Here is a 56326-nt window from a genome sequence, read left to right as displayed (position 1 = left end):
CGATGCCACCGGGACCATGGACGTATGCCACGAGCGGAGCGTCCGCCGCTCCCGACAGCATCCGGTCGAGCACCTTCCGCTCCGGCTCCCTGCCGACCAGCGCATCGGCTCGTGCCGCGGCCAGCCTGCCCGCCAATCCCGTCAAACCCACGCAAAGCTCCTCCCGCCGTGGCCCATCCTGCCGTGTCGAGGTGTCCGCCAGATAGATGGGCGAGCGCCTCGGCGTGAGCAGCGCTGGGCCCGGGTGAGCACCGGCGGGCGTGGAGAACGGGCAGCGGTACGGCGCAGGATCGCTGGTAGGAGGACGGCGCCGCCGTCCACGGGCATCGAGGACCGACCATGAGCATCCCCTACCTCGCCCAGCGAGAGGACCAGCAGCAGCTCGAGTGGATCGCCGGAAGCACCTTCAGCGTCCTGCTCGACGCCGAGGCGACCGATGGGCGGCTGACCGTCGGACGCTTCGACGTCAGTAAGGGAGAGGCGCCGCCGTTCCACATGCACAAGAAGGAGGACGAGGTCTTCCTGCTCATCTCCGGCTCGGCGCTGGTGTGGGTCGGCGACGAGGAGCACGAGCTGCGGGAGGGCGGCATCGTCTTCCTGCCCCGGGGCATCCCGCACGGCTACCGCATCACCTCCGAGAAGGCCGACCTGCTGCTCATGGCGACCCCGGCCGGGCTGGAGAAGATGTTCCGCCACGCGGGCCGCGACCTGCGCGAGCCGCGCCCGGAGGGCTTCGAGATCTCGATGGAGCTGCTCGCCGAAGCCGCCGAACTGTCCGGCAACGTCGTCCTCGGCCCTCCCCGCTGACGGCATCACGGCCCGGCTGTAGGGAGGACCGGTGAGCCCCGTGTCCCTGGCCGTCGTCAGTGCCGGCGCCGGTTACCCGCGCCCCACCCGCCTGCTCGCGGACCAGATCACGAGGTCCGTCTGCGGCTCGCTCACGGCCAGTGGAGTGAGGGTCGAGCTGGAGGTGCTGGAGCTGTGCCGGCTGGCGGCCGACCTCGCTCAGTGCGCCACCCAGGGCGCCAGCCTCGACCTGCGGGAGGCGATCGCCGCGGTGGCGGTGGCCGACGGGCTCGTGGTGGCGACACCGGTGGTCGTCACCTCCCCGAGCGCCGTGTTCGCATCGTTCTTCGACGTCCTCGAGGAGGATGTCCTGTCCGGTACGCCCGTCCTGCTCGCGGCCAGCAGCGGCTCGCGTCGGCGCCCACCTGACCTCGGCCAGGTAATGCGGGGCCGCCTCACCTGCCTGCACGCGGAGCCCGTGCCCACCGTCGTCGTCGCCGGCCCGGAGGACTGGGAGGGCTCGCCGTACGGCGGCTCGGGGCGACTGCGCGAGCGCATCGACCAGGCCGCCGCCGAGCTCGTCGCGGCGGTGGGCCCTTCGCGCCGCCCCGGCTGATCCGGCGAAGGGCGTGGTGGCCCGGGATCGAGTGTCGTACGCCACTTGCTTCGAATTTGAAGCAGGTGTAGTGTCATCCACGGTTGCTTCAAGTTCGAAGCAAATCCGAACCAAGCGAGAGCGAGATCTGACATGAAGGCAGTGCGTTTCCACGAGTACGGCGACCCCGGCGTCCTGCGCTACGAGGACGCGGAGCAGCCCGTCCCCGGAGCCGGCGAGGTCCGGATCCGCGTCGCCGCGACATCGTTCAACTCGGTCGACGGCAACATCCGCGCCGGCTTCATGCAGGGCCCCATCCCGGTGACGCTGCCGCACACGCCCGGCCTCGACGTCTCCGGCACGGTCGACGCGCTGGGCGACGGTGTGGACGGCATCGCGGTCGGTGACGAGGTCATCGGCTTCCTGCCGATGACGGGGACCGGCGCCTCGGCGGAATACGTCCTCGCGCCGGCCGAGATCCTCACGCCGGCACCCAAGAGCGTCCCGCTGGCGGACGCCGCCGCGCTGCCGCTGGTGGGCCTCACCGCGTGGCAGGCGCTCTTCGACCACGGCACGCTGACGGCCGGACAACGCGTGCTGATCAACGGCGCGGGCGGAGCGGTCGGCGGCTACGCCGTGCAACTGGCCAAGAACGCCGGTGCGTACGTGATCGCCACGGCCGGCCCCCGCAGCGGTGAGCGCGTCAGGGCCTCGGGCGCCGACGAGGTCATCGACCACACCACCACCGAGGTGACCGCGGCGGTCACCGAGCCGGTGGACCTGGCCCTCAACCTCGCGCCGGTCGACCCGGCGCAGCTGGCCGCGCTGGTCGGCCTGATCCGCCCGGGCGGTGCCCTCGTGAACACCACGGTATGGATGCCCGCGCCTTCGGACGAGGAGCGCGGCGTACGCGGCGTCGACCTGTTCGTCCGCAGCGACGCCGAACAGCTGTCGCAGATGGTGGCACAGATCGACCGCGGTGAGCTGCGCGTCGACGTCGCCGAGCGGGTACCGCTGGCCGAGCTGCCGGCCCTCCACGCCCGAGCCGCCACCGGCGCGATCTCCGGCAAGGTCATCGTCCTCCCCGGCGCCTGACGCCGTCGCCCACCGCCACCCCGACGATCCCCAACGAGAAGGTAGTCATGTCGCTGAACCTGGACCCCGAGATCGCCGAGGCACTGGCCCCGATGGCCGGCGCGATGGCGGACGCCACCCCTCCGGCGGTGGGCGATGTCGCCGCGCGCCGCGCCCTCTGGGAGCCGATCATCGGCGCCGCGGGCACCGCCCAGCCGATTCCGGCCGACGTGACGACCAGCGAGCACCACGCGACCGCGGACGACGGCGCGCAGATCAGGATGCGCTGGTACGTCAAGGACGGCGCGACGCCGGGCCCGGCCGTGCTCTTCTTCCACGGAGGGGGGTACATCTTCGGCCGCATCGACCTCTTCGACGGGCCGGTCTCCCGCTACGTGTCCGCCAGCGGCGTGCCGATGCTGTCGGTCGAGTACCGCCGTGCGCCCGAGCACCCCTTCCCGACCCCGCTCGAGGACGCCTACGCCGCGCTGCGCTGGCTGCACGAGCACGCCTCCGAGCTGGGCGTCGACCCCGACCGGATCGGCGTGATGGGCGACAGCGCCGGCGGCGGCATGGCGGCGGCGCTGACGATCCTCACGCGCGAGCGCGGAGGCCCGAAGATCGCCCGTCAGATCCTGCTCATGCCGATGCTCGACGACCGCACCACCACGCCGGACCCCCACATCGCGCCCTACGTGCTGTGGTCGTACGACGACAGCCTCACCGCGTGGCCGGCACTGCTCGGCGAGGCCGCCGGCGGGCCCGACGTCCCGGCCACGGCGGCTCCGGCCCGGCTCGAGGACGCGACCGGCCTGCCACCGGCCTACATCGAGGTCGGCCAGCTCGACGTCTTCCGCGACGAGGACCTCGCCTACGCGATGAAGCTCAGCCGCGCCGGTGTGCCGGTGGAGTTCCACCTGCACCCCGGTGCCCCGCACGAGTTCGACTCGATCGCCTTCGAGTCCGACGTCGCCCGGCGCGCCATCGCCGACCGCATCCGGGTGCTCACGTCGATCTGAGCCGCCGCCGAGCGCGTTCGCCCGCCACCGACGAGGCGGGCGAACACGCTCGTCCCGGTGGCCGGCCACCGGCCACGTCGCCCACCGGTTCCTTTCCGGCAGGCGCGTACGGCGGCCACCGCCGTATCAGGCGACGGACTCGCCGCGGAGCTCCTCGTCGTAGGCGTGCTGCCGCGACTGGATGACGTCCATGTTCGCCACCGTCCAGTCGTAGACCTGGCTGAGGGGTCCATGCAGGGAACGGCCCAGCGGCGTGAGGGCGTATTCCACTCCGAGCATCCGTCCGGACAGGACACGACGTGTGATCATCCCGCTGCGTTCAAGGCGGCGCAGGGTTCTGGGTCAGCACCCGTTGGGTGATGCCTTCAAGGCGTCGTTCGATGTCATTGAACCGGCGAGGCTCGTCGAGCAGGACCGCCAGGATCAGGATCGTCCATGGCGGTATCCGGGAGCATACCTGGGATGGTTGAAGTGCGTAATTGACGCTGGATTTTTGCTCGCCATAGCCTAGGTAGGAATCAGGAGCCTAGGGGCACTCAACCAGCTGTCTCGCCAGCGTAGCGGGAGTGCCAGGCGATAGGAGAGCGGGCATGGCCGACTATTTCCCTCCGGCGGAGGACTACGCGACTCTGCGAGTCTCGGTCGAGCACGGGGTCGCGAAAGTCACCCTCGACAACCCGCCGGTCAATGTCCTCAGCGTTGAACTAATGACCGAGTTGCTTCACTTCCTCAGAACAGTTCGCGACGTCCCTTCGATCAGAGTGATCGTATTCGGCAGCGCCATCCCGGACTTCTTCATCGCCCATGTGGACATGACGCTCAATCCGGAGTCCACGGCCTTCGTCGAGCTGATGAAGGCGGCACCGGAAGGTCTCAACGTCTTCCAGTCGGTCTCCGAGGCCGTACGAAACCAGCCTCAGGTGACCATCGTGAAACTCGCCGGCATCGCCCGTGGTGGCGGAGCCGAGTTCGTCACGGCGGCCGACATGAGCTTCGCGGCGATCGAGACGGCGGGACTCGCCCAGTGTGAGGCACTGATGGGCATCACGCCCGGCGGCGCCGGCACGCAGTACCTCACGCACCGCCTGGGCCGGAACCGCGCCCTCGAGGTCGTGCTCGGCGCCGACCTGTTCGACGCATCGACCGCCGAGCGCTACGGCTGGATCAACCGCGCCCTGCCCGCCGCCGAACTCGACGCCTTCGTCGACCGGCTCGCCCGCCATATCGCGGCACTCCCTGACGGCGTCATCGAAGCCGCCAAGCTGGCCGTACCACCGGCGGACCTCACCGAGGGCTTCATACGCGAACACGACGCCTGGGCGGGCCTGATCGCCCGCCCCGCGGCCGGGAGGCTCATCCGCGGCGGTCTGGAGCGCGGCGCCCAGACGCCTGACGGCGAACTCCGCCTCGAAGACCTGCTGCGCGACCTGTGGGAGGACATGAAGGAACCGGCGGCAGGCTGACGGCAGCGCCTCCCACCAGCCTGGTCGCGCCAGCGATGGTGGACGTTCACGGTGGGCGGCCGGCTCGGGCGGCTCCGGCCGTCCGGTGCCGCGCGGCCGTCGATGCGCTCAGTGGCCGTCGATGTGCTCAGCGGCCAGAATGACCGGATGCCCGCCGATGACCCCCAGCTCTGGCAGCTACTGCGCTCGCTCGACGACCCGGATCACTTGGAATTCCCCGCCGGTTACGACGCGGCGATGGGAGGATCGTCAGGTTAGGCCGATCTATATCAAGGTAAGGTGGTCAAGTGATTTCCGTCAGTCGAAAGCCGATCAAGTGCGCCGGAATCATCGCCGGAGCAGCCACACTGTTCATGTCCCTTTTTTCAGGGCCAGCATTTGCAATCAACGATGTTGATTGCGTTAGTTCTGATTTCTTGCAGATCTGGTACCACGACGGCGAGCATTCTTACGAGTCGTTGTGCTTCGCGAATTCGGGGACCATCTTCCCATGGGGCCACAACACGATCCGGTGGATCGACAAGGTGTCCACCGGCAATAACGACGTGATAATCCATGACGATAACAGAACCGATGTTTACATCTCGCGGTGGAACATCGTAACCTACCCCAACCGTCCGATGGCGACGAACCACCTGACTATTCAATGAGGTGATCTCAGGGACTTTCACGCGCTCTTGCATCCAGCCGCGTTACGCGAAGCCGATGCCCATGACCCGGCACTGCTGCGAAGCGATGGCGCGCCAGGTGAACTGGCACTGTGATCAACACGATGACCCGTCCGACTGCCCGGACGCAGTGGTTCTGTTCAGCGCCAGGTTCCTGGAGTACGGGCTGATCATCCATGACGGCGGCACATCGAGCATCGGGATCGGCTTCTGTCCTTGGTGTGGGCAGCGGCTGCCCACGTCGCAGCGGGATCGCTGGTTCGAGGAACTGGAAGGGCGCGGGATCGATCCGTGGGAAGACGAAATCCCTGCTGAGTTCCAGGACGACCGCTGGCTCCACGGCACGAGTGAACGTTGAAGCCACGCTCTCAGCTTGGGGATCGTCTGGTTTTGGGGCTGTCATGGGCGCTGACCTTGGCTGCGGCATGACCAGCCACCAATGAATCTTTGCTCGGCGTGGTTCCCATCCCGGAGCCGATGCTCACCGGCCTGCCGAAGGAACTGCAGGACAAGGTGCAGCTTCTGGAGTCCATGGCAGCACTGGCCAAGGCCGGCAACACGGCCGCCGAGGAGCCGATGCGCCAGCTCATGGCGGAGATGGTCCCTGTCGCCGCCAAGGGTCTGGCGACCACCCTCCGTGAGATCACGAAGGTCTTCGCCGAGCTGGGCGGCCTCAGCACCGAGGACGTCCGCGCGCTCACGGACGAGGAGCTGAAGGCCACCTATCAGCTCCTGGGGGCCGTGGGCGAGAGCGTCATGACCCTCAACAACAAGGTCGCCGAGATCAAGCTCTGATCCGACGACTCACCGGAACTGCTTCCCCTACCGCAACGGCTACGCGGCTTACGTGTGGGTGACCACGCCGGACGGTACCCGTAAGCGCAAGTGGGCGTACGGCAAAAGCCGCGAGGAGACCCACGCCAAGTGGCTCAAGCGGTACTGCTGCCAGCAGATCGCCTCTGACCGGACCATTCGGGATGCCTGGACGGTGCTGTGCAGTGCGCTGACGAACGCGGTCACTGAGGAGCTGATCGCTGAGAACGTGGCCGGCCTGCTCAAGGTCTCCAAGCCGCGTAGGCGCAAGGTGAAGCCCTGGACGGTCGATGAAGCCCGGCGGTTCCCGGAGTCGGCGAAGCGGGACGGTGATCCGTTCTACGCGGCGTACGTTCTGATCCTTGTTCTGGGTCTCCGCAAGAAGACGCTCAAGGCGCTCAAGAGCCTCGGCGAACAGCTCGGTTCGTAGGCGTTGCTGTACTTCGCTGCTGTACAGGCATGAAAAAGGGCCACTTCCGATGATCGGAAGTGGCCCTTCACCTGGGTCGGGGTGGCGGGATTTGAACCCACGACCTCTTCGTCCCGAACGAAGCGCGCTGCCAAGCTGCGCTACACCCCGGTGGCTGCAGGTCGTCTTTCAACGCCTGCGCCTCGACGAGTCTAGCGGACTTTTGACCCTGCCCGCGCCATCGTCACCGTTTGGAACGTGATCCCTGGTGTCGACTGGCTCTCTTACGGCAACGAGTGCCAGGGACACGCGTGGGGCTCACGCCGACGCCGACGGGACCAAGGTCAGCAGTGAGGCCTCTGGGGGGCAGCAGAAGCGGACCGGGGCGTACGGGGAGGTGCCGAGGCCGGCGGAGACGTGCAGCCAGGCGTCACCGTGCCGGTTGAGGCCGCTGACGCGGGCGCGGTCGATGCCGCAGTTGGTGACCAGGGCGCCGAACAGCGGGACGCACAGCTGGCCGCCGTGTGTGTGGCCGGCCAGGAGCAGCTGGTAGCCGTCGGCGGCGAAGCGGTCGAGGTTGCGCGGCTCGGGCGAGTGCATGACGCCGATGTTGAGCGGGCCGCGGGCCGGGCCGGCGATCTCGTCGTACCGGTCCTTGTTGATGTGGGAGTCGTTGATGCCGCCGAGCCAGATCTCGGTGTCGCCGGCCTTGATCGTGCCGGTGGCGTTGTTGAGGTCGAGCCAGCCGGCGGCGGTCATCGCGGCGCCGAGCTCGCGGTACGGCAGGTCGGGGACGGTCCGCCGCTTGCTGTAGTCCTTCTGGCTCGTGCGCCAGAGGTAGCGGGCGGGGTTCTTCGGGACCGGGGAGTACATGTCGTTCGAGCCGTACACGAAGACGCCCGGGCGGTCCAGGAGCGGGCCGAGCAGGTCGAGGAACGGGCCGATGGCGTCGCGGTGCGAGATCGAGTCGCCGGTGTTGACGACCAGGTCGGGTTCGAGGGCGTCGAGGGCGCTGACCCACTTGATCATCCGACGGCGGCCCGGTGTCAGGTGCGTGTCGGAGATGTGCAGGATCTTGATGGGCCGCTGGCCGGGGGCGAGGACCGGCACGTCGTAGCGGCGGAGCCGGAACCAGTTCCGCTCGATGACCGACGCGTAACCGATGCCGGCGACCCCGGTGCCGAGGACCCCGAGGGGAACCGCGTATCTCTTTCGCACCCTCCCCATCGTGCCAGAACGACGCACCGTTTATTGCCGGGCGCCGAAGCCCGTACGCAGGGCAAGATTGTCCTCATGTTGAAGGAGAAGCTGCAGGCCGACCTGTCGGCCGCGATGAAGGCACGCGACGAGGTGCGCACCCGTACCCTCCGCATGGCGCTGACGGCCGTCACCAACGAGGAGGTCGCGGGCGAGCGGGCGCGCGAGCTCTCCGACGACGAGATCGTCAAGGTGCTGCAGCGGGAGGCCAAGAAGCGCCGTGAGGCGGCCGAGGCGTTCGCGGACGCGGGCCGTACGCAGCAGGCGGAGGCGGAGCGGGCCGAGGGGGTGGTCCTGGACGAGTACCTGCCGGCCCAGCTGTCCGACGCGGAGCTGACCGACCTGGTGGCCGCGACGATCGCGGAGCTCGGCGCGGAGGGGCCGCGCGCCATGGGGCAGGTGATGAAGGCGGTCACGCCGAAGGTCGCCGGCCGCGCCGACGGCAGGCGGGTCTCGGGAGAGGTCAAGCGTCAGCTCGCCGGCTGACCGGTCCCCTCGCCTACGGGAAAGGCCCCGTACCCGGCTCGCGCCGGGTACGGGGCCTCGTGTCGTTCGGGGCGGTCAACGGCCGCCGAACGGCCAGCCGAAGCCTTTGCCCTTCCTGCCGTTGCCGCGCTTGCCCTTGCCGGTGCCGTTGTCGTTCGCGCCGACCGCGCCGCTGCCGTTGCTCACGAACAGCATGACGGTGGTGTTCTGGTCGACCTGGCTGCCGCCGCTCGGCGAGGTGTAGACGACGGTGTTCGCCGGCTGGTTGGAGTCGACGGCGCGCGGGGAGATCTGTACGTCGAAGCCGGCATTCTCGATCTTCTTCTTGGCCTGCTGGACCGGCATGCCCTGGACGTTGGGGATCTTCTGCTGGTCGAGCGTCGCGAAGTCCTTCAGCGGCGTGTGGAACGACGAGGCCTTCGTTCCCCGCAGCGCGCCGAGCATCGAGGCGCGCCAGATCGGCGCGATGTCCGCGCCGAAGACGTTGTAGTTGCGGTTGCCCCAGGGCGCCTCCGGGCTGCCGTACCAGACGGCGGCCGCGAGGTCGGGGGTGTAGCCGGCGAAGACGGCGCAGGTGAAGCTCTCACAGGTGCCGGTCTTGCCCGCGGCGGGCCGGCCCAGCCCCTCGCCTCGCGCGGTGCCCCGGGTGAGGACGCCCTGCAGGATGCTCGTGACCTCGTCGGCGATCTCGTGGTCGACCGCCTGGGTGCACTTGGCCTTGGGCACCTTGATCTTCTTGCCGGTCGAGTCGGTCACCTCGGTGATCGCGATCGGCGTGCAGTACTGGCCGCGGGCGGCGAAGCCGGCGTACGCGGCGGCGAGGTGGGTGACGTCGATCTCGTTCGTACCGAGGACCTGGGCCGGGTTCTGCTGGAGCGGCTTGCCGTCCGCGCGCTTCATGCCGAAGTTCTCCGCCATCTTGACGGCGTTGCAGAGACCGACGTCCTTCTCGAGGTAGGCGTAGAAGGTGTTGATCGACTCCCACGTCCCGGTCTGCAGGTTGGCGGACTTGCCCTTGGACTTCTCGGCGTTCTGGACGGGCCAGGGCTCGGAGCCGCCGCCCTTGCAGTCCCGGTAGCCCGACACCGTGGTGCTCTCGGGCGCCGGGTAGGAGGCGCCGGGGCTGATGCCCTTGTCGAGGGCGGCGGCCAGCGTGAAGATCTTGAAGGTGGACCCGGCGGAGTAGCCCATGTTGCCGCCGTGCGCGTAGTCGGCGGCGAGGTTGAGCTGGGTCTGGCCCTTCTTGACGTTGGCGCCGTACTTTCGGCTGACCACCATGGCCTTGATCTCACCGGTGCCAGGCTTGACCATGGCCTCGGTGGCGGTCCTGTCGTGGTTGGGTCGCCTGCTGAGCGCCTGCTGCGCGGCCTTCTGCGCCTTCATGTCGATCGTCGTGCGGATCGTCAGGCCGCCGCGGTACAGCAGGTGCTCTCGGTCCGTCTGCGTCTTGCCGAAGGCCGGGTTGCCGAGGATCTCGTTCTTCACGTACTGGCAGAAGAACGGCACCTTGCTGGCGCTGCAGTCGCTCTTGGGCAGCTTGGGGTGCAGCTTGATCGGCAGCGCGGCGGCCTGGTCGGCCTGCTGCTTCGTGATGATCTTCAGCTCGGCCATGCGGTACAGCACGGTGTTGCGGCGCTCCCGCGCGTGGTCCGGGAAGACCGTCGGGTCGTAGTAGCTGGGGCTGTTGGTGATGCCGGCCAGCAGCGCCGCCTCCGGCAGGGTCAGCTCGGTGGCGTCCTTGCTGAAGTAGCGCTGGGCCGCGGCCTGCACGCCGTACGCGCCGGCGCCGAAGTAGGCGATGTTGAGGTAGCCCTGCAGGATCTGGTCCTTGGTGAGCCGCTTCTCGACGTTGACGGCGTACCGCAGCTCGCGCAGCTTCCGGCCGAAGGTCGGGGCCTTGGCCTCCGCGATCTCCTTGTCGTTGTCGGCGCTCTCGACCAGCAAATTCTTGACGTACTGCTGGGTGAGCGTCGAACCACCCTGCTTGACCCCGCCCTCCTGGGCGTTGGTGACCAGCGCGCGTGCGGAGCCCTTCATGTCGAGGGGACCGTGCTGGTAGAAGCGCGAGTCCTCGATCGCGACGACCGCCTTCTGCATGATCGGGGCGACCTGGTCGAGGCGGACGGACTCGCGGTTGTGGTGGTAGAAGGTCGCGATGACCTGGCCGTCCGCCGAGTAGACCGTCGTACGCTCCGGCGGCGGCTGGATGCTGAAGTCGGCCGGGAGGTTCTTGAAACCGTCGGCGGCGTCCCGGGTCGCCATTCCCGCGCTGCCGACGGCCGGCAGGGCGAGGAAGCTGACCAGGACTCCGGCCACGAGCGCCGCCCCTAGGAGACGTAGCAACTTGACGATGGCGTGTTCCCGGTCTGCTTTCTCATCAGTCACGCGACATAGGTTACGCGGGACGAGAGGTGCATATGGGACACCCCGCCGAGTCGGATGACTAGTTCGTTGCCTTGCCATGGCCCGTAGGGGCTATCTCAAGAATGGACCCATCGGGGGCTGTTGAAGCGGCGCGGTCTTCCGTAAGTTTCTCCCCACGGCTTTCGTATGGCGGCCTGACGTCCGCGCCCGTCCGGCCGGGGCTCGCAAACGACAACCGACCCAAGGGGAGTGGGGCCAAGATGTGGATCACGGATTGGACCGCCCGCGCCGCCTGCCGTAACGCGGATCCCGACGCGTTGTTCGTGCAGGGGGCGGCTCAGAACCGGGCCAAGCTGATCTGCCGCGGCTGCCCAGTGCGCACGGAGTGTCTCGCCGACGCTCTCGACAACCGCATCGAGTTCGGCGTCTGGGGCGGCATGACGGAGCGCGAGCGTCGTGCGCTGCTTCGCCGGCGCCCGGACGTCTCATCGTGGCGGGAGCTGCTGGAGACCGCCAAGGAGCGGTACGAGCGGTCGCAGGACCCGGACGAAGAGCTCGTCGCGAGCTGATCCGGCGAGTCGCCACTGATCGACCGCCTGGCCGCGCCCGGCCGGCCAGGCTCCCTCATGGAGCTCCGGAACGATCAGGTCGCCGATTCATCCGGCCCGATCCCGTACGACACCGCGGCTCCGTGCGGAGGGGCCGGGTGCGGAGGGACCGGTACGGCGATCAGGCCGCTGATTCCTCGTGTTCGCCCGCGAGATCCCGCGCGATGCACCGCAGCCCGTCCAGGTCGTGCACGTCCTCGGCCATGGCCGCGACGGTGGCCCGGGGAACGGCCGGGTGCGAGGACGTGAAGCTCTCGCACAGCCGCGCCTCGCGCGCGGTGACGTGCATCCGCTCGGCGTGCAGGCGCAACAGCGCGGCGGCCAGGGGATGCGCGCCGCGGTCCTCCAGCGTCTCCGCGGCGGCCTCGCTGCGTACGGCCGACAGGTGCGAGGCGTCGGACCGGTGCACCCGGTTGAGGACCATCCCCGCCAGCGGCATCCGCTCCTCGGCGAGACGCTCGACGAAGTAGGACGCCTCGCGGAGCGCGTCCGGCTCCGGGGCGGCGACGACGAGGAACGCCGTACCGGGCGCCTGCAGCAGGCGGTACGTCTGCTCCGCCCGCTCCCGGAACCCGCCGAACATCGTGTCGAAGGCCAGCACGAACGTCTGGACGTCCTTCAGCAGCTGACCGCCGAGCACCTTCGTGATCGCGTTGGTGAACATGCCGAAGCCGGCGGTCACGACCTTCAGCCCGAACCGCCCGCCCGCCTTGGCGGGGGCCATGAGGATTTTGATCAATCGGCCGTCGAGGAACCGGCCCATCCGCTCCGGCGCGTCGAGGAAGTCCAGCGCCGACCGGGACGGCGGCGTGTCGACGACGATGAGGTCCCAGGCACCGGACCGGTGCAGCTGGCCCAGCTTCTCCATCGCCATGTACTCCTGCGTACCCGACAGGCTGGACGACAGCGACTGGTAGAAGGGGTTGGCGAGGATCTGCCGGGCGCGTTCGGGCTCGGCGTGCGCCTCGACGATCTCGTCGAAGGTGCGCTTCATGTCGAGCATCATGGCGTGGAGTTCGCCGTCGACGCCCTCGACGAGGCGCGGGGTGTTGTCCAGCTCGGTGAGGCCGAGCGCCTGCGCGAGCCTGCGGGCGGGGTCGACGGTCAGCACGACGACGTCGCGGCCGCGTTCGGCGGCGCGGACGCCGACGGCGGCGGCGGTCGTGGTCTTGCCCACGCCGCCCGACCCGCAGCAGACGATGATCTTCGTGTCGGGGTCGTCGATCAGGTCGTCGATGCAGAAGTCCGGCGGGGTCTTCTCGGCTGCGGTGATCACGCTGCTCCCTGCCTCCTCAGCTCGGCGGCCAGTTCGTACAGCCCGGCGAGGTCCATCCCGTCGCTGAGCTGCGGCAGCTCGTACCGGGGTACGTGCGCGTCGGTCAGGCGGGCCTTCTCCCGCTCCTGCAGGGCGGTGCGCCGCGCGTGGTCGGCGGCCTCCTCGGCGAGGGCGTCGGCGATCTCGGCGGTGCGGTCCTCGATGCCGGCCGCCTTGATGCCCATGCGGATCGCCTCGACGTCGAGCTCGTCGCGGGCGGCCAGGGCCAGCTCCTCCGCGGGCAGCAGCGGCGGCCGGACCATGTTGACCATCAGGCCGCCGACGGGCAGGCCGATCTCCCGCAGCTCCGTGATCCCGTCGAGGGTCTCCTGGACCGGCATCTCCTCCAGGAGCGTGACGAAGTGGACGGCGGTCTCCGGGCTGCGGATCACCCGCATGACCGTGTCGGCGTGGTTGCGGACCGGGCCGACCTTCGCCAGCCCCGCGACCTCGGCGTTGACGTTGAGGAACCGGCCGATGCGGCCGGTCGGCGGCGCGTCCATCACCACCGCGTCGTAGATGAAGCGGCCGCTCCTGTCGCGGCGGCGCACGGCCTCGCTCGCCTTGCCGGTGAGGAGGACGTCGCGCAGGCCCGGCGCGATCGTGGTCGCGAAGTCGATCAGGCCGATCTTGTTGAGCGCCTTGCCCGCCCGTTTGATGTTGTAGAACATCTCGAGGTACTCGAGCATGGCCTCTTCGGGGTCGACGGCGAGGGCGTACACGTCGCCGCCGTCCGGCGCCACCGCGACCTTGCGCTCTTCGTACGGCAGCGGCGGGCAGTCGAAGAGCTGCGCGATGCCCTGCCGGCCCTCCACCTCGATGAGCAGGACCCGCCGGCCGCCCGCGGCCAGGGCGAGCGCCAGAGAGGCGGCCACCGTGGTCTTGCCGGTGCCGCCCTTACCAGTGACGACGTGCAGCCGTACACCGTCCCAGTCGGTGTCTCTCGCGCTCACTCTTGTGAGGTTATCGTCCGTCCGGCGACGCGTTCGCAGCGCCCGCAAAGTGACGTCTGCCACCTCAGGGGATCTGGCGACTAGTGTCGGACATGAGGGAATCGGCCGTCAGAAAGGTGAGCGCCGTGGCTGAAGCGGCATTCGTGCTCCTAGGCGTCATCGGCTTCGTGATCCTGCTGGTCATCCTGTCGTCGATCAAGGTCGTGCAGCAGGTCGAACGCGGCGTGGTCTTCCGTCTCGGCCAGGTGCAGCCGCACTTCCGGCCGCCGGGCCTGACGCTGATCTTCCCCGTGATCGACCGGATGACGAAGGTCAACATGCAGACGGTGGCGATGGGCGTGCCCGCGCAGGAGGGCATCACCCAGGACAACGTCAGCGTCCGCGTCGACGCGGTCGTCTACTTCCGGGTGATCGACCCGGTGAAGGCGATCGTCAACGTGCAGAACTACAACTGGGCCATCTCGCAGGTGGCGCAGACCTCGCTGCGCGCGGTCATCGGCCGGGCCGACATGCAGCAGCTCCTGTCCGACCGCGAGACGATCAACGCCGAGCTCCGCCAGATCATGGACGGCATGACCGAGGCGCCCTGGGGCGTCAAGATCGAGCGCGTCGAGATCAAGGACGTCTCGCTGCCCGAGGGCATGAAGCGGTCGATGGCGCGGCAGGCCGAGGCGGAGCGGGAGCGCCGGGCGCGCATCATCGCCGCCGACGGTGAGTTCCAGGCGTCGAAGCGGCTCGCCGCCGCGGCCGAGGTCATGGCGCAGGACCCCGCCTCCCTCCAGCTGCGGCTGCTGCAGACGGTCGTGGAGGTCGCCGCGGAGAAGAACAGCACGCTCGTCATGCCGTTCCCCGTGGAGCTGCTGCGCTTCTTCGACCGCGCCGCGGGCGGGGACCGTACACCGCCCGAGGGCTCCCACCGGCCCGACCTCGCCGAGCGCCTCGCCAAGGCCGAGGAGGAGCTGGCCGAGGCCGGCGAGCCGGTGTCGATCGACTCCGCCGACAAGGTGCCGCCGGTGCCCGGCCTGGAGACCAAGGAGCAGCCGGGCATCGCCGCGCGACACGAGGAGCCGCCCGCCCAGCGGTAATAGAGTTCCCCGCATGAAGAAGTGGGAGTACGCGACCGTTCCACTGCTCGTGCACGCGACGAAGCAGATCCTCGATAACTGGGGCGAGGACGGGTGGGAGCTCGTCACCGTCATCCCCGGCCCGAACCCCGAGAACCTCGTGGCCTACCTCAAGCGAGAGAAGCAGTGAGCACGCCGGAGGAGAGGATCGAGGAGCTCGGGTTGGAGGTTCCGGACGTCGTGGCGCCGCTGGCGTCGTACGTCCCGACCGCGCGCACCGGGAACCTGGTCTACACGTCGGGCCAGCTGCCGATCGTCGACGGCAAGCTGCCGGCGACCGGCAAGGTCGGCGCGGAGGTCACCGAGGAGCAGGCCGCCGAGCTGGCCCGTACGGCCGCGCTGAACGCCATCGCCGCGCTCAAGGCCGAGGTCGGTGAGCTGTCGCGGGTCCGCCGGATCGTCAAGGTCGTCGGGTTCGTGGCCAGTGCCCCGGACTTCCACGGCCAGCCCCAGGTGATCAACGGGGCGAGCGACCTGCTCGGCGAGGTGTTCGGCGACGCGGGACGGCACGCGCGCAGCGCGGTCGGCGTCGCGGTGCTGCCGAAGGACGCGCCGGTCGAAATAGAACTCATCGCCGAGGTCGAATAACGACCAACGAATCGAGTAACGTACGGCCGAGGGAATGACGTTCGGCTTGACGAGGCCCACGGGACGCCGTCCTGTGCCGTCGGACGGCGTCCCGCCCCAGCGCGAACGAGGAGGCCCCGGTGCCGGAACTCCCCGGCCTTCGGCTGCCCGACTACGTCGCCGAACGCGTCCGCGACCTCGAGGAGGGCCGGGCGGAGCCGGCCGCGCCACGGGACGCCTCGACGGTCGTCCTGCTCCGCGACACCGCGGGCGGCGGCATCGAGGTCTACATGCTGCGCCGGGTGACGTCGATGCCGTTCGCGCCCGGCGCGTACGTCTTCCCCGGCGGTTCGGTGGACGCGCGGGACGGCGACCGTACGCTGGGCTGGGCCGGGCCGTCGCCCGCGGAGTGGGGCGCGGCGTTCGGCGCCGGGGACACCCTCGCCCGCGAGCTGGTGTGCGCGGCCGTCCGTGAGACGTTCGAGGAGTCGGGCGTGCTCCTCGCCGGCCCGACGGCGGACACGATCGTCGGCGACCTCGGCGGAGACGACTGGGAGGCCGACCGGCGGGCGCTGCTTGACCGGTCGCTGTCGCTGGCCGCGCTGCTCGGTCGGCGCGGCCTCGTGCTGCGCGGCGACCTGCTGCGCCCGTGGGCGCACTGGATCACGCCCGTCATCGAGGAACGCCGGTACGACACGCGGTTCTTCGTCGCGGCCCTGCCCGAAGGCCAGCGCGCCCGTGACGTGAGCACCGAGTCCGACCGGGTGACGTGGGTCCGCCCGCAGGCCGCGGTCGAGGCCGCCCGGCGCGGCGAGATGGCGCTGCTGCCGCCGACCATGGTCACCCTCACCGAGCTGACGGCGTACGACTCGGTCGCCGCCGTGCTCGCCGCCGAACGCGCCGTACGACCCTGGCTGCCCGAGACGCGGGTGACCGGGGACGGCGCCTACCTCGTCCTGCCGCCGGAGCTCGACGGCCACCTGCCCGGAGGCCGGGCCGTGAGCGCCGTCGACGGAAATGTCACAGGAGGCCGACCGTGAGCGCAATCGATGGTATGCACACCGACCGGGCCCGGTGCGTGCTCGCGCCGAACCCCTCGCCGATGAGGCTGGACGGCACGAACACCTGGGTGCTGCGCGAGCCGGGCGCCGAGCGCTCGATCGTCGTCGACCCCGGACCGGAGCACGAGGAGCATCTGCGCCGGGTCGCCGCCGAGGCGCGGCACGTCGCCGTGGTCCTGCTCACGCACGGCCATCACGACCATGCCGAAGGCGCACGGCGGTTCGTCGAGCTGGCCGCCGACGGCTCCCGGCCCGTTCCGATCCGGGCGCTCGATCCGACCCTGCGGCTGGGTGAGGAGGGTCTGGGCGAGGGCGACGTCATCGAGGTGGACGGCCTCGAGGTGCACGTCATGGAGACCCCGGGTCACACGCACGACTCGCTGTGCTTCTGGCTGCCGGGCGACCGGGCCTTGCTCACCGGCGACACCGTGCTGGGCTACGGCTCTACGATCGTCGACCGGCTCGGGGACTACCTGACCTCACTCGACCGGCTGCGGGCGATGGCCGAGGGCACGAGTGTGATCCTGCCCGGCCACGGCCCCCGCCTCGACGACCCCGTCGGCGCGCTCGACCATTACATCGCCCACCGGCGCGAACGCCTTCGGCAGGTCGAGGACGCCCTCGCGGCCGGCGCGCGCACGGCTCGGGAGGTCGTCGAACGCGCCTACGCCGACGTCGACCGGTCGCTGTGGCAGGTCGCCGAGTGGGCCGTACAGGCCCAGCTCGACTACCTCAGAGGGATCTAACGGGAGCGCTTGCGGAGCCGCTCGATGTCGAGGACCTGCACGGCGCGGGCCTCGATGCGCAGCCAGCCGCGCTGGGCGAAGTCGGCGAGGGCCTTGTTCACCGTCTCCCGGGATGCGCCGACGAGCTGGGCGAGCTCCTCCTGCGTCAGGTCGTGGTGGACGTGTAGGCCGCTCTCGCTCGGCTGGCCGAAGCGCTCGGCGAGGTCGAGGAGGGCCTTGGCGACCCGGCCGGGCACGTCCGTGAAGACGAGGTCGGCCATGTTCTCGTTGGTCCGGCGCAGGCGCTGGGCGAGGGCGCGCAGCAGGTGGATGCTGATCTCCGGGTGGCCCTTGAGGAACGGCCACAGGTCGCTGTGCCCCACCGCGGCCAGCCGCGACTCGGTCACGGCGATGGCGCTGGCCGTACGCGGCCTCGGGTCGAACAGGGACAGCTCGCCGAACATCTCGCTGGGGCCGAGCACGCTCAGGAGGTTCTCCCGGCCATCGGGCGCGGTCCGGGTGAGCTTGATCTTGCCGTCGAGGACGACGTAGAGCCGGTCGCCCTCCTGGTCTTCGGAGAACAGCGTCTGACCGCGTGAGAGGTGGACCTCTGACACGATGGCGCGAAGCGCCTTCGCCCCTTCCTCATCGAGTGCTTCGAACAGTGGGGCCCGTCCCAGAACCTCCACGTCGCGGTCGTTCACGTTTCCTCCTTGCTGACGTACCACCACAGTGTGACGCACATCGCAGGATGAGTTTTGGTCGACCCCCCCGTTACCCTTGCGTTCGTGCCACGCAAACCGGAGTCGCGTCTCGCCCTCGTACGCCGGGCTCGCCGGATCAATCGAGAGCTGGCGGAAGTTTACCCGGATGCGCACTGTGAGCTTGATTTCGGCAACCCGTTCCAGCTCCTGGTTGCGACGATCTTGTCCGCGCAGACGACGGACAAGCGAGTCAACATGGTCACCCCGGACCTCTTCGCCCGCTTCCCGACCGCCGCCGACCTCGCCGCGGCGGACCGCGAGGAGGTCGAAAAGATCATCCAGTCGACGGGGTTCTTCCGGGCCAAGACCAACAGCCTGCTCAAGCTCGGCCAGGAGCTGTGCGAGCGGTTCGGCGGCGAGGTGCCGCACACGCTTGAGGAGCTCGTGACCCTGCCCGGCGTGGGGCGCAAGACCGCCAACGTCGTGCTCGGCAACGCCTTCGACGTGCCCGGCATCACGGTCGACACCCACTTCGGGCGGCTGAGCAGGCGGTTCGGCTGGACCACCGACACCGACCCGGTGAAGGTCGAGTACGAGGTCGGGGAGCTGATCCCGCGCAAGGACTGGACGATCCTGTCCCACCGGCTGATCTGGCACGGCCGGCGTATCTGCCACGCGCGGCGCCCGGCCTGCGGCGCCTGTCCGCTCGCCCGGCTCTGCCCGTCGTACGGCGAGGGCCCGACGGACGAGGAGACCGCGCGCAAGCTGGTGCGGCCCGGTCCCTTCTCGTGACCTGGCAGGATCAGGTCGCGTGAACGGGAAGGATCACGGGGCCGGCGCGGTTGAACCTTCAATGATGACGGTCGACCTTGGAACGGACTGCCCGGAGTGGCTGCGTGGGTTCGCGGCCAAGGCCCCCCGGATGCAGGTTTCCGCACTGCTGCGCCCCCCCGCGAACGGCGCCCGCGCCGCCGCGGTGCTCATCTTGTTCGGCGAGGGCCCCGACGGCCCCGACCTCCTGCTCCTCCAGCGCGCGGACACCCTGCGCAAGCACGCCGGGCAGCCGGCGTTCCCCGGCGGCGGCATCGACCCCACCGACGACGGGCCCGTGGGGGCGGCCCTGCGCGAGGCGGCCGAGGAGACCGGCCTCGACCCCTCCGGCGTGACCGTCCTGGCCACCATGCCGGAGCTGTACGTCGCGCACAGCGAGTACCGCGTCACCCCGGTCGTCGCGTGGTGGCGGGAGCCGTCCGCAGTACACGCGACCGACCCCGGCGAGGTGGCCTCGGTCGCCCGGGTCCCGCTGGCAGAGCTGACCGACCCGGCGAACCGGCTGCGCATCCGAGGACCCTCCGGGCACCTCGGACCAGCGTTCCGCGTCCAGGGGATGCTCGTATGGGGGTTCACCGCCGGGATTCTGCACGCGGTGCTCGAAGCGGGCGGCTGGGATCGTCCTTGGGACACCACGCGGGTCGAGGACCTTCCCGCCGAGGTCATCGACCTCGGGCGGCGCGAGTAGTCCTTGATTCGTACCCTCCCGTACCGGATCTGGTCCGGGGAGGGGACGTCCTTGGCCACGTTCGCGCTATACGGTTGACCGGTGCTGGGCGATCACGTTCTTGACCTCATCCTGCTGGTGCTCGTCGTGCTCTTCGCCATCTCGGGGTACCGGCAGGGCTTCATCGTGGGCGTGCTCAGCTTCGTCGGCTTCGTCGGCGGTGTCGTCCTCGGCATGCTCATCGCCCCTCCACTGGTCAAAGCGGTGGTCAGCGGAGCCGCACAACAGGCGCTGCTCGCCGTGGTCATCGCCTTCCTGGCCGCGACGCTCGGGCAGCTCATCGCCTCCTCCGTCGGCTCCGCGCTGCGGAGCCGCGTGACCTGGGAGTCGGCCCGGAGCGTGGACGCCGTCGGCGGCGCCTGCGTCAGCGCGGTCGCGCTGCTCGTCGTCTCGTGGTTCATCGGCAGCGCCCTGGTCACCTCGCCGATCGTCTGGCTGCGCACCCAGGTCAAGAACTCCCAGGTCCTGCACGGCGTCGACGCCTTCATGCCGCAGCAGGCGACCACCTGGTTCTCCTCCTTCCGCGGCTTCGTGTCGAAGACGGAGTTCCCGCAGGTGTTCGGCGGGCTCGGCGGTGAGCCCATCGCCGAGGTGCCGCCCCCGGACACCCGCATCCTCAACACCCCCGCGCTGGTCGGCGCCCGCAAGAGCATCGTGAAGATCATGGGAACGGCGCACAGCTGTCAGCGCCGGATCGAGGGCACCGGCTTCGTGTACGCGCCCGGCCGTGTCATGACGAACGCGCACGTCGTCGCGGGCGTGGACTCCGGCCCGACCGTGTACACGATGAGCGACGGCAACTACCACGCCAAGGTCGTGCTGTACGACGACAAGCGCGACATCGCCGTCCTTGACGTGCCCGGCCTCGACCTGCCGTCCCTGAAGTTCGACGAGGACGCCCAGAGCCGCGACGACGCCGTCGTCGCCGGCTTCCCGAAGAACCACCCGTTTACCGCCCGGGCGGCTCGGATCCGCGCCAAGCAGAAGGCCAAGGGCCCCGATATCTACCACTCGGGCCAGGTCACCCGCGAGATCTACGCGATCCGCGCACTGGTCGAGCAGGGCAACTCCGGCGGCCCGCTGCTGTCCCCCGCCGGCAAGGTGTACGGCGTCGTCTTCGCCGCCGCCCTGGACAACAAGGACACCGGGTACGCCCTCACCGCCCACGAGGTCGCCCCCGACGCCGAGGCGGGCATCAACGCGACCGGTAACGTCTCCACCCAGTCCTGCTCGGACTAGCCAGGCCCTGTCTAACGTGCCGGGGTGGATCTCTCCTCACGCTCGTGGACGGCATTACGCGCGGCGGCCGACGGACGCTCCGACCAGTCCGGGGAACGGCCGTCCGGCTGAGGGCGAGTGGACCGTCAGCCCAGGGTTACCGGAAGATTCTCCAGTCGACGCATGTATGTCCCGAGTCGCCAATCGGCCTGCTCTGCAGGGATCGCCAATTCGCTGTGAGGGAAACGATTAAGCAGTGACCGTATGCCGATCTCCGTGGCCATACGACCGAGCTGTGCACCTATACATCGGTGCGGTCCATAGCCGAACCCCAAATGGCCTTTCGTTGACCTTGTGACGTCAAAGATATCGGGGTCGGGGAATCGCTTAGGGTCTCGATTCGCGGCTGCCAGCGACAGCAGTAGCAATTCCCCTGAAGGAATGGTCAGATCACCGAACCGAAGAGGCTGGTCAAGAAAACGGGGAGGGAGCATTCGGAACGGCGACTCGAAGCGCATGACCTCGTCTACGCAGCCTGCGTAGTCACAGGCCCGGGCCTTCGCCAGCTGATCAGGATGGCTGAGCAGCAGGAGGAGTGCGTTGCCGATCGCCGCGGCCGGCTCCGAGGCGGCCACTATCAGCATGATGATCGTCGAAGCCAGTTCATCGCCATCGATAGAGCCATCAATATCGTGCATTCTCAGCAGCCAGGTGAAGAGGTCGTCACCTGGGTTGGCACGTTTGACATCAATCATCTTCAGCGAAAAGTCGTAGAGGTGTTGCGCCGCAGCCTCGATCCGCTCGATCGTCGGGGCGGTGAGCATTTCGGTCTCCCATATCGGGAAGCCATCCCGCTCCTCTTCCGGAATCCCCAGCAATTCTCCCGCGAAGGTGGCTGAGAGCCGCCTGGCGAACTGCCCCACGGCGTCGATCGTCTCGTTCTCCTGGAAGCGGGTCACCAGCTCCCCGGCGGTGCGCTCGAACAGCCGACCGTACTCGGCGAGTCGCCTTGGACTGAACATGGGCCCAAGGACTGTGCGCAACCGGCGGTGGTCCTCACCGTCCCGGTCCAGTACACCTCGCCGCGACTGTGGGGGGAAGCGTGGCCTCCGTTCGGGCCGGACCACGGACTGCTGTAGCACCTGTCTTGCTCGCCCGACAAGGTCCTTGCCAAGGCCGGGTTCGTCGAGAATTCGGATGACATCGTCGTAACGGGTCACCACCCACATGCGGAAGCCGTTGACGACTACGGGCACCGCCGGGGAGATTTCTTGGATGAGCCGGAGGATGGGATATGGATCATGCATGAAATCCCTGGTGATCAGTTTCATCGGGGATTCAAGGGTTGCGGCCAATACGCGTTCTTGAACAGTAGTCGTCATTTGAAGCTCCGCTCGGGGTATTCGATGGCCGGCACGATGGAACGTTCCATAATCCCAGTTACTTTGATTGCACGGGGCGATCTCCGTACGACGGACAACACCGCGCAGGGCTTAGATGATTTCTACGGCTCGCCCGTCGATTACATACACGTCAGTGGTGCTGAGGGGAGTCCGCCACTGGCGACCAAGTCGCGCAATTGGCATTCCACCTTGTCACGGTATGTCGTAAGACCCCATGTGGTGGCCCCTATGCCAGGCGCAGGAAATTAAAGGTCCGAGGTGCGGTAAACGCGATCCCACGGCACCTCCCGAAATATATGGTGTGACGCGCGCCGAAATCAAGCTGCAATCCTGGCGGCGGGCGCATGTCCCAACTAGTGACGGAGTATGGCATACCGATACCCGCCGGCGGTAGGTCTGGAGCACGGATCCATGCCTTCGAGCGGCGCTTCACGCTCGATCCGGCCCCGCCCTGCAGGCTACGATGCGAGTTTGACGGTCACGCCGACGCGGTAGCCATTGCTTAAGCCCTCAGCTCTTGACGGCCAAGGGCTTCATGGCGTAGACATCATGAGATGATCACGCGAAAACGGCGGACCGGCGACTTGGGATAAGGCAGATGGGCGTGCCAGGAGCTACCCTGTCTCCGATTTTTCCTATTCCACAGGCCGCGTTGCGCCCTCAGAGCTCTATGTAAGACGTTGTCGGATCAGTTCGAGCACAGGCGACACGACCACGGAGCGGTAATAACATGAACTGAGGGCCCAGCCTCTCCGCGCCAACTGCTTGCGCGCTGTGCGCGTATCCGAGCGTGGCCGACTCACCGTTCGTCACCAAGCCGCCCTTTTACATCGACCTGGTCGGCCGGGTGCAGAGGCGAGGGGCCAGGTCCGCGTCCGCGACCGTCTCCAGGCCGGCGCGCTGGATGCGGTCGGCCAGCCCGCGGGCCGACGCCGCCAGGTCGGCCACCGCGATGCCGTGCGGCGCCGCGGCGTCCGTGTGCGGGGCGGCGGCGTTCGCATAGGGGGCGATGCGGTCGGCGGCGCGGCGTAGCAGCGTGCAGGCCCCGCGCGCGTTCCCGCGCCGTACGTGCGTGAAGCCGACCGCCATCTGCGCGAGCCCCTGCCACAGGGCGCGCTCGGCCTCGGGAGCGGCCTTCCAGGCCGCCTCGAGCACCTCATGGGCGTGGAAGGGCCGGTCCGCGTCGAGGAGCCGCTGCGCCTCGGCCAGGGCCTCGGCCGGCTCGGCTGCGTAGTCGTCCGGGACGCGCTCCTCCCCGGTCGCGCCGTGCGGCAGCGGCCGGCCGTATGCGTCACGTGGCCGCGCGTTACGCGCCCGTCCCGCCTCATCCCGATCGCGCATGCCCTCATTGTCCGCCCCGGAACGGCGGCTTTCACCGGAACCTCGGGCGTTCCGGTTCGCTGGGCTCGGCCCGCGCCGTGGTCCTACGCGACGGAACGGTGGCCCTGGGATGCGGGCTGTTGGGTTCGAGAGGAGGGCTCAGCCGGACCGGTGGCCCTGGGACGCAGGGCGGGGCTCGGCGAGCCAGGGGAAGAGTTCGGCATCGAAGGCGTCCGGGCCTTCCTCCTGCGGGAAGTGGCCGACGCCCTCGATCAGCCGCCACCGGTACGGCGCCTCGACGTACCGGCCCGTTCCCTGCGCGCTGCGGGGCAGGACGCAAGGATCCAGCGAGCCGTGCAACTGGAGCGTCGGAACACGGATGGGCGTGCGCATCCGACGGGCGTACCGCAGGCCGTCCGGGCGCAGCACCGACCGGACCGCCCAGCGGTGGTACTCCAGCGCGCAGTGCGCGACGCCGGGGATCTGGAAGGCCGAGCGGTACAGCCGCTCGCTGCCGGAGTCGGGCCAGCCCGGGGCCGCCCAGGCGCGCAGCATCCGGCCCACCTGGGCGGCGTCGTCCCGCAGGAGAAGGCGTTCCGGTCCCACCGGGAGCTGGAAACCGAAGGTGTGCCGGGCCGCCCACGCCTGGCCGCGCAGGTCCGTCGCCATCGCGGTGCGGATGCGCAGCGGGTGCGGTGCCGAGACCACGACGAGTCGCTGGACGACCCTCGGCTGGTAGACGCCCATCGTCCAGGCCAGCAGGCCGCCCCAGTCGTGGCCGACGACGGTCGCGCTCGCCTCGCCGAGCGCGCGGATCAGCCCGGCGGCGTCCCGGGCCAGCGTGATCAGGTCGTATCCGCGCGGCGGCTTGTCACTGCCGCCGTACCCGCGCAGGTCGACGGCCGCGGCACGGAATCCGGCCTCGGCTAGTGACGTCAGCTGGTGATGCCAGGACCACCAGAACTGCGGGAACCCGTGGAGGAGCAGGACGAGCGGCCCCTCGCCGAGCTCGACGACGTGGAAGCGCGTACCGCCCGCGCTCACCGACCGGTGCCGCCACGGGCCGTCGATCTGGACGATGGACTCGTCGGGGGGATTCACTCGGTGAGTGCGGGCTTGTCCTCGGAGTCGCCGCCCCGGCGGAGCATGGCGAGGTCCTCCTTGACGGACTGCCGGGACCGCTTGGCACCGCTCATCTTCTTCATCCGCCACAGGCCGATGAGGATCAACACGGCCGCCAGCAGGACGTAGACCCCGGCGACGATGAGGAACGCGGCCCACCGCCAGATGCCGAGCGCCACCAGACCGTACGCGAACGCGATCGACAACAGGATGACGACGACTCCGCCGATCACACCGGCGACGGCGAACAGGGTGCTCCCGAGGGCGGCCTTCTTCGCGTCCCCCTTGAGCTCGAGCTTGGCCAGCTCGAGCTCCGACTTGACGAGACGGGAGACGCTGCCGGTGGCGATGGCGACCAGCTCGCCGAGTGTTTTCTCGTCATACTGGCCGTTCGGCCGTACCTCGGTCATGTTTCTCCTCTCAGCGCAGGTCGCCACTCTTTCGGATCGCGCGGGATCCGAATAGGCCGAATCGCCGATGAGGAGTGAACCGGCGAAGTCCCGGCGAAAGAACGGCTTATCGGCACGCGACTGTCCGAGGTTACCGGGGGCGGGTTCCGTCGCCTTCGGCGGCGGGCCGGTATCGCCGCGGGCCCGCCATCGGCTCCACACGAGGCGAGCGCGGCCCCAGAGGGCCGCGCTCATCCGTTCGCGGTCGTCACTCGTCACTCGTCACTCGTCGCCGGAGGCGGCGGGCATCTTGTCCTTGATGAGGTCCATCACCGTGCTGTCCGTCAGCGTGGTGACGTCACCGAGCGAGCGGTTCTCCGCCACGTCGCGGAGCAGCCGCCGCATGATCTTCCCGGACCGGGTCTTCGGCAGCTCCGGCACGATCATGATCTGCCGGGGCTTGGCGATCGGGCCGAGGTGCTTGGCGACGTGGTCGCGCAGCTCGGCGACGAGCTTCTCGCCGTCGTCGGCGACCTCCCCGCGCAGGATGACGAACGCGACGATCGCCTGCCCGGTGACCGGGTCGGTCGAGCCGACCACGGCCGCCTCGGCGACCTTCGGGTTCGACACGAGCGCCGACTCGACCTCCGTCGTCGAGATGTTGTGGCCGGATACGAGCATGACGTCGTCGACCCGGCCGAGCAGCCAGATGTCGCCGTCGTCGTCCTTCTTCGCGCCGTCGCCCGCGAAGTACAGCCCGTCAAAGCGCGACCAGTACGTCTTGAGGAACCGCTCGTCGTCGCCCCAGATCGTGCGCAGCATCGACGGCCACGGCTCCTTGACGACGAGGAAGCCACCGCCGCCGTTCGGCACCGGCGTGCCCTGGTCGTCGACCACGTCGGCCTCGATGCCGGGCAGCGGCCGCATCGCCGCGCCGGGCTTGCCGTGCGTGACACCCGGCAGCGGACTGACCATGATCGCGCCGGTCTCGGTCTGCCACCACGTGTCGACCACCGGCGTACGGTCGGCGCCGATGTTCTTGCGGTACCAGACGTACGCCTCCGGGTTGATCGGCTCGCCCACCGAGCCGAGCAGCCGCAGCGACGACAGGTCGTGCTGAGCGGGGATGTCCTCGCCCCACTTCATGAACGTGCGGATCGCGGTCGGCGCGCAGTACAGGATCGAGACCTTGTACTTGGCGACCAGCTCCCACCAGCGGCCCTTGTGCGGGGTGTCGGGCGTGCCCTCGTACATGACGCTGGTCGCGCCGTTGGACAGCGGCCCGTACACGATGTACGAGTGGCCGGTCACCCAGCCGATGTCGGCCGCGGTCCAGTAGACGTCGGTCTCCGGCTTCAGGTCGAACACCGCGTGGTGCGTCCAGGACACCTGCGTCAGGTAGCCGCCGGTCGTGTGCAGGATGCCCTTCGGCTTGGCCGTCGTGCCCGAGGTGTACATGACGTACAGCGGGTGCTCCGCGTCGTGCGGCTCCGCCTCGTGCTCCTCGCTCTGCCGGTCGACGAGGTCGTGCCACCAGACGTCGCGGCCCTCGGTCCAGGCGACGTTCTGGCCGGTACGGCGCACGACGAGGACGTTGCGCACGTGGTCGATGCCCTCGATGGCCTCGTCGACGTTCGGCTTGAGCGCGCTCGGCGCGCCCCGGCGGTAGCCGCCGTCCGCGGTGATGACGACGTGCGCGTCACAGTCCTCGATGCGCCCGCGCAGCGCGTCGGCGGAGAACCCGCCGAAGACCACCGTGTGCGGAGCGCCGATGCGGGCGCAGGCCAGCATCGCGAACACCGTCTCGGGGATCATCGGCATGTAGATCGCGACGCGGTCGCCCTTCTGGACGCCGAGCTCGAGGAGGGCGTTCGCGGCCTTGGAGACCTCACGCTTCAGGTCGGCGTACGTGATCGTGCGGGTGTCACCCGGCTCGCCCTCCCAGTGGTACGCCACCCGGTCGCCGATGCCCGCCTCGACGTGCCGGTCGACGCAGTTGTACGCGGCGTTCAGCCTGCCGCCGACGAACCACTTGGCGAACGGCGGGTTCGACCAGTCCAGGACGGTGTCCCACCCGGTGTTCCAATGCAGGCGCCGGGCCTGTTGCTCCCAGAACGCCAGCCGGTCGGCCGCCGCCTCGTCATACGCCGCCGAGGTGACGTTGGCCGCCGCGGCGAGGTCTTCCGGGGGAGCGAACCGCCGACTCTCCTGGAGGAGGTTGGAGAGGGTCTCGTGTGGGGTTTCCTGCGTCACGGCGCACTCCTTCGGGGTCGGGAGGTCAGGACGGTCCAAGCCAACTTCAGCAGCTTCGCACGTGTCGTTACAAGGGGTGCATGCCGCGTAGGGTCGTGCGATGGCGCCGTCTCCGTCCCGGGACGAAGATCCGCGCCCGCATCCGCCCGCGTCATGCCGTGTTCGGCCACGACTTCCAAGGAGGGAGCGGCGTTCCCGAACCGGCCCGCCGCCGGGACGTTCACCGGACGTCGCGCTTTCGATGAGCGACCCATTTGCCAACGTCGCAGGCCTGCCTGAAGTTCCCGAGGCCGTCGCACGGGCCCGGGAGGCCGTCGACCGGCTGCTCGGTCACCGGATCCTGCGGCGGCGCAGCGCCGAGGTCTCCGCGGAGTCCGCGCTGCGGGGCGCCCGCGCCTCGGCGGCCCTGGAGGGTGTCGCCGTCCCTCTGGAGGAGGTTCGCGGCGGCCTGACGAACGACCCGGTCGTGCAGGGGACGCTGCGCGTGTCCGCCGAACTCGGCGCGCTGGCGGACACTTGGCACAAGGCGCCCCGCCAGGCGCTCGCCCGGCTGCACGTGCTGGCGGCGGCGGACGCCGTCGACCCCGACGCGCTCGGCCGGCCCCGCCCGGGCGGCGAGGCGACCGACCCGCTCGCCCTCGGCGCCCCTCCGTCTCCCGCGGACGTCGCCACGCGGCTCGACGTGCTCAGCGACCTGCTGACCGCGCCGACGAAGGCACCGGCGATGATCGTGGCGGCCATCGTGCAGGGGGAGCTGCTCACCCTGCGGCCGTTCGGGTGGGGCGACGGCATCGTGGCCCGCGCGGCGGCACGGCTGACCCTCGTCGACCGTGGCCTCGACCCGAAGTCGCTGACCGCCCCCGAGGTCGGCCATCTCGAACTGCGTGCGGAGTACGGCGACGCGCTGCGCGGGTACGCGACCGGCACGCCCGAGGGCGTGGGGCGGTGGGTACGCCACTGCGCCGAGGCCGTCGAACTCGGCGCGCGCGAGGCGCTCGCCGTCTGCGAGGCGTTCCAGCGCGGCTGAGCCGTTCCAGCACGCCTGAAGCGTTCCAGTGCGGCTGAGCCGTACCAGCGCCGACGAAGGCGTACCAGCGGCGGCCGAGGCCACGCGGTCCGGCCGTTCTTGGGCGTACCGGAGCCGTGCCACAGCCGTGGTGGGCAGCGAGGCGTGGCACCCGAGGCGTGGCTCATAGGGCGGGCGTTCACTGGTCGATCCGCGAGAATGGCGCCCGCCATGCCGCAGAATCGCCGTTGGTGCGCGCTTTGTCCTCCTCGTGGCGATTCGTCGACGTGGGGCATCCGTTACGCAGAGGCGCGGACGCCGGTCCCACGCACCGCCGAATGCCAGAAGATCATTGCATGAGATCCGGGTATCGGCCGGTCCATAACGGGTAGCTGCGTGCGACAAAGCGAACGGCGTTCCCGGAGGAACGCCGCCGCCGGCACGTCACACCGGGTTACCAAGCGTGCACCTCATAATCGTCGGATCGGGTCAAGCCCGTCTCGACGCGCCTCCCGCGGCTGGTCGCGCGTGGGTGCCCGGCTGCCGTGCTCGGACACTTGGTCCGTGCATTCTGTCTACGCCGAATCAGCCCAGATGGCAAGCCCTCTGGCGAGGTAAACGGGTGTCCGATGAAGGATCTCGTTCCGGCCGCGCGGTGTGCGGGCGAGTGGTCGATCGACTCTCGGGGCGCGTGCCCGGGCCGATCACGATCGCCGGGCTTCGGCCGATGTGATCACATAGCGTGATCTACCTTGGATTCAATCAACCATGGCCGAGAGCAGAACGATCTCGCCTGCTTCCGCTACGCTGCAGTCACTTAGGACAGGCGTTCTTGTCGCACCCCCCGAGTGGCAGACGCCCGAATACTCCCGTTCTGGGTGGTCGACCAATGATCACGAAATGGTCGCCACTCGACAGAACTCCGAGTGATCGGGCACGTTTATGTAGAACCTGCATACACTGGGGGCGCCGGGTTTACGGTGCGCTGACGAACGCCCGGCCTTGGCTTGGCCTTCGAGACCCTTCCGGGAAACGGGACCGGCTCTACCCCCCCGGAGCCGGACCGTCCGGCGACCCCCGCTCTCCCCCCCGGCGGGGGTCGTCTCGTGTCCGGGGCCGCTCACCTCCGCGCTCCGCCGACGAGCCGAAGTTATCCACAGCCTCGCGCAAACTCCTTCCGGTGTGGGCCGGCCGGAGCGCATCGTTGACCTCGCGAAAGCGAGGAGATGCCATGTCCGCGACCGTGCTGATCGTCTCTGCCGACTCATCGATCATCGACGACCTGCTGCGCCTGGCCGCGGCCGCCGACGTCGGGACCCGGCTCGCCACCGACCCGACGAGCGCGCGGGCGGCCTGGCGCGATGCCGCGCTGATCGTGGTCGGCGCCGACTTAGCCGCTGAGCTCGCCCGGTCGTCCCCCGAGCGACGGCCGGGCGTCATCCTCGCCATGGCGGACCCCGACGGTGACGAGGTCTACCGCCTCGCCGTCGAGGTCGGGGCGCAGCAGGTGATCGCGCTGCCGGAGGGAGAGACCTGGCTCGTCGATCGGATGGCGGCGGCCGCCGAGCCGACCGGCCGACGCGCCGCCGTGATCGCCGTCATGGGCGGGCGCGGCGGCGCCGGCGCGAGCGTCCTGGCCGCGGCGCTGGCCGGTGTCGCCGCCCGGCACCGGCTGCGCACCCTCCTGCTCGACGGCGACCCGCTCGGTGGGGGGATCGACCTGGTCCTGGGCGCGGAGGGGACGCCCGGGGCCAGGTGGTCCGACTTCGCGGACCGGCACGGGCGGCTCAGCACCACCGCGCTCCACGACGCGCTGCCGGCGCGCGACGGCCTCGCCGTGCTCTCGTGGCATCGCGGGGCGGCCGAGCCCGTCTCGCCGGAGACGATGCGGTCGGTGCTCGACGCGGCCGTCCGCGGCTATGACCTCGTCGTGGCCGACCTGCCCAGGCAGCCGACCGACGCCGGTGCGGAGGTCCTGGCGGCCGCCGACACCACGTTGCTCGTCGTCCCCGCCGAGGTGCGCGCCACCGTGGCGGCCGACCGCGTCGCCGATCTCGTCCGCTCCTACTCCCGCGACCTGCGGGTCGTCGTCCGCGGTCCGGCTCCCGGCGGCCTCAAACCCGCGGTCATCGCGGAGTCACTGCGCCTCCCACTGGCCGGAGTGGTCGCCACCGACCGGCGCCTGGCCACCGCGATCGAGCGCGGTCACCGCCCCGGCCGGGGCGGGGCCCTCGACGGCTTCTGCCGTCGCTTCATCACCGACCTCCGGCGGGTCCGGCCGATGAGCGGAGAGCCCCGATGAGCGACCTCACCGAAGCTGTCCGCGGCAGGCTGGTCGGCACGGGCGCGGTCCCGACCGCGGCCCAGGTGGCGGCCGCGCTACGGGCCGAGGAGCCGGTGCTCGGCGACACCGAGGTGCTGTCCCTGGCCGATGAGGTCCGGGCCGACCTGGTCGGAGCGGGGCCGCTCGAGCCCCTCCTCCGGGACCCCGGCGTCACCGACGTCCTGGTGAACGGCCCCGGGGAGGTCTGGGTCGACACGGACGCCGGCCTGCGGCTCACCCGCGTGCGGTTCCCGGACGAGTCCGCCGTGCGGCGACTGGCCCAGCGGCTCGCCGCCGCGGCCGGCCGCCGGCTCGACGACACCGCGCCGTACACCGACGCGCGGCTCCCCGGAGGAGCGCGCCTGCACGCGGTGCTGCCGCCGATCGCGTCCGGCGGCACCGCCCTGTCACTGCGCCTGCCGCGGCGCCGGGCCTTCACGCTCACCGAGCTGGTCGCGGCCGGCACCGTCCCTCCGGAGGGCGCGGAGCTGCTCGACGCCCTGGTCGCCGCCCGGCTCGCGTACCTCGTGACCGGGGGCACAGGGACGGGCAAGACGACGGTGCTGTCGGCGTTGCTGTCACTGGCGGACCCGGGAGAGCGCATCCTCCTCGTCGAGGACTCGGCGGAGCTCAGGCCCGCACATCCCCACGTCATCGGCCTGGAGACCCGCCCACCGAACATCGAGGGCACGGGCGGGGTGACCCTGCACGACCTCGTCCGCCAGGCTCTCCGGATGCGGCCGGACCGTCTGGTCGTGGGCGAGGTTCGCGGCCGCGAGGTGGTGGACCTGCTCGCCGCGCTGAACACCGGGCACGAGGGCGGCTGCGCCACCCTGCACGCCAACGCCCCCGCCGACGTGCCCGCCCGTCTGGAGGCCCTCGCCTGCGCGGCCGGGCTGAGCCGGGAGGCCGTCCACAGCCAGCTCGCCGCGGCCCTCGACGTCGTCGTGCACCTCGTCCGCGAGGCACCCGGCGGACGACGCCGGGTGGCCGAGATCTGCGTCTTCCAGCGGCGTTCGGACGGCCTGGTGGGGGTGGTCCCCGCCGTGTTCTGCGGGCCCGACGGCGCGATCCGAGAGGGTCCTGGAGCCGCCGCGCTGGCCGCTCGCCTCGAAGGCCCGCCGTCGTGATCGCCGCGCTGGCGGCTCGCCTCGAAGGCCCGCTGCCGTGATCGCCGCGCTGGCCGTGGCCTGCGTGTTCGCGGGCGTCTGGGTGCTGTCCCTGCCCTCGCCGACCACACTGCGGTTGGCCACGATCCTGCGGACCGGGCCGGCAGACGACGCCGCCGGGCGACCACCGGCGCCCCACCTCACCGGCCTGCCGGCCCGCGTACGGCGCCTGCTGCCCGGTGGACGACGAGACGCCACGGCGCGGCGGGCCGCGGTCATCGAGTTGTGCGACGGGATCGCGGTCGAGCTCGCCGCCGGCCGCCCACCCGGCACCGCGCTGACCGGCGCGGCCGAGGGCCTGTCGCCCATTCCGGGGCTCGATCCGGTCCTGACCGCCGCCCGGTCGGGTGACGACGTCGCCGTGAGCCTCGAACGGGCGGCCGTCGCGCCCGGCTGCGAGGGGCTCCGCCTGCTCGCCGGCTGCTGGCGCATCGGAATGGACCGCGGCGGCATGCTCGCCTCCGTCGTCGAAGGGCTGGCCGAGGCGCTCCGCGACGAGCAGACCCACCGCGAGGAGGTCGCCATGCAACTCGCCGGCCCCCGCACGACCGCGCGGCTGCTGGCAGGGCTGCCCATCCTCGGCATGGGCATGGCGGTCGCACTGGGCGCTCGACCCTTCGCCTTCCTGTTCGGCACGGTCCCAGGAGGACTGTGCCTGGTGCTCGGCATCGGCCTCGACGCCCTCGGGCTGTGGTGGACCAGACGACTGGCCACCGCCGCCGAGGAGCTCCGGTGACCTCCCCGAGCCGGGGCCGCCACGAGCCGGGGTCGCCCCGACGCGCTCCACGACCGGGCGGGTGCCTCGAGCGCGCGCGGAATCCGGCCCTTCGGAGGCGTCGCCGGTGTTCCTTGAGCTGACCGCCGTCGGATGCGCCGGCCTCGCCGGTCTCATCGCCGTCTCGGGTGACGACGCGAGTAAGCGACTCGGCAGGCTGTTCCCCACGGACGGCGGCTCCGCCCGGGGCCCGACCGGCGACAGGCTCCGACCCGCGGTGAGCATCGCCGCCGGTCTGGCCTGCGCGCTGGTGGTCGGCGGCCCGGCGGGCTGGGTGGTCGGGGTGCTGCTGGCGGTCGGCCTGATGCGTTTCCTCGCGCGACTCGAGCCACGCGCCCTCCGCGCCCGACGGGCCCGTATGGTCGCCGACCTGCCCATCGCGATCGACCTACTCGCGGCGTGCCTTCGGGGCGGTGGCGCGTGGCACGAGTCCGTCGAGGCCGTGGCCGACGCGGTCGGCGGTCCGCTCGGCGCCGAACTGGCCCATGTGGCGGCCCGTATCCGCCTGGGAGCGGACCCAGCCGCGGAGTGGCTCACCCTCGCGCGCGATCCCGTGCTGGCTCCCCTGGGCCGGGCGGCGGCACGGGCCGCGTCCGGCGGCGCGCCGCTCGCCGCGACGCTCACCCGCCTCGCCAAGGACCAGCGGCGTGTGGCCCGGGTCGCCGCGGCGACCCGGGCCAGGTCAGCGGGTGTACGGGCGGTCGCGCCGCTCGGTCTGTGCTTCCTCCCGGCGTTCATCCTGCTGGGCATCGTGCCCGCGGTCGCCGGTATCGCCGCCACCGTCCTCCTGCCCTGAGGGCGGCCGCACGTGAGAGTTATCCACAGAACGGGATTCGGCTGTGTTGGGCGTGCCTGATGGTCCGCGACGCTGGGTTCTGGGCGCGCTCACGTCCGTGTCCGTGTCCGTCTCCGTGTTCGAGAGGAAGGAAGGGATTCACATGCGCATCGTTCCCGCGCTGAAACGCCGCTGGCGGGCGCGCAAGGCCGACGACGGCATGTCCACCGCCGAGTACGCCGTGGGCACCGTGGCGGCCGCCGCGTTCGCCGGCCTGCTGTTCAAGATCGTGACCAGTTCGGAGGTCCGGCAGATGCTTTTAACGATCATCCACAAGGCGCTCAACCTCGCCGGGTGACCGGTCGCTCCGAGCAGCGAGCATCGGCGGGTGAGGTGTGGGGGCGCTCGAGAAAGATCGGGCGGGGTGGAGAGCGAGGGTCGGTGACGGTCGAGACGGCGGTCGCCTTCCCCGCGCTCGTCCTGCTCCTCGCGGTGGCGTTGTGGGGTGTGAGCGCCGCGGCAGCGCAGGTGGCGTGCGTGGACGCCGCGCGAGCGGGCGCCCGCGCCGCCGCCAGGGGAGAGCCGCTCGACGAAGTCCGCGCAGCCGCACGACGCGCCGCACCGCCGGGAGCGCAGGTGTCGATCACCCGTGATCCGCACTTCATCCGCGTGCTCGTCGAAGCCGCCGTCGACCCTCCGGTTCGGCACTTGTTCCCACCGCTACGGCTGCGGGCGCAGACCGTCGCCGCCACCGAGCCGGAGGGAGGCACGGAGGAAGCCGGTCCGCCGGTGAGCGGTCCGCCGGGGAACGATCCGGCGGTGAGCGGTCCGGCGGGGATCGGGCCGGCGGTGAGCGGTCCGGCGGGGGCGAATCCGTAGGGAGTCGAGCGGGCGGGGCCGTGGGGGTGTGCGGCGTCGAAGACGAGCCCCCATCACGAGATCTGAGCCAGAGCCGAAAAGATCCTCCTGAGGGGGCAGCCGCAGACCGCGGGCCGGTCGCCACTGCGATGACTGATCGATGAAGGCGCCGAGGGGCCGACGACCGAGAAGGGAGCATGGCGGTGGCAGATGGGAATGACGAACGCGCCGGTCTCCTCCGGACTGGTCGCCAGGTCGGTCGGCGCGCCCTCGGTGCGTACTTCGGCGACCGTGGGTCGGGGACGGTGTGGATGGTCGCGTTGATCGGAGCCGTGTGGGCCGTCGCCACCATGGCCATGATGGTCGGCGGGGCTCGTGTGGCACGGCATCGCGCACACGCCGCCGCCGATTTGGCGGCCCTCGCGGCGGCGGCTCACGTGGCCGAGGGGGACGAGCGCGCCTGCGGATTGGCCGCACAGGTCGCCCGCGACTCCGGCGGGCGACTTCGGCGATGCATCTTCCGCGGTCGGATCGTCGACGTCATCGTCAGCTCTCGCGTCGGCGGTTCCGCGCGAACCGGCCGGCTGATCGCCACCGCGCGGGCACGGGCCGGGCCGGTCGACGACGTTCCAGCGCCGGTCCTAGACTCTCAGGACCCACCCGTCACCCGCCGGGCATCTCCTCGTTGAACCCGTCACGAGGAGATCCGCTTTCCCGGAAGCGCAGGTTCTGATATTGATCCGCGACCCTATTGGAGCTAATGTCCGATAAGCTGCTGCGAACAATCACCCCTGCCAGCCTCAGAAGGCCCTACAGTCACTCGGAACGGCCGAGACGCGTGATCGCCGGGTCGTTCGTGCGCAAGGTTCCATCGTCACCTCGAAGTCCGGCAGACCGGGGCGACGGAAGTGTTATCGACGAAGGGACGGCGTCGTGAGGAAGGTCGGCAAGGCCGCCGCAGTCGCCCTGATGACTCCCCTGGCCGCCGCCATGACACTCGGCAGCACTGGTTCCGCGCATGCTGAATCCACGTCTGGGTGCACGAATAGTTCGAAGTATACGATCACCTATCCTTCCGGGCCTGTGACGATCGGCTCACGTGTCCACGTGAGTGCTGCGGTCAGAGGACTGCTTTCGACCCGCCTGCAAATTTCCGGCGGTGGCGTTGACACACAGCTCGAGCAGACGCTCTTCAAGAACACGATCGACGGTGACGTGACCGTCTCCGAGGTCGGAAAGGTCACCCTGACCCTCGTCGGGAACCTCACCCATCGCACGTACGCCTGTGCTTCGTTCTCGGTGAGCGCGCGGTCGGCGGGAGCGAAGCCGACGCCGACGCATCAGAGGACGCCCAGCAAGAGCCCCAAGCCCGGCGGCCACACCGCGCTCCCCGGATCCGGTCCGACCCTGCCCAGCGGCATCGGTTCCGGTGCCGGCGCCGGGATCGGCCCCGGTGAGGTTCCGACGACGCAGCCGTTGGGCAGCAACCCGTTCAGTCTGCCGTCCCTGGCGCCGAACGGCTCCGGCATCGGGTTCCAGTACCCCACCCCGGACCCGCAGATCGCCGAGCCGGCCGCCAAGCGGGTCAGGGCGGACGACGCGTCCGCGAGCACGCCCATCAAGTGGGGACAGAGCATCGCGGCAGCGCTGGTGCTCCTGCTCCTGTCGGCGCACTTCGGCATGTGGTCCCGCCGCCAGCGGCTCGCGGCGGAGGCTCGCGCGGCGCAGATCGGCTCCGCAGGCGAGCCGGCGGGCGGTCGCGGGCCGGGGTCCGTGCGGCGCCGTAGGAGGCCGCCGGTCACCGAGCTCGCCACCACGGCAACCGTGACATCCGGAGCCGCCGGGACCGGCGACGCGGGGAAGTCCACGGCGGCGCGGAACGGCTATCGCGGGCGTCGCCGTCGCGGCTGACGCCGCACGCCGTACGCCGGGAGCTGCCGTCCGGGACCGGGGCGGCGGTCGAGGAGGCTCGGCTCTCAGGACGGCCGGGGGCTCGGCTCGGGAGGGGTCCACGCCAGGGCCGGGTCGAGTGCCTTCAGCATGGACGCCGAGGGGCTGAGGCGCAGGACCAGGTCTCGGGCCGCCGCGGCAGGAGTCCAGCTCCACTGCGCGACCTTCCCGATCCGGCGGGACCGGCGGGCGATCATTCGGGTGCGGGTGCGCCGGTCGTGATCGTAGGCGGTCAGCGCGGTCTCGATGGCCGGGTGCGCGGACAGCATCGTGGCGAGGGTGACGGCGTCCTCGAGGGCCTGGTTGGCGCCCTGGCCCAGGTCCGGGGTCATCGCGTGTGCGGCGTCGCCGAGCAGCGCCGTGGCGCCGTGGACGAAGGTGCGCAGCGGCGGCAGGTCGTAGATGTCATGGCGCATGACCGCGTCCTCGGACGCGGCCGCCAGGAGCTCCGGGATGGGCGCGTGCCAGCCGTCGAAGCGCCGCCGCATCTCCGCCAGTTCGCCGTCGGGGCCGCGTTGGCCCTCGGGGGCGTTCGCCGCGCCGAACAGGTAGGTCGTGCCGTCGGCGAGGGGGACGATCCCCATGCGCTCGCCGCGTCCCCAGGTCTCGCCGCCTGACGTGGGAGGGCGGCCCGTGTCGACGATCACGCGCCAGGCCGTGTATCCCGCGTAGCGGGGAGCCGGGTGGCCGGGCCACAGGGAACGCCGGACGACGCTGTGGATGCCGTCGGCGCCGACCAGGAGATCGCCCCGTGACGTGCCCGCGCTGTGCCGTACCTCGACCTGTGGACCGTCGGCTTCGACCGCGGTGACCTCGGTGTCCGTGCGCAGGGCCGCGGCCGGCAGGGCCGCGCGCAGGATCTCGAGAAGGTGGGCGCGGTGGACCGCGACCACCGGGCCGTACCGGCGGCCCAGTTCCTGGACGTCCGTTCGCGACAACCAGCGGCCGGTGACGTCGCGGATGCCGCCCTCCGTCTCGGTGAGGGCCCGTTCCCGGAGCTGCTCGCCCACGCCGAGCGCGTCCAGCGCGCGTACGCCGTTGGGCCACAGCGACAGCCCGGCGCCGATCTCGCCGAACGCCGCGGCCCGTTCGAGGACCTCCACGTGCCAGCCGCATCGGCGCAGGGCGATCGCGGCCGCCAGGCCGCCGATGCCCCCGCCGATCACGATGGCCGTGCGCCCGCCCCCTGCGTTCCGGGAAGTCCTCTCGGTCATCTCGTCTCCCTCTACGTCTGCCGTGGTCAGCGGCGCGGGGCCTGCTTCAGGAGGGCGTCGAGGAGGTCGAGGGCTCCCTGCTTGTCGAGCGGGTCGTTCCCGTTCCCGCACTTGGGGGACTGGATGCAGGAGGGGCAGCCGTGCTCGCACTCGCAGTCGGCGATTGCCTCGCGGGTCGAGCGGAGCCAGCGTCCGGCCTGTTCGTAGCCGCGTTCGGCGAAACCGGCGCCGCCGTCGTGGCCGTCGTACACGAAGACGGTCATGCGGCCGGTGTCGGGGTGCAGCGCGGTCGAGACGCCGCCGATGTCCCAGCGGTCGCAGGTCGCGAACAGCGGCAGCAGGCCGATCGAGGCGTGCTCGGCGGCGTGCGCGGACCCGCCGACGTCGGCGTCGCCGAGGACGCGCAGGGCCTCGTCCGGCAGCGTCCACCAGACGGCCCGGGTGCGGAGCGTACGGGGCGGCAGTTCGAGCGGGCGTTCGCCGAGGACCTCGCCGCTGGCCAGGCGGCGCATCTGGTACGAGACGACCTGCTGGGTCACCTCGACGGTGCCGAAGCAGAGGGTCGCCTCGCCCCAGGACGTCGAGCGGAGGGTCTCCAGGATCGAGATGTCGGTGACGTCGCGGGCCGTGGTCGTGTAGTCGGGGTCGGCGGCCTCCACGAGCGCCACCGAGTCGTCCAGGTCGAGGGTCTGGACGACGTACGACTCGCCCTGGTGGAGGTAGACCGCGCCCTGGTGGACGGTGGTGTGCGCGGACGGCTCGTCGACGGTGCCGAGCAGGCGCCCGGTCGCGGCCTCGACGACCTGGACGGGCGGGCCGCCGGCGCCGCGGATGTCGGCGAGGTCGGTGGCGCGTTCGCGCTTGGTCCAGTACCACCCGGTGGGCCGGTGGCGGAGCATCCCGCGGCGTACGAGATCGGGCAGGATCTCCGCGGCCGACGGGCCGAACAGCGGCAGGTCCTTCTCGGTCAGCGGGAGTTCGGCGGCGGCGGCGCACAGGTGCGGGGCGAGGACGTACGGGTTGTCCGGGTCCAGGACGGTCGCCTCGACGGGCGTACCGAAGATCGCCGATGGGTGGTGCACGAGGTAGGTGTCGAGCGGGTCGTCGCGGGCGATGAGGACGGCGAGGGCGTCCTGGCCGGAGCGGCCCGCGCGGCCGGCCTGCTGCCACAGTGACGCGCGCGTGCCCGGCCAGCCGCAGATGATCACCGAGTCGAGGCCGGAGACGTCGACGCCGAGTTCGAGGGCGTTGGTCGAGGCGAGGCCGACGAGGTCGCGGGCGCGCAGCGCCTTCTCCAAGGCGCGCCGCTCCTCCGGCAGGTAGCCGGCGCGGTAGGCGGCGACGCGGGCGGGCAGGTCCGGGGCGATCTCCTCGAGGGCCCGTTTGGCGCCGAGCGCGACGGCCTCCGCGCCGCGCCGCGAGCGTACGAACGCCAGGGTCTGCACGTCCTCGACCACGAGGTCGGCGAGGAGGTCGGCGGCCTCGGCGGTGGCGGTGCGGCGTACGGGGGCGCCCTGCTCGCCGCGCAGGTCGGTCAGCGGCGGCTCCCACAGCGCGAACGACGTCGCGCCGCGCGGCGAGGTGTCCTCCGCGACCTCCGCGACGTTCACGCCGGTCAGCCGGGACGCCGAGATCCCCGGGTCCGACGCGGTCGCCGAGGCGAGGATGAACACCGGATCGGCGCCGTACCGTGCGCAGACGCGCCGCAGACGGCGCAGGATCTGCGCGACGTGGGAGCCGAACACCCCGCGGTAGCCGTGCGCCTCGTCCACGATGACGTAGCGGAGCCGTCGCAGGTACGGCGCCCAGCGCGCGTGGCCGGGCAGCACCGTGCGGTGCAACATGTCGGGGTTGGTGAGGACGTAGTCGGCGTACTGCCGGACCCAGGTGCGCTCGTCGGCCGGCGTGTCACCGTCGAACGTCGCCGCCCGCAACTGGGCGAGCTTCAGGCCGCGCAGCGAGCGGAGCTGGTCGGCGGCCAGGGCCTTGGTGGGCGCGAGGTAGAGCACCGAGCCGCCGTCGAACACGGCGCGGAGGGCGGGCAGGAGGTACGCCAGCGACTTGCCCGAGGCGGTACCCGTGGCGATGATCACAGACCTGCCCTCGTGGGCGAGCTCGGCCGCCTTGACCTGGTGTTCCCAGGGGCGGTCGACCCCGGCCAGGCGCAGCCGGTCGACCAGGAGCGGCGGCGTCCAGTCGGGCCAGTCGGCCGTACGGCCGTCGCCTGCGGGAACGCTCTGCACGTGGGTGATCCGGCCGCGGCGCCGTGGATCGTCGAGCAGCCGGCGCAGGATCAGCGGGGCGCGCCCGTGCGAGCGGGTACGGCCGTCGGCGGCCGATGGGGCGCCGTGGTCGGAGGGGAAGGCGGAGTCCGTCTCTATGGCCTGCGTCACCCTCTCGGTTGAAAGTGGTTCGCCATGCGGAGGTTTCCAGTCTGGCATCCTGGGCAGAACGCTTGGGCCGCCATCCGTGCTACCCCCTGCTCGCACGAGGCGTACGCCACGCTGGGCGGGGTCGCCCTCTGTGGTGATTTCGTGTAGACACGATGGCGGAGCGTGGTTGAATCACGGCGGGGTTCCATGGCCCCGACTTCCATACGCGGACGGCGCAGGAGGATCTGTGGACCTGAAGGTGAACGACTACACCACCGACGATGACCTCACCGTCATCAACGTGGAGGGAGAGATCGACGTCTACACCGCGCCGAAACTCCGCGAGAAGCTCATCGACCTGGTGAACAAGGGCAAGTACCACCTGCTCGTCGACATGGAGAAGGTCGAGTTCCTCGACTCCACCGGCCTCGGGGTTCTGGTCGGCGGGCTCAAGCGGGTTCGGGCGCATGACGGCTCGCTCGAGCTCGTCTGCACGCAGGAGCGCATCCTGAAGATCTTCCGGATCACCGGTCTGACCAAGGTCTTCGGCATCTTCGACTCGGTCGACGACGCGCGAGAGCACCGTCAGAAGCAGAAGTAGGGCCGGGATGGCGCCCGAGACAGCCACCGTCGAGCTCGCATTCAGTCCCCTCCCGGCCCACGTTCGCACCGCCCGGTTGATCGCGACCGCCGTCGCCCGGCGGGGCGGGGTCGAAGAGACGTTGCTCGACGAGGTGCGGTTGGCGGTCGGTGAGGCCTGCTCCCGTGCGGTGGAGGCCCATCGGAAGCAGTGCCCGGAAGAGCCCGTCCGGGTCGAACTGCGGGACGGCGGAGATCGATTCGTGGTCGTGGTCACCGACCGCGTGCCCGACGACGACCCGACGCGGAGCGGCGGCACGGAGCCGGTCGACCTCACGGAGTTGAACGGCGACCTCAATCTGGGGTTCGCCGTCATCGCGGGGCTGGCCGACGACGTGGACATCGCTTCGACGCCGTCCGGAGTCGAGATCACCATGAGCTGGCCGGTCAAGAAGGACTGATCGGCCCGAGGTTTCCACCCCCCGGGGATCGCGCATGCGATCCCCGGGGGGTGCTGCTTTATACGGGCAGTACACTTTTCCCAGTTTTCGCCACCCTAATCATGCATACGCCGCTTATGTGCGACTCTTTGGTCAAGAAGTAGGTCGCCGCGTAAGTCCGCTTTGACCAGCGAAGATGTGCCTGCCTAGCCGCGTAGTATTAATTCCTGGTGCAGCGAGTGTCACGTCTCGGTCGCATTATCGTTAAGCAACCGAGCAGGCTTCTAATTCCGGCTACGCCTGCGTAGACTCCCGGCACCATTGCCCCGCCCGACGCGTGGCGGTGGCCGGTCACCCCCGGGGGCGACCGGATCGAACGCGGCTGTCGAGGAGGATGCATGTCTGGGCTTCACCCGCCCGCCCAGGCCGGTGCGGAGGTGAGTCTCGGCGGCAGCGACCTGAGTCTGGTGGTCGTTGTCGGCGTGATCGCCTTGTTGGCACTGGCCGTCGCAGGCGTCTTGGTCCGCGAGGTACTCGCCGCGAGCCAGGGCACCGAGAAGATGCAGAACATCGCAACGGCGGTGCAAGAGGGCGCACTCGCGTACCTCAAACGCCAGTTCCGTACGGTCGGCATCTTCGTGGTCATCATTCCGTTTCTGCTGCTCCTGCTTCCGGCGGAGTCGACCGGGGTGAAGATCGGCAGATCGGTATTCTTCGTCGTCGGCGCGTTGTTCTCCGGCATCACCGGCTTCACCGGCATGTGGCTCGCCGTGCGGGGCAATGTCCGGGTCGCGGCGGCGGCGCGCGAGAGCGGCGAGAAGCTCGCGATGCGGATCGCCTTCCGCACCGGCGGCGTCGCCGGAATGTTCACCGTCGGCCTGGGCCTGCTGGGTGCCGCCGTCGTCGTGTTCGCCTACAAGGGCAAGGCCCCGGGCGTGCTCGAGGGCTTCGGATTCGGCGCCGCGCTGCTCGCCATGTTCATGCGGGTCGGCGGCGGCATCTTCACCAAGGCGGCCGACGTCGGCGCGGACCTGGTCGGCAAGGTCGAGCAGGGCATCCCGGAGGACGACCCGCGCAACGCGGCGACGATCGCCGACAACGTCGGCGACAACGTCGGTGACTGCGCCGGCATGGCCGCCGACCTGTTCGAGTCGTACGCCGTGACGCTCGTGGCCAGCCTCATCCTGGGCCGGGTGGCGTTCGGCACCGAGGGCCTGGTCTTCCCGCTGATCGTGCCGATGATCGGCGTGATCACCGCGGTGATCGGCATCTTCGCGGTCGCGCCGCGCGCCAAGGACCGGTCGGGCATGAGCGCGATCAACCGCGGCTTCTTCATCTCGGCGATCATCTCCGCGATCGCCGTCGCCGTGGCGACGTTCCTGTACCTGCCCGACTCGTTCGCCAAGCTGCACGGGGCCAGCGACTCCATCCGCGGCGACTCGCACCTGGCCGACGTCGACCCGCGGTGGGTCGCGCTCGGCGCCGTGCTGGTCGGCATCGTGCTCGCCAGCGCGATCCAGTTGCTCACCGGCTACTTCACCGAGACGAACCGCCGCCCGGTCAGGGAGACCACCGAGAGCGCCCGTACGGGCCCGGCGACCGTCATCCTGTCGGGCATCTCGCTCGGCCTGGAGTCGGCCGTCTACACCGCGCTGGTGATCGCCGCCGCCGTGTACGCCGCGTTCCTGCTCGGCTTCAGCAACACGACCATCGCGCTGTTCGCGGTGGCGCTGGCCGGCACGGGCCTGCTGACGACGGTCGGCGTGATCGTCTCGATGGACACCTTCGGCCCGGTGTCCGACAACGCGCAGGGCATCGCCGAGATGTCCGGCGACGTCGAGGGCGAGGCGGCCGGCGTGCTGGAGAGCCTCGACGCGGTCGGCAACACGACGAAGGCGATCACCAAGGGCATCGCGATCGCCACCGCCGTGCTCGCGGCGACCGCGCTGTTCGGCTCGTTCCGCACGACGGTGGTCAACGAGCTGACCGGTGCGAGCGACAGCGTCAAGAAGGCGCTCGGCCCGACGTTCCAGACCTTCAACCTGGGCGTCGACAACCCGAACGTCCTCATCGGCCTGATCATCGGTGCCTCGGTGGTGTTCCTGTTCTCCGGTCTGGCGATCATGGCGGTCGGCCGCGCGGCCGGTCGCGTCGTGGTCGAGGTGCGCGAGCAGTTCCGCACCAAGCCCGGGATCATGGACTACACCGAGAAGCCCGACTACGACCGGGTGGTCAGCATCTGCACCGCCGACGCGCAGCGCGAGCTCGCCACGCCCGGCCTGCTGGCGATCATGACGCCGATCGCCGTCGGGTTCGCGCTCGGGTACGCGCCGCTCGGCGCGTTCCTCGCGGGCGCGATCGCGGCCGGCGCGTTGATGGCGGTGTTCCTGGCCAACTCCGGTGGCGCCTGGGACAACGCCAAGAAGCTCGTCGAAGAGGGCAACCTCGGCGGCAAGGGCTCGGAGGCGCACGCGGCCACGGTCATCGGTGACACGGTCGGCGACCCGTTCAAGGACACCGCGGGCCCGGCGATCAACCCGCTGATCAAGGTGATGAACCTCGTGTCGCTGCTGATCGCGCAGGCCGTCGTGACGTACGCCGCGAACACCGCCCTGCGGATCATCGTCACGGTCATCGCGGTCGGCGTCATCGTCGGCGCGATCGTCGTCTCGAAGCGGCGGGCCTCCTCCATCGGCGGGGAGACCGAGCCGGCCGTCGAGAGCGGCGCGAAGGCGCCGGGCGGCCCGGAGCCCACGGACGACGAGGAGGCCGCGGCGGCCAAGGCGTCCTGATCGCGACAGCCACCCTGTGAGGAAGGCAGAGGGGGCCGGACGGATCACCGTCCGGCCCTCTCCGCGTTCCGGGCACTGCGGGGAGGCGGCAGACTGGAGGCATGCAGAAGTCCCAGCCGTCCGGTGCGAAGGGTTTCGCGATCCTCGTCGGCGTGATGTTCGCGATCGTTCTGGCGATCATGCTGATCGCCGTGCTCTTCTCGCCGCACCACCGCGTCTGATGCCCGCGCTGATCGTGCTGCGGCACGCCAAGGCCGAGTCGCCCCTGGGCACGCCGGACTTCGAGCGCCCGCTCGCCGCCCGCGGCCGGAGTGACGCGCGGGCGGCCGGCGACGAGCTGCGCGCGGTCGGCCGTGTTCCGGACCACGTGATCTGCTCGCCCGCCCTGCGCACCCGGCAGACCCTCGAGGAGCTCCGGTTCGGCGCGACCGTCGAGTTCGACGACCGGGTGTACGACAACGACCCGGAGGCGATCCTCGACCTCCTGCGCGCCCGGCCGGACGAGCCGGGGACGCTCCTCCTCGTCGGCCACAACCCCTCGATGCACCGGCTGGTGCTCGATCTCGGGGGCGCCGGGGACGAGGGGTTCCCCACGGCGGCCACGGCGGTCATCGAGTTCGATGGAGAGTGGTCCGATCTGTGGCCGGGCGCCGGGCGCCTCGCCTCGTACTGGACTCCGCGCGCCCGCTGACGCCCACCGGGCGGTCCGCCCGGTCCGGCCGCCGCGTCTCCTCTCGTCGTGATCCCGATCAGCGGGCCTTTCGTACGCTTATTGCGGGGACGTTCCGGACGAAGGGGCACATTTTGCGGTCGTCGCTTGCCTGGCTGCGGGAGACGTACGCGGAGTCCGAGGGGCGCGCGTCGCCGATGTACGGCGTGGTGGCGTCCATCGGCATCGCCACCCCTCTGGTGATCGGCACGGTGACCGGGCATCCGGCCCAGGGCGGAGTGGCGGCCCTCGGCGCCTTCTTCGTGGTCAACACCACGCCCCAGGGCCCGTACGGCGCCCGCGCCCGGGCGCTGCTCGCGGCGGTCCTGGTCGTGACGGGCTTCTCCGTGCTCGGCGGCCTGCTGGCCGGCCGTCCCACGCTCGCGGTGGCCGTCGTGCCCCTCGTCGCGGCGGTGGCGGCGGCCGTCCCGTGGCTGGGCGTGACCGCGACCCTGTGCATGATCGCCGCGACGGTCCGGCCGGCGGGCAGCCCGGTGCTGTTCGACGGCTTCCTGGAGATGCTCGGCGGGCTGTACGTCTCCCTGCTCATGGTCGTCCCGCTGCTCACCCGGCGCCTGCAGCCGTTGCGGACGGCACTCGCGGACGCGGGCGGATCCGTGGCCTCCGCGCTGGACCTCCTGGCCGAGCCCGAGCCGCGGGCCGGCGAGTGGGAGCGGCGGCGGCGCCAGGCGTACGACGACATCAGGAAGGCCCGGGCGACGTACGGGCTGTACCTGTCGGGCGGCCGGGACGACGAGCAGCGTCCGAGGCGGCTGATCGAGGCGTTCGCCCGGGTCATGGACGAGGCCGTGGCGCTGCGGACGCTCCTCGACGCGGTGAGGCAGGCGTCACCGCCCGAGGAGTGGGAGCGCGAACGACGGGTCGCCGTCGCCGCGCTGGCGGCCCGGCTGCGGCTGGTCGCCGGCGGCATCGAGGCGGGCGGCGGCACCCCGCTGGGCGCCGACCAGCCGGTCGCCCTCCACCGGTTCGCCCGGGTCAGCGAGGAGGTCCGGCAGGCGTGGCTCGCGGACGACCTGGTACGGACGGCGCTCATCGTGCAGGTCCGGCAGTCGGTCTCCCGGATGGCCGCGACGGTCGACGGCGCCCGGGAGATCATCGCTCCCGGACTGAAGATCGGGATCGACTCGCCACGCCTCCCCGAACGCCCGACGGGCGGCTGGAGCCGCTTCGTCGAGGGCGTCCGCACGCGGTCGCCCGGCTTCCGGTACTCGACCCGCATGGGCGTGGCGATCGCCGTCGCCATGGCCCTCACCACCGGGCTGCACCTGACGCACGGCCACTGGCTGACCATCACCGTCGTCGCCAGCCTGCGCGACTCGTACGGCGACACGGTGTCGCGGGTCGTCAAACGGATCGGCGGCACGGCGATCGGCGCGATCGTCGCCGCGCTGGCGCTCGCGCTCGTACCCCACCAGGCCACGCTGATCGTTCTCGTCTTCGCCGGAGCGGCCCTGGGGTTCACGGTGCGGCCGGTCAACCACGGCCACTGGATGGCCATCGCCACTCCGATGATCATGCTGTTGATCGACTACTCCGCCCCGCTGAGCTGGCCCGCCGCCGCGTGGCGGATCGGGCTCACCGTCGTCGGCGGCCTGTTCGCGCTGGCCGCGGCCCGGGTGCTGTGGCCGGCCGGCACGATCGGCCTCCTGCCCGGGCGGCTGGCCCGCATGATGCGGACGCACGCCGGGCTGGCGCGGGCGGTCGCGGCGCGTTTCGACGGCAAGGCCGGCGCGTCGGTCCGCAAGCGCATGGAGGACGCCGCCGCGGCGGCCGCCGACGTCGAGGAGTCGGCGACCCGGCTCGGGCAGGAACCGGCGCCCCCGGAGGACCTCGTACGGCGGCTGCTCGACGCCACGTCGATCGCGCGGCGGCTGCGCGACGACGTGCAGGCCGTCGGCGTGCTGTGGGAGGACCGGACGGACGCCGGCCCGCTGCCCGCCATCCTCGAACGGGTCGCCGACCAGCTCGATGAGAGCGCGGACGCCCTGCTGTCTCCCGACGGCGAGGCCGCCGAGCTGCGGCTGGACGACCTCTTGGAGGAGTTCGACCGGCACCTGGCGACGTTGACGCGCCGCCGCCGCGCCGAACTGGACGACGGCGTGGGCACGGACGCGGTCACGACGCTGCGGCGCTCACTGGTCCAGGTCGCGGCCGCCCGGCACGCGCTGCGCGGCCTCGCGTCCGACGCCGAACGCCTCCGCCGCGCCGTCCTGAGCGACGCGCCGGGCGACGCGGCGCCGTGACCGCCGGCTCACCGCCGAACCGGGGCGTCAGAGCAGGCCGGCGTCTTCCGCGTCGGCGGCGTCGATCTCGTCACGGGAGATGCCCAGCAGGAAGGCGATGCTGTCCATGTACGGCACGTTGAGGGCCGTGTCGGCGGCCTCACGGACGACGGGCTTGGCGTTGTAGGCGATGCCGAGCCCGGCGGCGGCGAGCATGTCGAGGTCGTTCGCGCCGTCCCCGATCGCGACGGTCTGGCTGATCGGCACACCGGCGGCGGCCGCGAACCGGCGCAGGGCCTCCGCCTTGCCGGCCCGGTCGACGATGGGCCCGACGAGGTTGCCGGTGAGCCGGCCGTTCTCGACCTCGAGGACGTTCGCGGCGGTGTAGTCGATGCCGAGGTCCGCGGCGAGCGCGTCGGTGATCTGCGTGAACCCGCCGCTGACGATGGCGAACTTGTAGTCGAGGCGCTTCAGCGTCCGCACGAGGGTGCGGACGCCCGGGGAGAACTCGATGCGGTCGCGCACCTGCGCCAGGACGCTCGCGTCGAGCCCGGCGAGCATCGCGACGCGCTCCCGCAGCGCGCCCTCGAAGTCGAGCTCACCGCGCATCGCGGCCTCGGTGATCTCGGCGACCTTGGCCTCCAGGCCGGCGTGCGCGGCGATGAACTCGATGACCTCGCCCTGGATGAGGGTCGAGTCGACGTCCATCACGATGAGCCGCTTCGCCCGCCGGGCGAGGCCGCCGCGCTGGACCGCGACGTCGACGTGCTGCTCGGCCGCCTCGGCGGCGAGCGCGGCGCGCAGGCCGTCGGGGTCGGCGCCGGAGACGTGCATCTCGATGCAGGTCACCGGGTGGTGGGCGAGCCGCTCGATGCGGTCGATGTTGGCGCCGTGCGCCGCCACGCGCCCCGCCATCCCGGCCATCGCGGCGGGGGTCAGCGGAGTGCCGAGGATCGTGACGTGCAGCCGGCCCCGGCGGCGGCGCGGGTCGCCGGTCCCGGTGCCGGTGGCCAGCTCGATCTCCATGCCCAGGTCGGCGGCGATCTTCTCGGCGGCGGCCCAGACCCGGCCGATGTCGGTGTCGGGACCGTACGAGACGAGCACGCCGAGCACGAGACGGCCGCGGATCACGACCTGCTCGACGTCGGCGACGGTGACGGGGAAGGCGGCGAGTGCGCTGAACAGGCGGGACGTGACTCCGGGGCGGTCACGGCCGGTCAGCGTGATCAGCAGCGTGCGCGTCTTGGCATCCATGCTGTTCACCACGGTACTTGGCGCTCATCGTGCCCCGCTCGGCGGTCCACCATCCGGACACCGGCCGTTCCGCGAGCCTTCGCCGTCCGGACCGGTTCCCGTGCCCCGGGAGTCCGCGCAGTGCCGTGGGACCATTCGTGGGTGAATCCGCAGAAACCTCCTCATGGATTTCTCGTGGTGTACCTGGGGACGTTGCTGACTTTCAGCATCGTCGGGTTGGCCTATGACGTCGTGGTGCTGCTGTGGAACGCCGGGCGGATCCCGCTTCATGCCCAGTGGATATGTCTCGCGGCGATGGCATCCGACGTCATTGGTGTCGTGTGTCTCCTCGCGCTGTGTCGGTGGAAGAAGTGGGGTTTCTACGGGTATGCACTGCTCTGCGCGGCGGATCTCGGCTTCAGCCGGGCCATCGTCGGTCACCTCGTGCGGGAGAACGTGTTGACCTTCGCGGTGCTCGTCGGTCTGTGCGTCGCGCTACAGATCGGCGGCGAACGCCAGGGCTGGAAACAGCTGGAGTGAGCCGCTCCAGGCGGGTGTGGTCGACTCCGGACCGGTTCTCGTGCCCGGGAGGGTTCTTCACCCGTTGGACCATCGCCGCGAAATCCGGTCGACGCCCTCTATCCGGACTCCTATTCTCCTGGGATCGGCAGCCCGGGGAAATGGAGTGCGGTGGTGTCGCGGCGCACGCCACAGGAGAAGAAACGGCTGAGCTATGCCAAGGACCGGCGTGGCAGCAGCGGCTACAGTTTCAAGCCCGCGCGCCGGTGGGTCCCCGCCAGGAAACGGCGGGCCAACCGCGTGAACCGGCGTCGCGCCCGGCGTGATCTGCTCGCCGCCAAGGGGCGGCCGGACGCCGACGCGGCGTACGCGGCCGAAGAGCGTCTCCTCGCCCGCCGGCCGGAGTACTGGCAGAAACCGCCCGAGATGCCGCTCGGGGTGTGGGTCGAGAGGATTCTCGAGCGTCGAGCCGGGCGAGACGAGCGCGACGTGGCCGACCGGGAGCGGCTCGACCGGCTGCGGCGGCGACTGCGCCGCCCGCGAAGGTCACCTACGGACGCTGCGCGACCGTTCCCCTACTGACCGACACCTCGGCCGTCCGCGCCATGACGGGAGCGTGCCGTCACGGCAGCAGCAGGTTCACGTCGCCGAACTCGTGCCAGCGGTAGCCGCCCGCCAGGGCCTCGGTGTAGACGCGTTCGAGCAGGTCCTCCCCGGCGATCGCGGTCAGCAGCCGCAGGTGTGAGGAGCGCGGCTCGTGGAGTCCGGTGAGCAGCCCGTCCACCACCCGCACGCCCTCCTCCGGGGTGACCACGTGGGAGGTCCAGCCGTTCGAGGGCCGGACGAGGCCCTCGCGGGTGACGGCGCTCTCCAGCGCGCGTACGACGGTCGTCCCCACGGCGATCACCCGGCCGCCCTCCCATCTCACATGGTTGAGGAGCGCGGCCGTGGTGGCCGGGATCTCGTACCGCTCCGGGTAGGGCGGCTCGTCCTTCTCCGGCGACGCCACCCCCGTGTGCAGGGTCAGCGGCGCGAGGAGGACGCCGCGCGCGACGAGCCGGGTCACGAGGTCGGCCGTGAAGGGACGCCCGGCGCTGGGCATCTCGGCGCTGCCGGGACCGTCTTCGCGGGCCACCGCCTCCGCGAAGACGGTCTGGTACGCCGCCGCGGGCTGGTCGTGGCGGACGTATCCGTACCGGATCGGCACGCCGTGGCGCCGCAGGTACGGCTCGACGTCGGTGTCGAGGCGCGCCCGCCAGAGCCGGGGCGTGTACCGGTCGACGAGGGTCAGTGTCGCGCCGCCGGGCAGGGGGAACCATTCGCCGGGGCATCCGCCCGCGTACGGCTCCGACGCCCGCCCGGTCCGCCGCCGCAACTCGACGAGCCAGCAGCCGGGGTCCGACGGCACCGGACCGGAGAAGTGGACGGCCAGGCGGTCGAGGCGTACGGCGGCGGGCAGGGTGGCGGAGGTGTTCACGACGAGCAGGTCGCCGGGCCGGAGCAGGTCCGGCAGGTCGGTGAACGCGTGGTGCGTCACGCCGGTCCGCGTGGCCGCGAGCAGGCGGACGTCGTCGCGGCGGGACGGGGGTTCGTGCGCCTCCAGGGCGGCGGGAAGGGTGAAGTCAAGCACGGGAGGCCTCCACACGGTGCGCGGCCGCGGCCGCGACGAGGGCGATGGCGAGGGTCCAGGCGAGGCCGGCGCCCAGGCCCGCCGCGTTGACGAGCGCGCCGGCCACGCCGACGCCGAGCGACGAGCCGAGGGTGTCGGAGATCTGCAGGGCCGAGGAGTTGGCGCCCTGCTCGTCCGGCGCGGACAGGGCGAGCACCGTGACGCTGAGGGTCGGGAAGGCCATGCCCACCCCGAGCCCGGCGACGATCCAGGCGGGGACGGCGGCCCAGCCGGAGGTGTACAGGGCGACGGCGATCCCGGCGACCCCGGCGGTCAGGAGGGCCGGGCCCAGCACCGCGAACCGCACCCGTGAGATGCCGGTGAACCGGCCCTGGAGCCAGGATCCGCTGCTCCAGCCGAGGGCTCCGACGGTGAGCACGACTCCGGCGGCCGTGGGGCTGAAGCCGTGCCGGGTGATCAACGCGAGCGGGATGAACGCCTCCGTGCCGGCCATCGTGCCCATCAGCAGGCCGCGCATGGCGATCGCGGTCGGCAGCCCTCGGCCGAGGCGGAGCGTGCCGCGCGGCAGCAGCACCCGCAGGCCGTACGCGAGGCCGGCCAGGCCGGGCAGCCCGAGCGGCGAGCGGTGGTCGATGCCCCACAGCAGGACGGCGGCGCCGACGGCCAGCGCGACGGCGGCGAGGGTACGGCCGCGGGGGAGGGCGCCATGCGTCCGGGAGCCGCGCAGCGCCGGGGTGAGCATGGCGGCGGCGGGCAGCACCAGGGGGATCAGGCCGAGGAAGACCCAGCGCCAGCCGAGGTGCTGGGCGACGAGGCCGCCGACGGACGGGCCGACCAGGGACGGCACGACCCAGGCGGCCGACATCGCGGCGAACACCCTCGGCCGGGCCGGCTCCGGGTAGACGCCCGCCACGATCACGTACAGCGGGACGACCGCCAGGCCGGAGCCGAGGCCCTGGACGGCCCGGCCCGCGACGAACCAGGCCATCCCCGGGGCGGTGCCCACGACGACCAGCCCGGCCACGAAGATCACCAGCCCGGCCACGAGCGGCAGGGCGGGACCGCGCGCGTCCGCCCAGCCGCCCGCCAGGACGTTGCCGACCAGCCCGCTGATGAACACCGCGGTGAACCCCCAGGCGTACATCGACAGACCGCCCAGTTCGCGTGCCGCGACCGGCATGGTCGTGCCGACGGCCATCTGCTCGAAGGCCAGGAGCGTGATGACGAGCAGGATGCCGATCGTGGTCGTGCGGTACGGGCCGGTCAGCAGCCCGGTCCGCGGCGCGGGGGCGGCCGTGTCCGCCGTCTCGGCCGGTGCGCTCACAGGGCGCCTGCCGTGTACCGGCCGCTCGGGAGGCGCTCGGTGATCAGCCTGCGCAGGGCGGGGACGGCGACGTCCTCGGGGAGAGGCGCCGCGTCGGCGTCCTCGCCGGCGTCGGCGAGCATCCGCGTGCGCATCTCGCCGGGGTCGACCGACCATACGGCGATCTCGGGCTCCTCTGCGGCCAGGACGTTGGACAGCTGGTCGAGGGCGGCCTTCGTCGCGCCGTATCCGCCCCAGCCCTCATAGGCCTCGCGGGCGGCGTCGGAACTGACGTTGACGATCGCGCCCCGGCGGGCCCGGAGGGACGGCAGGACGCCCTGGGTGAGCGCGAGCGGCCCGAGCACGTTGACCGCCAACGCGCGTTCCAGCTCCGGCAGCGGGTGGTCGGCCAGGCGCGGCAGCGGCGTCGCGCCGAGCGTGCTCGCGTTGTTGACGAGGAGGTCGAGCCCGTCCGACGCTCGTACGAGCGCCGCCCGGTGGGCCGGGTCGGCGATGTCGCCGGGGACGGCGGTGACGTCCGCGCCCGCGGCGGTGAGGCCGGCGGCGGCCCTGTCCAGGTCGGCCGCTCCCCGGGCGTCGAGGATCAGGGTCCAGCCGTCCTGGGCGAGCGCGCGGGCCAGCGCCAGGCCGAGCCCACGGGACGCCCCGGTGATCAGTGCCTTCATGGCCTCGACACTAGGCAGCGACCGTGTGACCGACATCGGCCAAGGGACCGGGATCGGCCCGGCGGATGGTCGTAGGTCCTCCGGGAACAACCTGACCTGTGAGGTACGGGCGGATGGCGATCGGACGGCCGTGGGGAGTGCCCGCCCGGGCGGCGCTGCTCGTCGCCGTCGTCGCCGGCCTGGCCGCGCTGCGCGTCCCGCGCCCGCCGACCCTGTGCGTCCTGCGTCAGTACACCGGCGTCCCCTGCCCGCTGTGCGGGTTCACGACGGCGGCCGTCCATCTCGGGCACGCCGATCTCCTCGGCGCCGTGCACGCGTCTCCGCTGGCGGTCGCGGTGTGCGCGGGGTTCCTGGTGGCCCCGCTCGCGCGGCGGTCCCGGATGGGCGCGCTCTGGCGGAGATCGTCCCGCAGGACGCGGCAGGTCGTCCCGATCGTGGTCATCGTCGCGCCGTTGATCGCTTCCGAGATCTGGCAGCTCGCCCGCTTCGGCATCATCTGACAGGGAGGAACCGTGGTACATCCGCCAGAGGGCCCACCCGGTGGTCACGACGACGGCCCGCCGTCCGCCCCGCCCCCGCCGCCCGGTTACGGTGACGGCCCGCCGTCCGCACCACCCCCGCCGCCCGGGTACGGCGGCGGCTACGGGGAGCCGGCGCAGCCGCGGACGAGCACCCCGCAGGTGCTGTCGATCATCGGCATCATCTGCTGGTTCTTCTGCCCCCTCGCGGGAATCGTGCTCGGCCTCGTCGCTCAGAATCAGTTCCGCGCCCAGGGCCGGCCGGACACCCTCGCCAAGGTGGCCTGGATCGGCGGCGTGGTCTCCGCGGTGCTCGGAATCCTCGTCACGCTCCTCCGGCTGCAGTCCGGCACCTGACGGCCTCCCGCGCGGTTCCCGCCCGGCCCAGCCCGGGCGGGAACCCGCGGTGGCACCGGAGGGGACCGGGTTCCGGAGCCGGGGCCTGCGGCGGCGGGAGCCCGCGGCGGTACGGTCGTGAGCCGTGGACACCGATCGGGACGCGACGCTGCACGCCGTCAGCACGGCGGTGCTCGCGGTCACGCGGCACCTGTCCGTGCACGAGGTCCTGCAGGTGATCGTCCGGGCCGCCGCGCAGCTCCTCGACGCCCGCTACGCCGCGCTCGGCGTACCCGACGACGAGGGGTCGTTCGCCGAGTTCGTCGTCGAGGGCGTCTCGGATGAGGAGTGGCGGCGGATCGGCCCGCTGCCCCGGCAGCACGGGCTGCTCGCGCTGATGCTCCACGACGACCGCGTCCAGCGGCTGCCGGACGTGCGCCGGGCCCCGGAGTTCGAAGGCTGGCCGGCGGCGCACCCGGTCCTCAAGGACTTCCTCGGCGTCCCCATCAAGGACGGGACCGAGACGCTCGGCATCATCTTCCTCGCCAATCGGCGCACCCCGGGCGGGTTCACGGCCGCCGACGAGGAGCTGCTCACCCTCTTCGCCGCGCACGCCGCGATCGCGATGACCAACGCGCGGCTGTACGAGCGGAATCGCGAGCTCACGGTGATCGAGGAGCGTGCCCGGCTGGCGCGCGAGCTGCACGACGCGGTGGCGCAGAAGCTGTTCTCCCTCCGCTTGACCGCCGCTGCGGCCCTGTCCGCGGCGGACCCCCGTGCCGAGCTCGAACGCGTCCAGACGCTCGCCAAGGAGGCCCTCGCGGAGCTGCGCGAGGTCATCTTCGAGCTGCGCCCCGCGGAGCTGGAGGGCGATGGGCTCGCGGAGTCGCTGCGCAAGCACGTGCGGGTCCTGGACCGCGCCTGGGGCTCGGGGCGCGGCCGTCGGCCGCGGGTGCGGTTCGAGGGCGACGACGTCGCCTTCTCCGGCGAGGTCGAGGCGGTGGCGTACCGCGTCGCCCAGGAGGCCCTCTACAACGCCCTCCGCCACGGTGATCCCTTGGAGGTGACGGTGCGGCTCACGGCCGGACTGCTGGAGATCCGCGACGACGGGACCGGCTTCGACGTCGGAGCCGGTTCGCGCGACGGCCTCGGGCTGGCGTCCATGCGCGAACGCGCCGAGTCGATCGGCGGGCGCCTGACCATCGACTCGTCCGCGGCCGGCACGGTCGTACGCCTGGAGGTGCCGGCATGATCCGCGTGCTGATCGTCGACGACCATCCCGTCGTGCGTCAGGGCCTGCGCACGTTCCTCGGCGTGCAGGAGGACATCGAGGTCGTCGGCGAGGCGGCCGACGGTGCCGAGGCCGTCTCCCGCGCGGAGGCACTGCGGCCCGACGTCGTCCTCCTCGATTTGAAAATGCCCGGCGTCGACGGCACGACCGCGCTGGGCGAGCTTCGCGCGCGCGGCGTCGGGTCCCGCGTCATCGTGCTCACCAGCGTCGGCGAGCGGGAGCACGTCCTGCCCGCCGTACGCGCCGGCGCCTCCGGGTATCTCTACAAGGACGTCGACCCGCACGCCCTGGTGCAGGCGATCCGCGCCGTCCACGACGGGCACATGCTGTTCGCGCCGGAGGCGGCCGAGGCGATGCTGGCGCCCGCGCAGGCGGACCCGGGCGCGGGAGCGCTCACCGAGCGCGAGCGCGAGGTCCTCGTCCAGATCGCCCGGGGCCGGTCGAACCGCGAGATCGCCCGCGCACTGGTCGTTTCGGAGAAGACCGTCAAGACGCACGTTTCGAACATCCTGCTTAAGCTGGGGCTGCAGGATCGCACCCAGGCGGCCCTGTACGCCGTCCGTCACGGCCTCGCCGATCGGTGACTCGCGAGCATTCGCGTGGGATCCAGGAGGCGTAAGCCGCGCCGGTCGAATATCTTGATGAACCTCAGTAGTCGGCTGAGTGAACCGCATCGCCGAGGACGTCATCGGAAGTCACATGAGAGTCGCCATTCGCTACGCCGCGGGGTCGGACGTCGGCCGTACCCGCGAGAACAACGAAGACTCGGCGTATGCGGGCCCATGGCTGCTCGCAGTCGCCGACGGGATGGGGGGTCACGTCGGCGGGGAGATCGCAAGCTCTCTCGCCGTCGAGACCCTCGCACCGACCGACGCCGAGGTCCCGCAGCCCGCGCTGGTGGACACTCTCGAACACGCCGTGCTGTCCGCCAACCAGGCGATCGCGCAGCGGGTCGAGCAGGAGCCCGCGTTGCAGTCGATGGGCACCACCTGCACGGCGATGCTGTGGTCGGGCACCCAGCTCGCCCTCGCGCACATCGGGGACTCCCGCGCGTACATGCTGCGGGACAGCATCCTCTACCAGATCACCGAGGACCACACGCTGGAGAAGATGCTCACCGGCGAGGACGGCGCGGCGCCCCACCTGGCGAACCGCCTCGTCCGGGTTCTCGACGGCAAGCCGGACCGTAAGCCGGACATGTCCCTGCGCGAGGCGCTGCCGGGCGACCGCTACCTGCTGTGCTCCGATGGTTTGAGCGGCCCGGTCGGCGCGGAGACGCTGCACCAGGTCCTGACGAGCCGGCCGGAGCCCGAAGCGGTCGTTCAGACGCTCATCGACCTGGCCAACCAGGCCGGCGGGCCGGACAACATCACGGTCATCGTGGTGGACGTCGTCGCGGAGGGTGTGGACGCGACGCCTCCGGTCGTCGTGGGTGCCGCCCAGCACTGACGTACGCCACGAGGCGGCACCTGGCGGGCGGCATCGGTCGGGCGGCCGGCTTCGGGTGGATGGCACCTGCCGGGCGGGTGGCGTCCGGGCGGGGCGGCCCCAGGGGGACGTCGCCCGGTGGTGTCGCCGACCGGCCGTGAAGGTCTCCGTGCGGTCACGTTCTGAACTCTGTCGGTGCATCTGACTTGACCGTTGCCCGGCTTATTGCGATATAGGTCGCACAGGCGTACAACGGCACGGGGTTGGAGGGCGGAGTTTGGACGTCGCACGGGGGACGAGGGTCACCCCTGGTGCGCCGACCGCACCGGCGCGGATGCTCGCCTCCTTCACCGCCGCCGCAGGGGACGGGGTACGGGGTGTGGCGATCCGCACGGGGAGCATGGCCGTCGCGGCCGTACTCGCGGCGCTCGTGCACCGTGCCCACGATCCCGGCATACTGTGTCCGCTTCGGCGGTTCACCGGGGTTCCCTGCCCTCTTTGTGGCGGTACCACCGTCTTCATGGAGCTGGGAGCCGCCCATCCGGTCAGAGCGGTCCTCGCGAACCCCTTCGCTCTCGCGGGGGCGCTCGGCCTGGCCACGGCGCCCCTGGGGATCGGGCACCGATGGTGGGCGATCGAGTCGCGTGCCCGAGCGGCGCTGCTCGGGGTCGTGGTTGTCCTGTCCTGGCTATGGCAGCTTGCCCGGTTCGGGCTCCTGCAGTGGTGAATTCCCTATCTCGTCACGGCGACAGCGAGCCCGGCTTGGCAGACGGGCGTCATTCAATGAAGGAGTAACAGCGTGAGCACCCCCTACGACCCGTACGGCCAGGGCCAGCAGCAGCCCGGGTACGGTCAGCAGCAGCCGGGCTATGGCCAGCAGCAGCCGGGCTACGGTCAGCAGCAGCCCGGTTATGGCCAGCAGC

At 71.0% G+C, this 56326-nt stretch carries 60 protein-coding genes and 1 tRNA gene (1 of these 61 cut by a window edge); 41 read left to right on the top strand and 20 right to left on the bottom strand.

Features of this window, described 5'->3' with window-relative positions; all coding sequences use genetic code 11:
* Positions 1-151 carry the 5' portion of an ATP-binding protein gene (locus tag NE235_RS09930; protein WP_252801032.1) on the bottom strand. Its footprint begins 1919 nt before the window's first position, so the window shows 151 of its 2070 coding nt (coding positions 1-151); its start codon is at positions 149-151; its stop codon lies beyond the left edge, outside the window.
* A 188-nt stretch (positions 152-339) separates the two neighbouring features.
* Between NE235_RS09930 and NE235_RS09925 the strand changes: the two genes are divergently transcribed.
* The 4 genes from NE235_RS09925 to NE235_RS09910 all read left to right on the top strand — a co-directional run bounded on the left by NE235_RS09925 (position 340) and on the right by NE235_RS09910 (position 3474).
* Entirely contained in the window at positions 340-807 is a 468-nt protein-coding gene (locus NE235_RS09925; protein ID WP_252801030.1) for a cupin domain-containing protein, read from the top strand.
* A 31-nt stretch (positions 808-838) separates the two neighbouring features.
* Entirely contained in the window at positions 839-1402 is a 564-nt protein-coding gene (locus NE235_RS09920; RefSeq protein ID WP_252801028.1) for an NAD(P)H-dependent oxidoreductase, read from the top strand.
* 132 nt (positions 1403-1534) lie between these two features.
* Complete coding sequence (locus tag NE235_RS09915; protein ID WP_252801025.1) at positions 1535-2476, top strand: NADP-dependent oxidoreductase; 942 nt, start codon at positions 1535-1537, stop codon at positions 2474-2476.
* A 47-nt stretch (positions 2477-2523) separates the two neighbouring features.
* Positions 2524-3474 (top strand): alpha/beta hydrolase, encoded by a 951-nt coding sequence (locus NE235_RS09910; RefSeq protein WP_252801024.1) that lies wholly within the window; start codon positions 2524-2526, stop codon positions 3472-3474.
* Between the two features lie 126 nt (positions 3475-3600).
* Here NE235_RS09910 and NE235_RS09905 read toward each other — a convergent pair whose 3' ends face one another.
* Positions 3601-3807: a winged helix-turn-helix transcriptional regulator gene (locus NE235_RS09905; protein WP_289848461.1), complete on the bottom strand. Its 207-nt coding sequence runs from the start codon at positions 3805-3807 to the stop codon at positions 3601-3603.
* On the bottom strand, positions 3794-3898 hold the full coding sequence (locus tag NE235_RS38640) for a winged helix-turn-helix transcriptional regulator (RefSeq protein WP_406567564.1): 105 nt from the start codon (positions 3896-3898) through the stop codon (positions 3794-3796). Before NE235_RS38640 ends, NE235_RS09905 begins: the two co-directional genes overlap by 14 nt.
* Positions 3899-4064: 166 nt before the next feature.
* On the opposite strand from NE235_RS38640, the gene NE235_RS09900 reads away from it, so the two are divergent.
* The 5 genes from NE235_RS09900 (at position 4065) to NE235_RS09880 (ending at position 6848) form a co-directional block, all read left to right on the top strand.
* Positions 4065-4937 carry an enoyl-CoA hydratase/isomerase family protein gene (locus tag NE235_RS09900; RefSeq protein ID WP_252801021.1) on the top strand — a complete coding sequence of 291 codons (873 nt, stop codon included), beginning with the start codon at positions 4065-4067 and terminating at the stop codon, positions 4935-4937.
* A gap of 287 nt (positions 4938-5224) precedes the next feature.
* Positions 5225-5587, top strand: coding sequence for a beta/gamma crystallin domain-containing protein (locus NE235_RS09895; protein ID WP_252801019.1), 363 nt, complete (start codon positions 5225-5227; stop codon positions 5585-5587).
* 55 nt (positions 5588-5642) lie between these two features.
* Entirely contained in the window at positions 5643-5963 is a 321-nt protein-coding gene (locus NE235_RS09890; RefSeq protein ID WP_252801017.1) for a DUF6980 family protein, read from the top strand.
* Between the two features lie 98 nt (positions 5964-6061).
* Positions 6062-6400 carry a hypothetical protein gene (locus NE235_RS09885; protein ID WP_252801015.1) on the top strand — a complete coding sequence of 113 codons (339 nt, stop codon included), beginning with the start codon at positions 6062-6064 and terminating at the stop codon, positions 6398-6400.
* A gap of 52 nt (positions 6401-6452) precedes the next feature.
* A complete protein-coding gene (locus tag NE235_RS09880) occupies positions 6453-6848 on the top strand; it encodes a hypothetical protein (protein ID WP_252801014.1) in 396 nt (131 codons plus the stop codon).
* Between the two features lie 76 nt (positions 6849-6924).
* On the opposite strand, the gene NE235_RS09875 is transcribed toward NE235_RS09880, so the two are convergent.
* Together NE235_RS09875 and NE235_RS09870 are read right to left on the bottom strand one after the other, a co-directional pair.
* Positions 6925-6998 (bottom strand) — tRNA-Pro (locus tag NE235_RS09875).
* Between the two features lie 147 nt (positions 6999-7145).
* On the bottom strand, positions 7146-8054 hold the full coding sequence (locus NE235_RS09870; RefSeq protein ID WP_252801011.1) for a metallophosphoesterase: 909 nt from the start codon (positions 8052-8054) through the stop codon (positions 7146-7148).
* 66 nt (positions 8055-8120) lie between these two features.
* Between NE235_RS09870 and NE235_RS09865 the strand changes: the two genes are divergently transcribed.
* Positions 8121-8570: a GatB/YqeY domain-containing protein gene (locus tag NE235_RS09865; protein ID WP_252801009.1), complete on the top strand. Its 450-nt coding sequence runs from the start codon at positions 8121-8123 to the stop codon at positions 8568-8570.
* Between the two features lie 75 nt (positions 8571-8645).
* Here NE235_RS09865 and NE235_RS09860 read toward each other — a convergent pair whose 3' ends face one another.
* On the bottom strand, positions 8646-10955 hold the full coding sequence (locus tag NE235_RS09860) for a penicillin-binding protein (RefSeq protein ID WP_252801007.1): 2310 nt from the start codon (positions 10953-10955) through the stop codon (positions 8646-8648).
* 239 nt (positions 10956-11194) lie between these two features.
* Here NE235_RS09860 and NE235_RS09855 point away from each other — a divergent pair, with 239 nt between their 5' ends.
* Positions 11195-11503, top strand: coding sequence for a WhiB family transcriptional regulator (locus NE235_RS09855; RefSeq protein ID WP_252781162.1), 309 nt, complete (start codon positions 11195-11197; stop codon positions 11501-11503).
* 160 nt (positions 11504-11663) lie between these two features.
* Here NE235_RS09855 and NE235_RS09850 read toward each other — a convergent pair whose 3' ends face one another.
* Together NE235_RS09850 and NE235_RS09845 are read right to left on the bottom strand one after the other, a co-directional pair.
* The gene (locus NE235_RS09850; protein WP_252801005.1) at positions 11664-12818 is read right to left on the bottom strand and encodes an ArsA family ATPase; all 1155 of its coding nucleotides are present in this window, start codon (positions 12816-12818) and stop codon (positions 11664-11666) included.
* Positions 12815-13810 carry an ArsA-related P-loop ATPase gene (locus NE235_RS09845; protein ID WP_252801003.1) on the bottom strand — a complete coding sequence of 332 codons (996 nt, stop codon included), beginning with the start codon at positions 13808-13810 and terminating at the stop codon, positions 12815-12817. Before NE235_RS09845 ends, NE235_RS09850 begins: the two co-directional genes overlap by 4 nt.
* Before the next feature lie 125 nt (positions 13811-13935).
* On the opposite strand from NE235_RS09845, the gene NE235_RS09840 reads away from it, so the two are divergent.
* The 5 genes from NE235_RS09840 to NE235_RS09820 all read left to right on the top strand — a co-directional run bounded on the left by NE235_RS09840 (position 13936) and on the right by NE235_RS09820 (position 17308).
* Positions 13936-14895, top strand: a complete 960-nt coding sequence (locus NE235_RS09840; RefSeq protein WP_252801002.1) for an SPFH domain-containing protein — start codon at positions 13936-13938, stop codon at positions 14893-14895.
* Between the two features lie 13 nt (positions 14896-14908).
* Positions 14909-15064, top strand: a complete 156-nt coding sequence (locus NE235_RS09835; protein ID WP_252781158.1) for a DUF4177 domain-containing protein — start codon at positions 14909-14911, stop codon at positions 15062-15064.
* Positions 15061-15522 carry a RidA family protein gene (locus tag NE235_RS09830; RefSeq protein ID WP_252801000.1) on the top strand — a complete coding sequence of 154 codons (462 nt, stop codon included), beginning with the start codon at positions 15061-15063 and terminating at the stop codon, positions 15520-15522. The genes NE235_RS09835 and NE235_RS09830 overlap by 4 nt, the downstream gene beginning before the upstream one ends.
* A gap of 119 nt (positions 15523-15641) precedes the next feature.
* Positions 15642-16541: an NUDIX hydrolase gene (locus NE235_RS09825; RefSeq protein ID WP_252800996.1), complete on the top strand. Its 900-nt coding sequence runs from the start codon at positions 15642-15644 to the stop codon at positions 16539-16541.
* A 14-nt stretch (positions 16542-16555) separates the two neighbouring features.
* Positions 16556-17308 carry an MBL fold metallo-hydrolase gene (locus NE235_RS09820; RefSeq protein WP_252801729.1) on the top strand — a complete coding sequence of 251 codons (753 nt, stop codon included), beginning with the start codon at positions 16556-16558 and terminating at the stop codon, positions 17306-17308.
* Here the strand turns inward: NE235_RS09820 and NE235_RS09815 are convergent.
* Positions 17305-17991 carry a Crp/Fnr family transcriptional regulator gene (locus NE235_RS09815; protein WP_252800994.1) on the bottom strand — a complete coding sequence of 229 codons (687 nt, stop codon included), beginning with the start codon at positions 17989-17991 and terminating at the stop codon, positions 17305-17307. The genes NE235_RS09820 and NE235_RS09815 overlap by 4 nt on opposite strands.
* 84 nt (positions 17992-18075) lie before the next feature.
* Here NE235_RS09815 and nth point away from each other — a divergent pair, with 84 nt between their 5' ends.
* The 3 genes from nth (at position 18076) to NE235_RS09800 (ending at position 20788) form a co-directional block, all read left to right on the top strand.
* Positions 18076-18783 carry an endonuclease III gene (gene nth / locus NE235_RS09810; RefSeq protein WP_252800993.1) on the top strand — a complete coding sequence of 236 codons (708 nt, stop codon included), beginning with the start codon at positions 18076-18078 and terminating at the stop codon, positions 18781-18783.
* Between the two features lie 64 nt (positions 18784-18847).
* On the top strand, positions 18848-19510 hold the full coding sequence (locus tag NE235_RS09805) for an NUDIX hydrolase (RefSeq protein WP_406567558.1): 663 nt from the start codon (positions 18848-18850) through the stop codon (positions 19508-19510).
* An 81-nt stretch (positions 19511-19591) separates the two neighbouring features.
* Complete coding sequence (locus tag NE235_RS09800) at positions 19592-20788, top strand: MarP family serine protease (RefSeq protein ID WP_406567557.1); 1197 nt, start codon at positions 19592-19594, stop codon at positions 20786-20788.
* 125 nt (positions 20789-20913) lie between these two features.
* Here NE235_RS09800 and NE235_RS09795 read toward each other — a convergent pair whose 3' ends face one another.
* The 5 genes from NE235_RS09795 to acs all read right to left on the bottom strand — a co-directional run bounded on the left by NE235_RS09795 (position 20914) and on the right by acs (position 27254).
* Positions 20914-22149 (bottom strand): cytochrome P450, encoded by a 1236-nt coding sequence (locus NE235_RS09795; protein WP_252800991.1) that lies wholly within the window; start codon positions 22147-22149, stop codon positions 20914-20916.
* Between the two features lie 846 nt (positions 22150-22995).
* Positions 22996-23511 (bottom strand): DUF309 domain-containing protein, encoded by a 516-nt coding sequence (locus NE235_RS09790; protein ID WP_252800989.1) that lies wholly within the window; start codon positions 23509-23511, stop codon positions 22996-22998.
* A gap of 138 nt (positions 23512-23649) precedes the next feature.
* Positions 23650-24591 carry an alpha/beta fold hydrolase gene (locus tag NE235_RS09785; RefSeq protein ID WP_252800987.1) on the bottom strand — a complete coding sequence of 314 codons (942 nt, stop codon included), beginning with the start codon at positions 24589-24591 and terminating at the stop codon, positions 23650-23652.
* Positions 24588-25022 carry a phage holin family protein gene (locus tag NE235_RS09780; protein WP_252800985.1) on the bottom strand — a complete coding sequence of 145 codons (435 nt, stop codon included), beginning with the start codon at positions 25020-25022 and terminating at the stop codon, positions 24588-24590. Before NE235_RS09780 ends, NE235_RS09785 begins: the two co-directional genes overlap by 4 nt.
* Before the next feature lie 261 nt (positions 25023-25283).
* A complete protein-coding gene (acs, locus tag NE235_RS09775; RefSeq protein WP_252800983.1) occupies positions 25284-27254 on the bottom strand; it encodes an acetate--CoA ligase in 1971 nt (656 codons plus the stop codon).
* Positions 27255-27495: 241 nt separating this feature from the next.
* On the opposite strand from acs, the gene NE235_RS09770 reads away from it, so the two are divergent.
* The 9 genes from NE235_RS09770 to NE235_RS09730 all read left to right on the top strand — a co-directional run bounded on the left by NE235_RS09770 (position 27496) and on the right by NE235_RS09730 (position 36071).
* Positions 27496-28281 carry a Fic family protein gene (locus NE235_RS09770; protein WP_252800981.1) on the top strand — a complete coding sequence of 262 codons (786 nt, stop codon included), beginning with the start codon at positions 27496-27498 and terminating at the stop codon, positions 28279-28281.
* Positions 28282-29491: 1210 nt separating this feature from the next.
* Positions 29492-30562, top strand: coding sequence for a septum site-determining protein Ssd (gene ssd / locus NE235_RS09765; protein WP_252800979.1), 1071 nt, complete (start codon positions 29492-29494; stop codon positions 30560-30562).
* Entirely contained in the window at positions 30559-31713 is a 1155-nt protein-coding gene (locus tag NE235_RS09760; protein ID WP_252800977.1) for a TadA family conjugal transfer-associated ATPase, read from the top strand. The genes ssd and NE235_RS09760 overlap by 4 nt, the downstream gene beginning before the upstream one ends.
* Positions 31714-31750: 37 nt before the next feature.
* Complete coding sequence (locus NE235_RS09755; protein ID WP_252800975.1) at positions 31751-32488, top strand: type II secretion system F family protein; 738 nt, start codon at positions 31751-31753, stop codon at positions 32486-32488.
* Between the two features lie 106 nt (positions 32489-32594).
* A complete protein-coding gene (locus NE235_RS09750) occupies positions 32595-33323 on the top strand; it encodes a type II secretion system F family protein (RefSeq protein ID WP_252800973.1) in 729 nt (242 codons plus the stop codon).
* Positions 33324-33465: 142 nt separating this feature from the next.
* Entirely contained in the window at positions 33466-33660 is a 195-nt protein-coding gene (locus NE235_RS09745; RefSeq protein WP_252800971.1) for a DUF4244 domain-containing protein, read from the top strand.
* Between the two features lie 83 nt (positions 33661-33743).
* Positions 33744-34181: a TadE family type IV pilus minor pilin gene (locus NE235_RS09740; protein WP_252800969.1), complete on the top strand. Its 438-nt coding sequence runs from the start codon at positions 33744-33746 to the stop codon at positions 34179-34181.
* Positions 34182-34357: 176 nt separating this feature from the next.
* Positions 34358-34849, top strand: a complete 492-nt coding sequence (locus tag NE235_RS09735) for an Rv3654c family TadE-like protein (protein WP_289848432.1) — start codon at positions 34358-34360, stop codon at positions 34847-34849.
* A 418-nt stretch (positions 34850-35267) separates the two neighbouring features.
* Positions 35268-36071 carry a hypothetical protein gene (locus NE235_RS09730; RefSeq protein ID WP_252800966.1) on the top strand — a complete coding sequence of 268 codons (804 nt, stop codon included), beginning with the start codon at positions 35268-35270 and terminating at the stop codon, positions 36069-36071.
* Between the two features lie 65 nt (positions 36072-36136).
* Here NE235_RS09730 and NE235_RS09725 read toward each other — a convergent pair whose 3' ends face one another.
* Both NE235_RS09725 and NE235_RS09720 read right to left on the bottom strand, forming a co-directional pair.
* Positions 36137-37324: an FAD-dependent monooxygenase gene (locus tag NE235_RS09725; protein ID WP_252800964.1), complete on the bottom strand. Its 1188-nt coding sequence runs from the start codon at positions 37322-37324 to the stop codon at positions 36137-36139.
* A 26-nt stretch (positions 37325-37350) separates the two neighbouring features.
* Positions 37351-39576, bottom strand: a complete 2226-nt coding sequence (locus tag NE235_RS09720; protein ID WP_406567563.1) for a DEAD/DEAH box helicase — start codon at positions 39574-39576, stop codon at positions 37351-37353.
* A 367-nt stretch (positions 39577-39943) separates the two neighbouring features.
* Between NE235_RS09720 and NE235_RS09715 the strand changes: the two genes are divergently transcribed.
* The 5 genes from NE235_RS09715 (at position 39944) to NE235_RS09695 (ending at position 46480) form a co-directional block, all read left to right on the top strand.
* Positions 39944-40297, top strand: coding sequence for an STAS domain-containing protein (locus NE235_RS09715; RefSeq protein WP_252781131.1), 354 nt, complete (start codon positions 39944-39946; stop codon positions 40295-40297).
* 7 nt (positions 40298-40304) lie between these two features.
* Positions 40305-40736, top strand: coding sequence for an ATP-binding protein (locus tag NE235_RS09710; RefSeq protein WP_252800962.1), 432 nt, complete (start codon positions 40305-40307; stop codon positions 40734-40736).
* A 377-nt stretch (positions 40737-41113) separates the two neighbouring features.
* Positions 41114-43507 (top strand): sodium-translocating pyrophosphatase, encoded by a 2394-nt coding sequence (locus NE235_RS09705; protein WP_252800960.1) that lies wholly within the window; start codon positions 41114-41116, stop codon positions 43505-43507.
* A gap of 220 nt (positions 43508-43727) precedes the next feature.
* A complete protein-coding gene (locus NE235_RS09700; RefSeq protein ID WP_252800958.1) occupies positions 43728-44198 on the top strand; it encodes a SixA phosphatase family protein in 471 nt (156 codons plus the stop codon).
* Positions 44199-44311: 113 nt separating this feature from the next.
* On the top strand, positions 44312-46480 hold the full coding sequence (locus tag NE235_RS09695) for an FUSC family protein (RefSeq protein ID WP_252800956.1): 2169 nt from the start codon (positions 44312-44314) through the stop codon (positions 46478-46480).
* 27 nt (positions 46481-46507) lie between these two features.
* Here NE235_RS09695 and serB read toward each other — a convergent pair whose 3' ends face one another.
* On the bottom strand, positions 46508-47713 hold the full coding sequence (serB, locus tag NE235_RS09690; protein ID WP_252800954.1) for a phosphoserine phosphatase SerB: 1206 nt from the start codon (positions 47711-47713) through the stop codon (positions 46508-46510).
* A gap of 141 nt (positions 47714-47854) precedes the next feature.
* Here serB and NE235_RS09685 point away from each other — a divergent pair, with 141 nt between their 5' ends.
* Both NE235_RS09685 and NE235_RS09680 read left to right on the top strand, forming a co-directional pair.
* On the top strand, positions 47855-48232 hold the full coding sequence (locus tag NE235_RS09685; RefSeq protein ID WP_252800952.1) for a hypothetical protein: 378 nt from the start codon (positions 47855-47857) through the stop codon (positions 48230-48232).
* Between the two features lie 153 nt (positions 48233-48385).
* The gene (locus tag NE235_RS09680; protein ID WP_252800950.1) at positions 48386-48793 is read left to right on the top strand and encodes a hypothetical protein; all 408 of its coding nucleotides are present in this window, start codon (positions 48386-48388) and stop codon (positions 48791-48793) included.
* A 40-nt stretch (positions 48794-48833) separates the two neighbouring features.
* Here NE235_RS09680 and NE235_RS09675 read toward each other — a convergent pair whose 3' ends face one another.
* Genes NE235_RS09675 through NE235_RS09665 form a run of 3 tightly spaced genes read right to left on the bottom strand, consistent with a single transcriptional unit; the run spans position 48834 to position 51830 of the window.
* Complete coding sequence (locus NE235_RS09675) at positions 48834-49841, bottom strand: S-adenosylmethionine:tRNA ribosyltransferase-isomerase (RefSeq protein ID WP_252800948.1); 1008 nt, start codon at positions 49839-49841, stop codon at positions 48834-48836.
* Entirely contained in the window at positions 49834-51165 is a 1332-nt protein-coding gene (locus NE235_RS09670; RefSeq protein WP_252800946.1) for an MFS transporter, read from the bottom strand. The genes NE235_RS09675 and NE235_RS09670 overlap by 8 nt, the downstream gene beginning before the upstream one ends.
* The gene (locus NE235_RS09665) at positions 51162-51830 is read right to left on the bottom strand and encodes an SDR family NAD(P)-dependent oxidoreductase (protein ID WP_252800944.1); all 669 of its coding nucleotides are present in this window, start codon (positions 51828-51830) and stop codon (positions 51162-51164) included. Before NE235_RS09665 ends, NE235_RS09670 begins: the two co-directional genes overlap by 4 nt.
* A gap of 113 nt (positions 51831-51943) precedes the next feature.
* Between NE235_RS09665 and NE235_RS09660 the strand changes: the two genes are divergently transcribed.
* From NE235_RS09660 to NE235_RS37270, 6 genes are all read left to right on the top strand, one after another.
* A complete protein-coding gene (locus tag NE235_RS09660; protein ID WP_252800942.1) occupies positions 51944-52330 on the top strand; it encodes a DUF2752 domain-containing protein in 387 nt (128 codons plus the stop codon).
* Positions 52331-52342: 12 nt separating this feature from the next.
* Complete coding sequence (locus NE235_RS09655; RefSeq protein WP_252800940.1) at positions 52343-52705, top strand: DUF4190 domain-containing protein; 363 nt, start codon at positions 52343-52345, stop codon at positions 52703-52705.
* A 124-nt stretch (positions 52706-52829) separates the two neighbouring features.
* Positions 52830-53936: a GAF domain-containing sensor histidine kinase gene (locus tag NE235_RS09650; protein WP_252800937.1), complete on the top strand. Its 1107-nt coding sequence runs from the start codon at positions 52830-52832 to the stop codon at positions 53934-53936.
* Positions 53933-54559, top strand: coding sequence for a response regulator (locus NE235_RS09645; protein WP_289848431.1), 627 nt, complete (start codon positions 53933-53935; stop codon positions 54557-54559). Before NE235_RS09650 ends, NE235_RS09645 begins: the two co-directional genes overlap by 4 nt.
* A 115-nt stretch (positions 54560-54674) precedes the next feature.
* A complete protein-coding gene (locus NE235_RS09640; RefSeq protein ID WP_252800935.1) occupies positions 54675-55424 on the top strand; it encodes a PP2C family protein-serine/threonine phosphatase in 750 nt (249 codons plus the stop codon).
* 313 nt (positions 55425-55737) lie between these two features.
* Positions 55738-56130: a DUF2752 domain-containing protein gene (locus NE235_RS37270; protein WP_308206056.1), complete on the top strand. Its 393-nt coding sequence runs from the start codon at positions 55738-55740 to the stop codon at positions 56128-56130.
* Positions 56131-56326 lie beyond the last annotated feature (196 nt).

Origin of the sequence: Actinoallomurus spadix (assembly GCF_024055725.1) — a bacterium.
In the GTDB taxonomy this organism is placed as follows: Bacteria; Actinomycetota; Actinomycetes; order Streptosporangiales; family Streptosporangiaceae; genus Actinoallomurus; species Actinoallomurus spadix.
The sequence above is the reverse complement of the archived record's forward strand: the minus strand, read 5'-3'. Positions and strand labels throughout refer to the sequence as shown.

Excerpts from the sequence above, each read along its gene's own strand:
- NE235_RS09870 (WP_252801011.1), bottom strand. The coding sequence starts at position 8,054 with ATGGGGAGGGTGCGAAAGAGATACGCGGTTCCCCTCGGGGTCCTCGGC.
- NE235_RS09710 (WP_252800962.1), top strand. The coding sequence starts at position 40,305 with ATGGCGCCCGAGACAGCCACCGTCGAGCTCGCATTCAGTCCCCTCCCG.
- NE235_RS09790 (WP_252800989.1), bottom strand. The coding sequence starts at position 23,511 with ATGCGCGATCGGGATGAGGCGGGACGGGCGCGTAACGCGCGGCCACGT.
- NE235_RS09865 (WP_252801009.1), top strand. The coding sequence starts at position 8,121 with ATGTTGAAGGAGAAGCTGCAGGCCGACCTGTCGGCCGCGATGAAGGCA.
- NE235_RS37270 (WP_308206056.1), top strand. The coding sequence starts at position 55,738 with ATGCTCGCCTCCTTCACCGCCGCCGCAGGGGACGGGGTACGGGGTGTG.
- NE235_RS09725 (WP_252800964.1), bottom strand. The coding sequence starts at position 37,324 with ATGACCGAGAGGACTTCCCGGAACGCAGGGGGCGGGCGCACGGCCATC.
- NE235_RS09820 (WP_252801729.1), top strand. The coding sequence starts at position 16,556 with ATGCACACCGACCGGGCCCGGTGCGTGCTCGCGCCGAACCCCTCGCCG.
- NE235_RS09645 (WP_289848431.1), top strand. The coding sequence starts at position 53,933 with ATGATCCGCGTGCTGATCGTCGACGACCATCCCGTCGTGCGTCAGGGC.
- NE235_RS09760 (WP_252800977.1), top strand. The coding sequence starts at position 30,559 with ATGAGCGACCTCACCGAAGCTGTCCGCGGCAGGCTGGTCGGCACGGGC.
- NE235_RS09735 (WP_289848432.1), top strand. The coding sequence starts at position 34,358 with ATGGCGGTGGCAGATGGGAATGACGAACGCGCCGGTCTCCTCCGGACT.
- NE235_RS09770 (WP_252800981.1), top strand. The coding sequence starts at position 27,496 with ATGAGCGACCCATTTGCCAACGTCGCAGGCCTGCCTGAAGTTCCCGAG.
- NE235_RS09910 (WP_252801024.1), top strand. The coding sequence starts at position 2,524 with ATGTCGCTGAACCTGGACCCCGAGATCGCCGAGGCACTGGCCCCGATG.
- NE235_RS09900 (WP_252801021.1), top strand. The coding sequence starts at position 4,065 with ATGGCCGACTATTTCCCTCCGGCGGAGGACTACGCGACTCTGCGAGTC.
- ssd (WP_252800979.1), top strand. The coding sequence starts at position 29,492 with ATGTCCGCGACCGTGCTGATCGTCTCTGCCGACTCATCGATCATCGAC.
- NE235_RS09660 (WP_252800942.1), top strand. The coding sequence starts at position 51,944 with ATGGCGATCGGACGGCCGTGGGGAGTGCCCGCCCGGGCGGCGCTGCTC.
- serB (WP_252800954.1), bottom strand. The coding sequence starts at position 47,713 with ATGGATGCCAAGACGCGCACGCTGCTGATCACGCTGACCGGCCGTGAC.
- NE235_RS09665 (WP_252800944.1), bottom strand. The coding sequence starts at position 51,830 with ATGAAGGCACTGATCACCGGGGCGTCCCGTGGGCTCGGCCTGGCGCTG.
- NE235_RS09780 (WP_252800985.1), bottom strand. The coding sequence starts at position 25,022 with ATGACCGAGGTACGGCCGAACGGCCAGTATGACGAGAAAACACTCGGC.
- NE235_RS09640 (WP_252800935.1), top strand. The coding sequence starts at position 54,675 with ATGAGAGTCGCCATTCGCTACGCCGCGGGGTCGGACGTCGGCCGTACC.
- NE235_RS09805 (WP_406567558.1), top strand. The coding sequence starts at position 18,848 with ATGACGGTCGACCTTGGAACGGACTGCCCGGAGTGGCTGCGTGGGTTC.
- NE235_RS09745 (WP_252800971.1), top strand. The coding sequence starts at position 33,466 with ATGCGCATCGTTCCCGCGCTGAAACGCCGCTGGCGGGCGCGCAAGGCC.
- NE235_RS09925 (WP_252801030.1), top strand. The coding sequence starts at position 340 with ATGAGCATCCCCTACCTCGCCCAGCGAGAGGACCAGCAGCAGCTCGAG.
- NE235_RS09705 (WP_252800960.1), top strand. The coding sequence starts at position 41,114 with ATGTCTGGGCTTCACCCGCCCGCCCAGGCCGGTGCGGAGGTGAGTCTC.
- NE235_RS09700 (WP_252800958.1), top strand. The coding sequence starts at position 43,728 with ATGCCCGCGCTGATCGTGCTGCGGCACGCCAAGGCCGAGTCGCCCCTG.
- NE235_RS09795 (WP_252800991.1), bottom strand. The coding sequence starts at position 22,149 with ATGACGACTACTGTTCAAGAACGCGTATTGGCCGCAACCCTTGAATCC.
- NE235_RS09855 (WP_252781162.1), top strand. The coding sequence starts at position 11,195 with ATGTGGATCACGGATTGGACCGCCCGCGCCGCCTGCCGTAACGCGGAT.
- NE235_RS09915 (WP_252801025.1), top strand. The coding sequence starts at position 1,535 with ATGAAGGCAGTGCGTTTCCACGAGTACGGCGACCCCGGCGTCCTGCGC.
- NE235_RS09890 (WP_252801017.1), top strand. The coding sequence starts at position 5,643 with ATGCCCATGACCCGGCACTGCTGCGAAGCGATGGCGCGCCAGGTGAAC.
- NE235_RS09835 (WP_252781158.1), top strand. The coding sequence starts at position 14,909 with ATGAAGAAGTGGGAGTACGCGACCGTTCCACTGCTCGTGCACGCGACG.